General features: G+C 54.8%; 49 protein-coding genes and 2 pseudogenes. 32 read left to right on the top strand and 19 right to left on the bottom strand.

Annotated elements, in window-relative coordinates; genetic code table 11:
* Both ACR0JA_RS22490 and ACR0JA_RS22495 read left to right on the top strand, forming a co-directional pair.
* Positions 1-250, top strand: a 250-nt coding sequence (locus tag ACR0JA_RS22490) for a hypothetical protein (RefSeq protein ID WP_480579860.1), incomplete at its 5' end; no start/stop codon positions are given.
* The gene (locus ACR0JA_RS22495) at positions 247-1584 is read left to right on the top strand and encodes an adenylate/guanylate cyclase domain-containing protein (RefSeq protein ID WP_480579862.1); all 1338 of its coding nucleotides are present in this window, start codon (positions 247-249) and stop codon (positions 1582-1584) included. The genes ACR0JA_RS22490 and ACR0JA_RS22495, both read left to right, overlap by 4 nt.
* Before the next feature lie 284 nt (positions 1585-1868).
* On the opposite strand, the gene ACR0JA_RS22500 is transcribed toward ACR0JA_RS22495, so the two are convergent.
* Positions 1869-2381 carry a MarR family winged helix-turn-helix transcriptional regulator gene (locus ACR0JA_RS22500; RefSeq protein ID WP_480579864.1) on the bottom strand — a complete coding sequence of 171 codons (513 nt, stop codon included), beginning with the start codon at positions 2379-2381 and terminating at the stop codon, positions 1869-1871.
* 120 nt (positions 2382-2501) lie between these two features.
* Between ACR0JA_RS22500 and ACR0JA_RS22505 the strand changes: the two genes are divergently transcribed.
* Genes ACR0JA_RS22505 through ACR0JA_RS22525 form a run of 5 tightly spaced genes read left to right on the top strand, consistent with a single transcriptional unit; the run spans position 2502 to position 9152 of the window.
* Positions 2502-3761, top strand: coding sequence for a ferredoxin reductase family protein (locus tag ACR0JA_RS22505; RefSeq protein WP_480579866.1), 1260 nt, complete (start codon positions 2502-2504; stop codon positions 3759-3761).
* Positions 3762-3786: 25 nt separating this feature from the next.
* Positions 3787-4278, top strand: coding sequence for an enoyl-CoA hydratase (locus ACR0JA_RS22510; protein ID WP_480579868.1), 492 nt, complete (start codon positions 3787-3789; stop codon positions 4276-4278).
* A gap of 60 nt (positions 4279-4338) precedes the next feature.
* A complete protein-coding gene (locus ACR0JA_RS22515; protein ID WP_480579870.1) occupies positions 4339-5685 on the top strand; it encodes an efflux RND transporter periplasmic adaptor subunit in 1347 nt (448 codons plus the stop codon).
* On the top strand, positions 5682-8804 hold the full coding sequence (locus tag ACR0JA_RS22520) for an efflux RND transporter permease subunit (protein WP_480579871.1): 3123 nt from the start codon (positions 5682-5684) through the stop codon (positions 8802-8804). Before ACR0JA_RS22515 ends, ACR0JA_RS22520 begins: the two co-directional genes overlap by 4 nt.
* Before the next feature lie 12 nt (positions 8805-8816).
* A complete protein-coding gene (locus ACR0JA_RS22525; protein ID WP_480579873.1) occupies positions 8817-9152 on the top strand; it encodes an ion channel in 336 nt (111 codons plus the stop codon).
* A gap of 65 nt (positions 9153-9217) precedes the next feature.
* Here ACR0JA_RS22525 and ACR0JA_RS22530 read toward each other — a convergent pair whose 3' ends face one another.
* Positions 9218-10567 (bottom strand): tetratricopeptide repeat protein, encoded by a 1350-nt coding sequence (locus ACR0JA_RS22530; protein ID WP_480579875.1) that lies wholly within the window; start codon positions 10565-10567, stop codon positions 9218-9220.
* A 106-nt stretch (positions 10568-10673) separates the two neighbouring features.
* On the opposite strand from ACR0JA_RS22530, the gene ACR0JA_RS22535 reads away from it, so the two are divergent.
* From ACR0JA_RS22535 to ACR0JA_RS22555, 5 genes are all read left to right on the top strand, one after another.
* The gene (locus tag ACR0JA_RS22535; protein ID WP_480579877.1) at positions 10674-10937 is read left to right on the top strand and encodes a hypothetical protein; all 264 of its coding nucleotides are present in this window, start codon (positions 10674-10676) and stop codon (positions 10935-10937) included.
* Positions 10938-10953: 16 nt separating this feature from the next.
* Positions 10954-12621 (top strand): sulfatase-like hydrolase/transferase, encoded by a 1668-nt coding sequence (locus ACR0JA_RS22540; protein WP_480579879.1) that lies wholly within the window; start codon positions 10954-10956, stop codon positions 12619-12621.
* A gap of 108 nt (positions 12622-12729) precedes the next feature.
* Positions 12730-13449: a hypothetical protein gene (locus ACR0JA_RS22545; RefSeq protein ID WP_480579881.1), complete on the top strand. Its 720-nt coding sequence runs from the start codon at positions 12730-12732 to the stop codon at positions 13447-13449.
* Positions 13450-13568: 119 nt separating this feature from the next.
* On the top strand, positions 13569-14678 hold the full coding sequence (locus tag ACR0JA_RS22550) for an HlyD family secretion protein (RefSeq protein ID WP_480579883.1): 1110 nt from the start codon (positions 13569-13571) through the stop codon (positions 14676-14678).
* An 83-nt stretch (positions 14679-14761) separates the two neighbouring features.
* Positions 14762-15418: a lipid-binding SYLF domain-containing protein gene (locus ACR0JA_RS22555; protein ID WP_480579885.1), complete on the top strand. Its 657-nt coding sequence runs from the start codon at positions 14762-14764 to the stop codon at positions 15416-15418.
* Positions 15419-15709: 291 nt separating this feature from the next.
* On the opposite strand, the gene ACR0JA_RS22560 is transcribed toward ACR0JA_RS22555, so the two are convergent.
* Positions 15710-21376, bottom strand: coding sequence for a peptidoglycan-binding protein (locus ACR0JA_RS22560; RefSeq protein ID WP_480579887.1), 5667 nt, complete (start codon positions 21374-21376; stop codon positions 15710-15712).
* A gap of 102 nt (positions 21377-21478) precedes the next feature.
* Between ACR0JA_RS22560 and ACR0JA_RS22565 the strand changes: the two genes are divergently transcribed.
* A complete protein-coding gene (locus ACR0JA_RS22565; RefSeq protein ID WP_480579889.1) occupies positions 21479-22435 on the top strand; it encodes a peptidoglycan-binding domain-containing protein in 957 nt (318 codons plus the stop codon).
* Positions 22436-22965: 530 nt separating this feature from the next.
* Here ACR0JA_RS22565 and ACR0JA_RS22570 read toward each other — a convergent pair.
* The 4 genes from ACR0JA_RS22570 to ACR0JA_RS22585 form a co-directional block, all read right to left on the bottom strand.
* Positions 22966-25125: a pentapeptide repeat-containing protein gene (locus ACR0JA_RS22570; RefSeq protein WP_480579891.1), complete on the bottom strand. Its 2160-nt coding sequence runs from the start codon at positions 25123-25125 to the stop codon at positions 22966-22968.
* A 115-nt stretch (positions 25126-25240) separates the two neighbouring features.
* Positions 25241-25873 (bottom strand): tyrosine-type recombinase/integrase, encoded by a 633-nt coding sequence (locus ACR0JA_RS22575; protein WP_480579893.1) that lies wholly within the window; start codon positions 25871-25873, stop codon positions 25241-25243.
* Between the two features lie 307 nt (positions 25874-26180).
* Positions 26181-27083, bottom strand: a complete 903-nt coding sequence (locus tag ACR0JA_RS22580; protein WP_480579895.1) for a glutaminase — start codon at positions 27081-27083, stop codon at positions 26181-26183.
* Between the two features lie 172 nt (positions 27084-27255).
* A complete protein-coding gene (locus ACR0JA_RS22585) occupies positions 27256-28683 on the bottom strand; it encodes an alanine/glycine:cation symporter family protein (protein ID WP_170525083.1) in 1428 nt (475 codons plus the stop codon).
* Between the two features lie 165 nt (positions 28684-28848).
* On the opposite strand from ACR0JA_RS22585, the gene ACR0JA_RS22590 reads away from it, so the two are divergent.
* Positions 28849-29733, top strand: a complete 885-nt coding sequence (locus ACR0JA_RS22590; RefSeq protein WP_480579897.1) for a helix-turn-helix domain-containing protein — start codon at positions 28849-28851, stop codon at positions 29731-29733.
* A gap of 329 nt (positions 29734-30062) precedes the next feature.
* Here the strand turns inward: ACR0JA_RS22590 and ACR0JA_RS22595 are convergent, their stop codons facing one another.
* From ACR0JA_RS22595 to ACR0JA_RS22615, 5 genes are all read right to left on the bottom strand, one after another.
* Complete coding sequence (locus tag ACR0JA_RS22595; RefSeq protein ID WP_480579899.1) at positions 30063-30926, bottom strand: sugar phosphate isomerase/epimerase family protein; 864 nt, start codon at positions 30924-30926, stop codon at positions 30063-30065.
* 14 nt (positions 30927-30940) lie between these two features.
* Entirely contained in the window at positions 30941-31831 is an 891-nt protein-coding gene (locus ACR0JA_RS22600) for an NAD(P)-dependent oxidoreductase (RefSeq protein ID WP_480579901.1), read from the bottom strand.
* Positions 31832-31981: 150 nt separating this feature from the next.
* Positions 31982-33262, bottom strand: coding sequence for a TRAP transporter large permease (locus ACR0JA_RS22605; protein WP_480579903.1), 1281 nt, complete (start codon positions 33260-33262; stop codon positions 31982-31984).
* A gap of 1 nt (position 33263) precedes the next feature.
* On the bottom strand, positions 33264-33767 hold the full coding sequence (locus ACR0JA_RS22610; RefSeq protein ID WP_480579905.1) for a TRAP transporter small permease: 504 nt from the start codon (positions 33765-33767) through the stop codon (positions 33264-33266).
* Between the two features lie 65 nt (positions 33768-33832).
* Positions 33833-34828, bottom strand: a complete 996-nt coding sequence (locus ACR0JA_RS22615) for a TRAP transporter substrate-binding protein (RefSeq protein WP_480579907.1) — start codon at positions 34826-34828, stop codon at positions 33833-33835.
* Positions 34829-34996: 168 nt separating this feature from the next.
* Here ACR0JA_RS22615 and ACR0JA_RS22620 point away from each other — a divergent pair, with 168 nt between their 5' ends.
* Complete coding sequence (locus ACR0JA_RS22620) at positions 34997-36034, top strand: LacI family DNA-binding transcriptional regulator (protein WP_480579909.1); 1038 nt, start codon at positions 34997-34999, stop codon at positions 36032-36034.
* A gap of 3 nt (positions 36035-36037) precedes the next feature.
* On the opposite strand, the gene ACR0JA_RS22625 is transcribed toward ACR0JA_RS22620, so the two are convergent.
* A complete protein-coding gene (locus ACR0JA_RS22625) occupies positions 36038-37054 on the bottom strand; it encodes a LacI family DNA-binding transcriptional regulator (protein WP_480579911.1) in 1017 nt (338 codons plus the stop codon).
* Between the two features lie 138 nt (positions 37055-37192).
* On the opposite strand from ACR0JA_RS22625, the gene ACR0JA_RS22630 reads away from it, so the two are divergent.
* The 11 genes from ACR0JA_RS22630 to ACR0JA_RS22680 all read left to right on the top strand — a co-directional run bounded on the left by ACR0JA_RS22630 (position 37193) and on the right by ACR0JA_RS22680 (position 48198).
* Positions 37193-38278, top strand: coding sequence for a fatty acid desaturase (locus ACR0JA_RS22630; protein WP_480579913.1), 1086 nt, complete (start codon positions 37193-37195; stop codon positions 38276-38278).
* A gap of 27 nt (positions 38279-38305) precedes the next feature.
* Positions 38306-38620: a MocE family 2Fe-2S type ferredoxin gene (locus tag ACR0JA_RS22635; RefSeq protein WP_170680686.1), complete on the top strand. Its 315-nt coding sequence runs from the start codon at positions 38306-38308 to the stop codon at positions 38618-38620.
* 4 nt (positions 38621-38624) lie between these two features.
* Entirely contained in the window at positions 38625-39440 is an 816-nt protein-coding gene (locus ACR0JA_RS22640) for a 3-methyl-2-oxobutanoate hydroxymethyltransferase (RefSeq protein WP_480579915.1), read from the top strand.
* A gap of 753 nt (positions 39441-40193) precedes the next feature.
* Positions 40194-40592 (top strand): hypothetical protein, encoded by a 399-nt coding sequence (locus ACR0JA_RS22645; RefSeq protein ID WP_480579917.1) that lies wholly within the window; start codon positions 40194-40196, stop codon positions 40590-40592.
* A 90-nt stretch (positions 40593-40682) separates the two neighbouring features.
* The gene (locus ACR0JA_RS22650) at positions 40683-41747 is read left to right on the top strand and encodes a hypothetical protein (protein ID WP_480579919.1); all 1065 of its coding nucleotides are present in this window, start codon (positions 40683-40685) and stop codon (positions 41745-41747) included.
* Positions 41744-43273, top strand: coding sequence for an ABC transporter transmembrane domain-containing protein (locus tag ACR0JA_RS22655; protein WP_480579921.1), 1530 nt, complete (start codon positions 41744-41746; stop codon positions 43271-43273). Before ACR0JA_RS22650 ends, ACR0JA_RS22655 begins: the two co-directional genes overlap by 4 nt.
* Before the next feature lies 1 nt (position 43274).
* Entirely contained in the window at positions 43275-44858 is a 1584-nt protein-coding gene (locus ACR0JA_RS22660) for a sensor histidine kinase (protein ID WP_480579923.1), read from the top strand.
* A gap of 100 nt (positions 44859-44958) precedes the next feature.
* Positions 44959-45630: a response regulator transcription factor gene (locus ACR0JA_RS22665; protein ID WP_480579925.1), complete on the top strand. Its 672-nt coding sequence runs from the start codon at positions 44959-44961 to the stop codon at positions 45628-45630.
* Positions 45631-45908: 278 nt separating this feature from the next.
* A complete protein-coding gene (locus ACR0JA_RS22670; RefSeq protein WP_480579943.1) occupies positions 45909-46586 on the top strand; it encodes a M48 family metalloprotease in 678 nt (225 codons plus the stop codon).
* A 215-nt stretch (positions 46587-46801) separates the two neighbouring features.
* Positions 46802-47377 (top strand): DUF4956 domain-containing protein, encoded by a 576-nt coding sequence (locus tag ACR0JA_RS22675; RefSeq protein WP_480579927.1) that lies wholly within the window; start codon positions 46802-46804, stop codon positions 47375-47377.
* A gap of 23 nt (positions 47378-47400) precedes the next feature.
* A complete protein-coding gene (locus ACR0JA_RS22680; protein WP_480579929.1) occupies positions 47401-48198 on the top strand; it encodes a polyphosphate polymerase domain-containing protein in 798 nt (265 codons plus the stop codon).
* On the opposite strand, the pseudogene ACR0JA_RS22685 reads toward ACR0JA_RS22680, so the two are convergent.
* Positions 48182-48371: pseudogene (locus ACR0JA_RS22685) on the bottom strand (IS5/IS1182 family transposase); the annotation flags it as partial. The gene ACR0JA_RS22680 and the pseudogene ACR0JA_RS22685 sit on opposite strands and share 17 nt — an antisense overlap.
* Before the next feature lie 405 nt (positions 48372-48776).
* Here ACR0JA_RS22685 and nhaC point away from each other — a divergent pair.
* The 5 genes from nhaC (at position 48777) to ACR0JA_RS22710 (ending at position 53244) form a co-directional block, all read left to right on the top strand.
* The gene (gene nhaC / locus ACR0JA_RS22690; RefSeq protein ID WP_480579931.1) at positions 48777-50249 is read left to right on the top strand and encodes a Na+/H+ antiporter NhaC; all 1473 of its coding nucleotides are present in this window, start codon (positions 48777-48779) and stop codon (positions 50247-50249) included.
* A gap of 72 nt (positions 50250-50321) precedes the next feature.
* The gene (locus tag ACR0JA_RS22695; protein ID WP_480579933.1) at positions 50322-51338 is read left to right on the top strand and encodes a GlxA family transcriptional regulator; all 1017 of its coding nucleotides are present in this window, start codon (positions 50322-50324) and stop codon (positions 51336-51338) included.
* Positions 51339-51952: 614 nt separating this feature from the next.
* Positions 51953-52159 carry a cold-shock protein gene (locus ACR0JA_RS22700; protein WP_010443199.1) on the top strand — a complete coding sequence of 69 codons (207 nt, stop codon included), beginning with the start codon at positions 51953-51955 and terminating at the stop codon, positions 52157-52159.
* 270 nt (positions 52160-52429) lie between these two features.
* Positions 52430-52609: a fatty acid desaturase gene (locus ACR0JA_RS22705; RefSeq protein WP_480579945.1), complete on the top strand. Its 180-nt coding sequence runs from the start codon at positions 52430-52432 to the stop codon at positions 52607-52609.
* The gene (locus ACR0JA_RS22710) at positions 52588-53244 is read left to right on the top strand and encodes a fatty acid desaturase (protein ID WP_480579935.1); all 657 of its coding nucleotides are present in this window, start codon (positions 52588-52590) and stop codon (positions 53242-53244) included. Before ACR0JA_RS22705 ends, ACR0JA_RS22710 begins: the two co-directional genes overlap by 22 nt.
* Here ACR0JA_RS22710 and ACR0JA_RS22715 read toward each other — a convergent pair.
* From ACR0JA_RS22715 to ACR0JA_RS22735, 5 genes are all read right to left on the bottom strand, one after another.
* Positions 53236-53484, bottom strand: coding sequence for a ParB N-terminal domain-containing protein (locus ACR0JA_RS22715; protein ID WP_039524390.1), 249 nt, complete (start codon positions 53482-53484; stop codon positions 53236-53238). The genes ACR0JA_RS22710 and ACR0JA_RS22715 overlap by 9 nt on opposite strands.
* Positions 53485-53558: 74 nt before the next feature.
* Positions 53559-54248 carry a hypothetical protein gene (locus tag ACR0JA_RS22720; RefSeq protein WP_480579937.1) on the bottom strand — a complete coding sequence of 230 codons (690 nt, stop codon included), beginning with the start codon at positions 54246-54248 and terminating at the stop codon, positions 53559-53561.
* A gap of 1617 nt (positions 54249-55865) precedes the next feature.
* Positions 55866-56138: a helix-turn-helix domain-containing protein gene (locus tag ACR0JA_RS22725; RefSeq protein ID WP_480579939.1), complete on the bottom strand. Its 273-nt coding sequence runs from the start codon at positions 56136-56138 to the stop codon at positions 55866-55868.
* A 71-nt stretch (positions 56139-56209) separates the two neighbouring features.
* Entirely contained in the window at positions 56210-56608 is a 399-nt protein-coding gene (locus ACR0JA_RS22730) for a helix-turn-helix domain-containing protein (RefSeq protein WP_480579941.1), read from the bottom strand.
* A 38-nt stretch (positions 56609-56646) separates the two neighbouring features.
* Positions 56647-57102, bottom strand: coding sequence for a GNAT family N-acetyltransferase (locus ACR0JA_RS22735; protein ID WP_480579947.1), 456 nt, complete (start codon positions 57100-57102; stop codon positions 56647-56649).
* A gap of 112 nt (positions 57103-57214) precedes the next feature.
* Here ACR0JA_RS22735 and ACR0JA_RS22740 point away from each other — a divergent pair.
* Positions 57215-57458: pseudogene (locus ACR0JA_RS22740) on the top strand (IS6 family transposase); the annotation flags it as partial.

Here is a 57458-nt window from a genome sequence, read left to right on the forward strand (position 1 = left end):
ATCATCGCCAATCCTCCAGCCCATTGGAAGAATTGAATCAGCAGTTCATGCGGCGATCAAGGATGAGTTTTTCAACAAAATAAGCCCAAAGTGTATGAAGCAGCGAACTGAACTAAAAGTCCGCTATCAGTCAGATAAAGCAGGGCGCCCGAAGCAGGAAGTTGATCCGCTTGGACTTGTCTGGCATGAATTGAGCTGGTGGGCTCGGACGTTGGTTTGCGCCCTGAGAGCCTATTCATTCGGACAATGAAACAACCGCAAACTCAGTATGCATTCGCAGACGACATTGCCATCGCGTACCAGGTGATTGGCGATGGACCTATAGATGTCGTGTATAGCCAAGGTTGGCTGACCAATATCGAATATGCTTGGCAAAGCTCGCACTATGCGAATTTTCTATCCAAACTCAGCCGGTTTTGCCGATTAATTTTCTACGACAAGCGAGGGACCGGTCTTTCTGAGCGCAATGTTGGCTTTCCAACGCTGGAGCAACGCATTGAGGACATCACCGCTGTGCTCGATGCCATCGGTTCGGATCAGGCAGTGTTACTTGGTGTATCAGAAGGCGCCAACATAAGTGCATTATTCGCAGCTACTTACCCAGAGCGTACACGAGCTGTCATTTTGAGTGGAACATCAGCTAAAGGTAGTTGGGCTCCAGACTACCCTTGGGCGCCGACACAGCAGGCTACTGAGAATACGATCAGCTATCTCCGCGAAAACTGGGGAAGTGCATTTGGGCTCGATGAAGCCGCGCCAAGTATGGCAAAAGATGCTGAGGCATGTGAGTGGTGGGGCGGCTACATGCGCAATTCGGCAAGTCCAAAAACTGCGGAGCTAATAACCCGATTGAACGCGGAGCTCGACATTCGTGAAATCTTACCACTGATCGATGCCCCTACGCTCATAGTTAATCGCGAAAATGATGTCTGGCATCCAAAAGATGAGGCGCAATTCGTGGCCGACCTTATTCCCAATTCGGTTTTGAAGTTCGTTCCCGGCATTGATCACCTGGTCTGGTATGGAGATCAGGACCGGGTGATAAACGAAATCGAAGAGTTTGCGACGGGCCAAAAAACCGTCACTCCAAGCGAGCGGGTGCTGCTGACGATATTGATGACAGATATCGTAGGTTCCACAGAACTGGCCGCCAGTTTGGGTGATGATCAATGGCGTGCCTTGCTAGACCAACATGATGAGATCGTGCGTCGACAGCTGGGAATTTACGATGGCTCTGAAATCAACACTACGGGGGATGGGTTCATCACCGCTTTCACAGGACCGACCCGTGCAATTCAATGTGCTCACGCAATAAACTCTGACTTGGCCAAGACCAAGTTAAAAGTGAAGGCCGGTATCCACACTGGAGAATGTGAAAGACGTGGCGGTGATATTGGCGGGCTGGCAGTTCACATTGCAGCGCGAATTATGGACACTGCATTACCGAGCCAGATACGGGTTTCAGGCACAGTGAAAGATCTGGTCGTTGGCTCCAAACTCGAGCTTGCATTCATCGAAAACCAACCACTCAAAGGTTTGCCAGGAGAGTGGTCATTGTATGAAGCCCATCAGGAACTTCATTGAAGCTGATCGCGAAGACGAATTGATGGATTGCCGAGCGCTAGGTTGAGTTGGTTACTTTCAACCCCTAGCGGCTTTCCTGGGTAAAGCTGACCTTTTGCGACACGCTCTGAATGACAGAAAAGTCCGCGGACGGTGAGTTCGTCGACGACCAGATTTCGCAGTCGCAGCGAATGGCGGCAATGCGGGCTGTGACCGCAGCATTCTGACCAGTGGGTGAATGGCCGGAATGGGCCGTCCTCGTAGCTTCCTAATTTCATTGGCAGCATCTACGTTAGCTGGAGCGTCTAAACCTTAAGTGCCACTTTTTTCAACAAATCGACAATTTGATTGCGTTCTTCCTTAGAGAGCATTCCAAGCGTCTCTTCATTGACCTGTCGTACGACGTTCGGAAGTTGTGTCGCTTTCTCACGCCCCGCATCCGTCAAGAAGATCAGAAATGACCGTCTGCTGTTTGGATCGGGCCTGCGCTCGGCATAGCCGGCTTCGACCAATGCATCGATATTGCGGCTGGTAAAATACTCTGGAAAATTGAGCTTTTCCCCCAATGTGCGCTGGTTGATCCCGTCCTCATCCGCAAGCAGCATGAGGTTGGCAAAGACTTTCACATCGACATCCACATCTTTTAGCGCGCGCTTCATCTTGGCGTCGATGTCGCGGGCTAACGTCTGGATCAGAAACCCAAAACTGTTTTCACGGATATGCTTGGTGCTTTTCATTTGCGTCATCAGGAATGCACTCCTGATCATGGCCTTAACCCCTAATCTTGCAGCCTGCAAGTGTTGCAGAAACTTTTGCATTTACAATTCTTGTAAGTGCAAGTATTGCGATTACAAGTCAAGACATACCCCGAGTCGCATAACGTTGGCTTTTTGACGCGCGGTCCTTGGCTGATTGAATGGCAATTAGGAGTAAGGGTGATGCTGAAGTGGCAAGGTGTATTGGCGATCGTAGGTCTGATCGCAGTATTTTCCGTACTTCACGTAGTTTTTGCGCCAGATATGCACGATCCAAGAGCAACCGGAACAACGCTGCTTGGTGGAATTGCGTTTCTGCTGATGACCTGTTCGATCGTACTGTCCACTCGCGCACCGGTGCTGGAAGATTGGTTTGGCGGGCTGGATCGCATGTATCAAACACACAGGGTTATCGGCGTGCTTGCTGCGTTGTTTGCGCTCGTGCATTTCTTTGGAGTGCCAAAAGAGCTTCCTGCAGGAGTTGATCCAGCCCTAAACCCGCTGGTGCCATCCGCGCCTCTTGGCATGTTGGGGCTGATCTTCCTTGTGATCGGGTTGTTCATCGCGCTGAACCGGAAGATCCGGTATTCGTTCTGGCGCCCGACGCACAAGATCATGGCGCTAGTTTACATCCTGATCGTCGGACACTTCTTCACAGCGCCGCAAATATTTTTTGTGCAGTTCAGCCCTTCTGGCCTCCTCCTGCTGGCTGCGGCAGGGCTTGGCGCTGTGAGTCTGGTTTACTCGATTTTTGGCATGAACAAGCGCACGGCTTTCCCATACACGATTGAGGCCGTCAACGCGCTTGAGCGGGCCACGGAAGTAGTCCTGAAGCCGACCGGGCCGCATCTTGATTTCAAACCCGGTCAGTTCGCCTTTGTCGAGATTGCGGGCAAAGGGTGGAGTGAACCACATCCATTTACCATTTCAAGTGCGCCCAGTGACGGCCACCTGAAGTTCACAATGAAGGTTCTGGGCGACTGGACGCGTAAAGTTCGGGAAGAGTTGCAACCCGGTGGTCATGTCAATGTGCGGGGTCCCTATGGCCGTTTTGATGCCACCCGCGCGGGCGACAAACAAATCTGGCTGGCGGGTGGTATCGGGCTGACACCGTTTCTGTCGAAGATCCGCGCGATGCAGCCCGATGACAAGCGTCAAATCCACTTGGTCTATGCAGCGCGAGAGGCGCAGGATGCCATTTTCCTTGATGAGCTTAGGGACCGGGCCGCGCAATTGGGGATTGTGACCTTGGTGCCGTTGTTCTCGGATGAGGGAAACTTTGCACGGGTCGATATGATGAAGCAGAAACTGCCCGACCCGTTGGACAGCTATGACTATTTCATGTGCGGCCCGAAACCGATGGTCGATGGCCTCATGAAAGACCTCAAGGCCGAAGGTGTTCCGCGCCGCAAGATACACACCGAAGCATTCGAATTCCGTTAAACCTCTGGATTCAAGCCGAAACACCATGAAAAAGCTTCTCTCCTTCATCGCCGAAATCGGAACCATCATGTATGTGGGCGGTATCCTGTCCCACATCGTGATCGGAGCGATCAATGCACATCCGACGCCGGAAACTGCTGCATTCATCTATGACTACAAACTGCAAAGTGCCTACATCCTGATCCTGCCAGGTCTTGGGTTGAAGATCCTGATTGATCTGATCCTGTTCTTTGGGTTCGGCGAGCGCGCCTGGTGGATGCGGATCAAGCTGGCAATGACGGCGTTTCTGACGATCAACGCTTTTGTCTTCCTTGTGCCGATGATGCCGGACTTGTTGGAACTGGCCAAAGCATCGATCCCAGATGGTACGTTGAGCCAGACATTTCTGGATCTTGAGCACACCGAAAAGCTGGTCGGAATGTCGAACGTTATCCCGTTGGTGACGGAAATGATCATGGGCGCATTCAAACCCCGTATTTCCAAGTCCGAGCGCGCGCAATCAGCGCCAGCCGCATGACGTCAGATCTGTACGCAATGCAAATTTCACTCATTCCCCAAAGATGATGAGGAATAGCCCATGAACCTTCGCCCCCTGTTGTTCCTCCCCCCTCTGGCAATCGGAGTCGGCGGGTTCATGTGGCTGACCAGTCCGAACGAAACGGAAGTTGTTCCACCTACGGAAACGGTGACCGTCGTACGCGCGATGACCGTAACCCCGTCTATGGCGGTTCCGACCGCTTCTGGTTACGGCCGCGTGACAGCCGAGGACAGCTGGCAGGCGATCTCGCAGGTGGACGGGCGTGCAGAATATGTTGCGCCCGGCCTAGAGGTCGGGTCGGTCATCCCGCAAGGTACCGAGATCGTCCGCGTTGACCCACGCGATTACGAAATTGCGTTGGCCCGCGCCACGGCAACTCGTAACAGCGCGCAAGCAGCATTGGATGAGCTGGAGGCAACCGAGGCGAACACGCTGTCAACAATTCAGCTGGAAACACGGATTCAAGAGGTTCGCAAAGCCGAACTGGATCGCCAGCAGGAACTGTTGGATCGCGGCAGTGCGGCTCAGGCAACGGTCGATACTGCTGTCAGGGAACTTCTGGCCCAGGAAAAGATGGTTCTCAATCTGGAAAACGCGTTGCGCTTGCTCCCTGCGCAACGCGCTTCGCTGCAGGCGACGATCGACACCCGTGTTGTCGAGATCGAAGAAGCCGAGCGAGCGCTGGCCAACACGTCGATAAAAACACCACTCTTGGGACGTGTCATTGCCAGTTCGGTGTCACCGGGGCAGTTCGTTCGCTTCGGTGACACCCTTGCGACAATTGAAAGCACAGCTGCCTCAGAAGTGACGGCAGAGTTCCAGACCAGGGTATTAGGCAATCTGTTCACGATGCTTGAGGGTGTTCGGCCGATCGAGGCGATACAGGGCATGGACGTGTCCGATGCGTTTGACGTGCTCAAAAGGTTCGACCTTCAGGCCGAAGTGCGCATGTCAGTGGCAAGTGATGTCTATACTTGGCCTGCCGAGTTAATCCGGTTCGATGGCAGCGCCGATCCGACAACAGGCACGGTCGGCCTTGTAGTGCGTATCGAAAATCCAAGCCTGCCTGACCCAAATAGGCGTGGGCCTCCGCTAACAAATGGCATGTTTGTCGAAGTTCGCCTGTCTGCCCCGGACCCGATCGAGGCGTTGCGCATTCCGCGGGCCGCTGTTTATTCGGACCAAGACATCAGGTTTGTCTACGTCGTCGATGACCAATCCCGGCTGGCGCGGCGTGATGTCGAAATCGGGTCAATTCAGGATGACGAAGTTATCATCACCGGAGGTTTGTCCACACAGGATCAAATTGTGCTGTCTGATCCGCGTCCCGCAGTTATCGGTATGCTCCTTGAACCCATCGAGACAGCTTCGGGTCAGAGATCATGATTTCGTATTTCACGCGCCACCCGGTTGCCGCCAATCTAATTCTGATCGCTGTCTGCCTGATCGGCATATCCACTCTAATAGAGATGGAGCGTGAGAGCTTTCCAGAATTCACAGCGTCCGAGGTTTCGGTTTCGGTCGAATTCCCGGGGGCTTCCGCAAGCGACGTGGACGAGCAGATCTGTTTGGTGCTGGACGATGCGCTTGGGGCAGTGAACAACCTTGAAGACTTCGAATGCCTGTCTGTTGAAAACCTGGCCACTGCGACGCTGACCATGGCTGAAAACGGTGACATCGGACAGTTCTACAACGACATCTCGTCCGAGGTCTCAAGCATCAATGACCTGCCCATCGAGGCCGAGCTGCCGTCGGTCAGTATTCTGGGTCAAACCGAAGTGATTGCTTCGGTCGCTGTTTCGGGCGTGGATAGCCACGACGGGTTAATCCAATATGCCGACGCCTTTGCGGAAGAGCTGGCCTACCTGCCAATGATCGCAACAGCAGAAGTCACCGGGGTATCCGAAGCCGAGTTTCGTATTTCCTTCGACCAACTTGCTCTCCGTCGGTTCGGGCTGAGCCCGAAAGATGTAGCCGACGCGGTCGAAGCACGCAGTTTGCGGGCACCATTGGGAACAGTCGCCACGACCGGTCGCGAAATCACATTGCGCTATTTCGATGCGCGCCGGTCTGCGGTCGATCTTGAAAACCTCGTTCTGGTCGAAACGTCCGAAGGCGGCATCGTACGGCTGACGGACGTGGCAGACGTAACTCTGACCGAAGCGTCGCCTGAACAGCAATCCTATATCGACGGGGACCGTGCGGCGATTATTCAGGTGAGTAAGCGCAAGACAGATGATGCTATCAAGGCATTTGCAGAGGTCGCCGACAAGATTGCACTGGAAGAGGCCCGCTTTCCGGACCCGTTCCGCATCACGGTGGTAAAAAACCTGACCGAGACAGTAGAAACCCAAATCAATCTGGTGCTTGGAAATGCGGTTCAAAGTCTGATCCTTGTCGTTCTGGTCATGTGTCTGTTTTTCTCTTTTTCCGAAGCTATCTGGATTTCTTTTTCTCTGCCGTTTTCGTTTCTGGGTGGGGTATTCCTGATGGGCCTTGTCGGGGTGACCATCAACACGATCTCATTAATCGGGTTGTCGATGGCGATTGGTCTGATCATGGACGACAGCATTGTCATCGCCGACAACATTGCCAAATGGCGCCAGAAGCTTGGCCCCAAAGAAGCTGCCATCAAAGGTGCCACCGAGGTCATGCCGGGCGTCCTGTCTTCTTTTTTGACAACGGCCTGCGTCTTTGGTCCGCTGATGTTTTTGTCTGGCGAGACCGGCAAGGTTCTTCAGGTCATCCCAATCGTGTTGCTGCTGACCATGATCACCAGCCTGATCGAGGCTTTTCTGATCCTGCCTCATCACATGAGTCACACGCGCGCCGACGCAGCCAAAAACGCGAAACGGTTTGTTCCACGCTTGTTGGATCGTGCACGGGACGGGTTCTTCATCCCTGTGGCCTCAGTACTGCTACGGTGGCGCTACGCTACGCTTGGGTCGGTCTTTGCCATCCTGATCCTCAGCATCGGCATGCTGGCCTCGGGTCTGGTCAAAGTTGTCGGGTTTCCTGAAACCGAAGGAGACACGATTGAAGCTCGCATTGCCCTGACGTCCGGGTTACCAATCCAGCGCACCCAAGACGCGGTAGCCCAGATCATTAAAGGGCTGGAGCGCGTGGATGCAGGGCTGACACCAAACACCGAAGGAAGTCAGCCACTGGTTGAACGTATCCTTGTCCAATACTCGGTTAACCAGGACGTCAAAGACACCGGCGTATACACGGCGACGATTACGGCCGACTTGCTGGAAAGCGATCTGCGCAATGTGACAGCAAATGAAGTTCTGGCCTTGTGGAAGCAGGCGTCGGGGCCGTTGCCGGATATTGTTCAAAGCAATTTCACCCAGATTGCGGCTGGCCCCGGAGGGGACGATCTGGATGTTGAACTTGCATCGCACGACCTCGAGCAATTGGAAGCTGCGAGTGACGAATTGCTGAAGACATTGATCGCGCGTGACGATGTGACCGAAGCCTATCAGGACTTTTCCAAGGGTCGGTCGGAAATTCGACTGTCCCTGACGGAGTTCGGCTATGTCACCGGTCTGACACCTCAAGCCGTCAGCACCCAACTGCGTGCAGCGTTTTCGGGTACTGAGACTGATAGTTTTCGTCAGCAACTTTCGGATGTCAGCATTCGGGTTGAATTGGGGGACACGGTGCCAACCCTTGCCGATCTGGAACAATTCCCGATTGCGGTGGCCGGTGGCGAGCAGGTGGTTCTATCAAGCATCGCCGATATCGAGTTGACACAGGCCTATGCGCAAATCACGCGTAAGAATGGTCAGGCAATCTCACGCATTATTGGCAAAATCGACCGGCGGGCCACGACTTCGACCGTAATTTCGGGGCTTATTACCGATCAGCTTGGGCCGGAGTTGCAACAGAAATACCCGGATGTCACGATCGGGATTGGTGGCGCGACTGAAGAGCAGCAAAAGACACAGGCCTCAATCTCCAGCGCATTGCTGACTGGTCTGGTCGGCGTCTACTTGATCCTCGCGTTCCAGTTTCACAGCTACACTCTGCCGTTCATGATCATGCTCAGCATTCCGTTTGCGCTGATCGGTACCATCCTTGGGCATTTTGCGCTGGGAATAGATATCTCGATGCCCAGCTTCATTGGTTTCGCCTCACTTGCCGGGATAGTTGTGAACAATGCCATTCTGTTTCTGACCTTCTTTGAAGATGAAATCGAAGACGGCGATTATCTGACGGCAGCTATTGAAGCGGTCCGGCACAGGTTCCGGCCTGTTGTTCTTTCTTTTGCGACAACGTTTGCCGGTCTGATGCCGATGCTCTTTGAAACCAGCCCTCAGGCCCAGGTTCTTGTGCCGTTGGTTGCAGCTGTTGCGTTTGGCCTTTTGGCATCCACTTTGCTGGTTATTTTCGTGTTCCCAACGGTGCTCGGAATCTATTTCGATTTCGTGGACGTCAATAAATGGCGGGCCAGCAGACAAGAACAGGATGAACGCACACTGGCAGCGGTTTCTGCCTCATAGACAAAACGCAGTATGGTTCGCAACTTTCTGTTCAACTACCTTGGCCTGTTTCGCGCACTGGCGAGCGCTTTGACTGATGGCCGGTCTTTGCATTTGCTCGCCATGTCGGCATCTTTGGTGTTCGTTAGCACAAGCTTCTACGTTTTGGTCGAAGGTTGGAGCATTCTGGATGCGGCCTATTTCTCTGTCATCACCATGTCGACCGTTGGATATGGGGATATCGCGCCAATCACGGCAGTGGGCAAGGTTTTCACCATGATCTTCACTGTCGCCGGGATCGGGATTTTTGTTGCCACGATAACGACGGTCGCCTCGATTTTTGTGGGGAACTTCAAAGTCCGAAAATAGCCAGAACTTGCTGGAGGATTGTTAAGATCTATGGAAATCCTCTGTTCAAACGAATTGCCGACGCATCATGGATTCCACCCAGCCTGGCGCAATTGGTTCATCAAGTTCTCAGCGTCCTCAGGGTTGCGAAATAGCCGAAACATGAACTCTTCTATGCGGCTGTCCGGCCAGGCTTTCTTGTACTCCTGAACGCGTTTTTGCGCCTCTGCCGTTTTCCCGGACGCCTGTAGTGAAGCAATCAGATGCGCTGTGTTAATCTCGCTGACGGGTTCGCCAGAGGCCGCTGCATCCATCAGGTGATCAATCGAATCTTCGTAGTTCCCCAAATAATAATTGGCGTTGCCAAGAACATTTCGCCACGGGAACCGCGATCCTTGACGGTTTTCATGAATTTTTGGATCTGAACTCGCGACGGCTCTTTCAAAGTCTCCCGAGAAGAACGCAATGATCGCGTCAAATTCCAGAACGATTAGATCATTCGGATCCAATTCCACCGCGCGAACCGAGAACCTGTTTGCTTCGTCAAACTCCCTCTCAAACATCAAAAGCGTTGCCATGGCCGACTGGCTCCATGCCTCTGACGGTGCCAAACGCATTGCTTCTTCGGCATAGTGCCGGGCTTGTGCCAGCATCTGTTCGCGATCCGGCCCTTCGGGAGCCAATCCTCCGAAGAACGTAGCCGCCTGTGCCGCCCCGGCATAACCACCGAAGTAATCTGGTTTTAGCTCGATCGCTTTTTCGAAAAGTGTCAGTACCGCCAATAGTCGAGTTGGCTGAGTGGCAGGAAACAGCAACGATCGCGCATCTTCCGCAATATTGCGGGCCTGAAGCGCAGCAGGGGATGCTTCGAATAATACCGCGCGCTCGACTTGCTCGCGCTGGTCTGGATCGAAACTGGACAGCTGGGTTGTTTTTTCTGTCCGAAAACCAAAGAAGACGGCTGCAAACCCCACGAAAAGAACAACGATCGCGCCAACGACCATTCCAATCTGAGGCATAGACGACGCTTCGGTCTGCGAATTTGCTGTTGGTGCGTTGGTTTCGAAATGAGGCGCGTAGCCACCCTTAGCGACGTGGATGCGAAGTGAATCCTGTGCACCTTCCTTCAGATAATACGCATCCAGTCTGCGCCTCAGGCGACCAGCGTCGACGCGCACGACATTTGCCGTGGCGATGTCTTTTTCGGATCGGCGTCCGTAAACGTCTTGAGCAATCCGTTTCCCAAGAATTTTGTCGCCTCGACCTTCGATGCTCTCGACCACAATGTAACGCAGGAATTCCTTCAGGCGGTCGGCACCAGCGAATACTTCGCTGGACAAGACACGATCTAACGCATCCCGCACGTCTTCTTCACTTGGAGACCCTAAGGAAGCGTCCTGCATTGTAGTTTGTGTGCCTCCGGTTTTCGAAGTCAATTCCGCGACTTACGTCAGCATGTAACGGTTACATGCCGTTAAAATATATATCTATTCGAATACTGAGTTTAGGCAAGTTCCATGCGGCATCAACCGGAGGCCTGCAATGGAGATAGAAGAGCTGTGGACTGAAGGATTGTCAGAGTGCTTCACCGGAGATTTTGACAGCGTTCGTGCGCTTTTTCTGAGCGACCAGAGCTTTGCTGAGATGTGCCGGGACTTTGTCGAGATAAACAAGCTGAGCAAGCTGGCGGATGCGCATGATCCGCATGTGTACGAGTGCCTGTCAGGACTGAAAGACGAAATGCTCTCTCACTTTGCAAACTCGGAAGTTCAACGGCGCCCCCTGAAACGGTTGAAAACGAATTGAGATCAACGGAGAGACTATGAAACTGACCAAACTCACAATTGTTCCCTTGGTGCTCGCAGCGCATCCGCTGCTGGCGCAGGAGGAGCCGATCATCCACGATTCAGAATACTACATTCTGCTCTCAGAGCATGGTGACCAATGGGCCGAAGATGACGCTGCCGTGGACGCTCGGCTGGCGGAATTTCGTGAAAAGAACGGCGGCAAACCCCCAAACATTATCAATATTCTGATCGATGATTTGGGTTTTGGTGACATGGGAATTCCCGAGCTTAACGCGCTCCGTGGCTATGAGACACCCAACATCAACGATTTCTCGGATGAAGCGTTGCGCATGGTGCGCATGTATACCGAACCGTCTTGTACGCCAACGCGGGTCGCTCAGATGACGGGACGATTGCCGGTGCGGATGGGTATGGGCGATACCGCAGTCGATATCGCTGGTTTCGGATTGCCGGGCACCGAAGTCATCCTGCCAGAAGTGCTCAAAGAAGCGGGTTATGCCACAAGCCATATCGGCAAATGGCATATGGGCGACATCCCAGAAAGCTGGGCCATGAACAACGGGTTCGACTATGCCCAGATGGCTGTGCACCAACAGGGGCAGCTGACTATTTTTAATGACGATGCCATCCGTGAAGGTGTGTCTGTCGCCAACAACGACTATCTACCGAGCTATACGATCGACAGTTACTTTCGACCTGATGCCTCTGCAATGATGACCACGATCGAAGGCGAAACTGGCGGGCCGATCCGAGAAATACGTATGGAACCCGGCGAGCGTTGGAATGCCCAGAAATACGTCGAGATGAACCAAGCCTTCCAGGACAAGGCGATGGAAGAACTCGCTCGTCTCTCAAAGGGCGAAGAGCCATTCTTTCTGCAGTACTGGCCGCTTCTGCCTCTCGACAACACGCGCGCTGGTCGCGATGGCCCTCAATCGCCGAATGGCGGGCTGTATGCCGACCGGATGCAGTTGGTAGATGAGTGGCTAGGGGCCATGTTCGTTTCCATGGAGGAGCTGGGTGTTGCAGAAAACACCATAGTCGTCGTCATGGGTGACAACGGGCACTTCACCAAATACTCACCACAATCGGGCTACACACCGATGATCTTCCGCGGCGGCAAGGCCGACACAACCGAAGGCGGCGTCCGCACGGACGCGTTTATTCGCTGGCCCGGCATGATCGAAGCGGACGGTTTGCTCAACAGTATCGTGCATGTCTCGGATATGTACACGACACTGGCGCGCTTCGCTGGTGCGGATCAGTTCATCCCGCGTGACCGTTTGGTGGATGGGGTCGATCAATCTGCGGCGCTTCTCTTTAGCGATGAGCAAAAAGCGCGTCGGGATCACGTCATCATCTATGCCGATGACAAGCCGAAAGCGATCGTCAAGGATCAGCTGAAGCTCAAGCTGCCGCCTCCTGGCGAAAACCCGATCGTGGCCAAGTTCTACAACCTCTATCACGACACACGCGAAGAATACTCGGTGTCGACAGAAGTCGGTGCATGGGGCGGGCAGGAGTTCGTACGTATTCTGGCGCGACATCAGGCGCGTAAGCAGAACTACCCGGATACACCACCTGCCTTCGGTATGCCCTATGAGGGGGTAGAGAACATCCGGCCTGAAACACAAGCTGCGGTAGACGCATTTGTCGTCCGCCGAGAGGCTCCGAACCAATAAACAGATGCGGTGGCCCATCTTATCGGCCGCCGCATCCAACTCAAACCTGCGATACCAAAATACATCAGCACTTGATCTGAGAAATGGAGCTACGCTTTGAAGACGACTATGAAAACAACTGCTTTGGCATCAGCGCTTGCCTTTGCGGGGACCGCGGCGTTCGCCGAGCAAGGTACATGGGATTTCCGGGCATTTATCTACCTTTGGGCACCCGAGTTAAGCGGAACAACTGTCACCGGACAGGACATGACCTTGAGTTTTTCGGATCTGGTGGATAATCTGGACTTTGGCTTAATGGGGGCGCTGGAAGCCAACAAAGGTCCGATATCCATCTTGGGTGACTTTCAATATCTTGATCTGAGTTCAGATCAGGATGCAGCTGTTGGTCCCGGCATTCCCGCAACGGCTGATGCCAGTGTCACCGGGTTCGTGTTTTCGGGATCTGCGGGATATGATTTCAAGCACACACAGCCAGGTCAGCTCGTCGGATATGGTGGGTTTCGCTACCTCGATCTGGATACGACGGCGAATCTAGCTGTTGGCGCCGGATCGCAGAGGGTTTCAGGTTCTATCTCGAACCTTGACGCAATTGTCGGTGTGCGCGGTGTGCAGCCGCTGGCCGACAAGTGGGCGCTCTCCTTCATTGCTGATGTGGGCACGGGTGACAGCGACCTGACATGGCAGGCTGGAGTGACTTTCGATTACCAGATCAACAATTGGTATCTGAGCTTTGGCTACCGCCACCTTGCTTGGGATATTGGCAACTCCGATGTCGTAAGCGATTTGTCGTTCTCGGGTCCGATTGTTGGTGCGAAGATTTCATTCTGAGAACTCGAGCAGGGAAAACTGTTCTATGAGTTTCGTGAAAGGAAACGGCGATACAAGTTGGCTACTTTCGCGAAACATACCGGCTCCGAGATCGTCGGTTACCCAAAGGGGCATTAGATATGCTTATTGTTTTGGCGCTGTATTTCGGTTTGGCTTGGCTTGTGTTTTCCAGGCTTCGAATTCTGCCTTGGAACACCGCCTCCAAGACGTTTGTCTATGGTGGAGCAGTCGTGATCGCTCTTGTCGTGATCGGCGCTTTGAACCACACCACGCCAAGCGGCACTGCGTCCGTCCAAGGTGCTGTAATCAGCATTGCTCCGAATGTTTCCGGTCCAGTGACCGAAGTCACCGTTCTGCCGAACCAGCCTGTGTCAAAGGGCGATGTGCTGTTCCGGATCGATGATACGGAGCAAGCCGCTGAAGTTGCGAAGCTTGAAGCTACATTGTCTTCAGCACAAGCCTCAGCGGATCAACTTAGACACGATCTCGAAGCGGCAGAGGCTGATATCGCCTCGCTCGAAGCGCAACTGGAATTCGGTATCGCACGCCGTGATGACATCATACGCCTTGCGGACCGGGGAGCATCATCGGAGTTCAAACTGCAGGAGGCGGTTTCAACGATTGAACAGCTTGAGGCTGGTTTGCGAGCGGCCAATGCGCGCAAGGCAAGCCTTGAACGGCGCATTGCGGCACAGGTTGATGGTGTCGATGTTGGTGTCGTCGAAGTTGAAAACATGCTGGCGCAAGCACGTTGGTCATTGGAACAAACCGTCGTTCGCGCCCCTGCAGATGGCCTTGTGACAGGCCTTTCTCTGCGCCCGGGCAACCGCGTTACGACGATGCAAGGTGCTGTTAATTTCGTAGTACCAGGCGACCGGGTTCTGGTTGCAACTCTTCCCTTGAGTAGTCTGCAGAACGTATCGGTGGGCGATAAAATCCGCATCGCAATGCGCAGCGCACCGGGGCAGGAGTTCGAAACAACCATACGGGATATCCCACCAGCAACCAGCGAAGGTGCGTTGGACGCCCGAAACGGTCTGCCTTCACTGGGCGAGCTTGCCGGATCTTCGGCGTTTATCTTGATAGCCGACATTCCGGCTGAACTGAATGAAAAGACAACCAAACTAGGTGCGTCTGGTACAGCGCTGGTGATCACTGAGGAGGCAGGGGCAATCTCAGCTTTGGCGGAGATCCTGTTCTGGATCACAAAGAAGTTGAATTACCTTTGACACGAATTGGCCGAGTCTTTGGCGGCAAACGGTCCTTGCAGTGTGCCCTTGATGCTTTGGTATTACTATATGAGGAGGATTAGATGCTACGTACTGATTTATTTGTCGGAATTACGATTGCTGTTTTTGCGAGCCTCTCAACAGAGCATACTGCGCATGCACAGAATCTACTGGACAAAGTTACGGAGGGCGTCTCGGGCGCAGCCAAAAAGGTTGGAGAAGCCGCAGGATCAGCCGGTGAAGCTGTCCTCGAAGCTGCTGGAAACCCGACTGCATCTGAGATCAACAGTGGTGTAGATGCAGCACTTGAACAGCTCTATGCGAGCTCACCTGAAGCCAAAGCGCTATCAGAGAAATCGATTGCGATCCTTGTTTTTCCAACGATTACCAAGGGTGGTCTGATGGTTGGCGGTCAATTTGGTGAAGGAGCAATGCGAGAAAATGGCGAAACTACCGGATATTACAGCATTGCAGGCGCTTCATACGGGTTTCAGGCAGGGATACAGCATTTTTCATATGCGATGTTTTTCCTGGATGATGCGGCGCTGGAGTACTTTCGCAACAATGATGGTTGGGAAGCAGGCACGGGCCCGACTCTGGTTGGCGGCGATCACGGTTGGTCTGCATCGATGGGAACAAATGACCTGCAAGGAGACATCGTGCCAATCGTGTTCGGGCAAGAAGGTCTAATGGCTGGAACAAGCCTACAGGGGACAAAGATCACCAGAATTGATAAGTAATTGAACCCCAATGAGCGTTGTTTTGCCCCGTAACAGTTGATGTGCTGAGCAACGCAGGGAAAGTGGCAGAGAAAATGTGACTTGGGCCAGAAATAGGCCGTGATGTAGCACTTGTTTCAATTGGAATGCATTTATCCACGGCGGACCGAAAGCTTGCCTTGCGCTGCCGAAGATGAGCTCAATAATCACCAGATCTTGCGTTCGCAGCGAATGTCCGGAAAGCGGACTGCGACTGCAGCATGCGGCAGCTGTGCCGGGAGTCCGCTTTGGGCCGTAATCAAATTGCTCCACTCAATTACAAACAAATGAAATGCGTGTCGCAGAGCTTCCGCGCGTGAATGAAACAAGTTCTGTCCGGATATCGCGGACCTGTTGGGGGACGCGAGCGATGCGGCTGAAGAGACAGGACACCTCGGTGCGGGATGGCAGCCCGGATTGCGTCATCGCCATCCAATTCTCCCACGAGAAGTCTTGGCGCGATCGGAACTCACTCTCGAGACGCTGGAAGGGCGATGTCGTCGTGTAGTTGACCTGGTAGTGCCGCTGGCCGTCATGGTTCACCGTGGCCAGTCCTTCGACCGGCCCGAGGCTGAGCGTGGCGCCCCGCTCGAGCCGATCAAGCGTTCCGATGTGATCAACTTCCTGGGCCGCCGCGAGGTCTTCCATCGTGCCGCGTCCGGTCTCGATGAAGCGTTCCGCGCGTGCGACTAGGCCGGCGCGACGCTGCCGGAACTCGTTGGCCAGCGCATCGGCCCGCGCCTGTGCGGCGCGCTGCCGTTCGTTGGTTTGTCGTGTCCGCTCGGCGTTCTGCAACTCGGTCATCATGGCTCGCTCGACTGGGTTCGAGAATTCCCGCCAGGTCAGGGCGTTATTGTCGTAGTTGCGCCCGCGAAGGATCTGTTCACCACCGGAGAGGACACGCACCACGATGCTTTGGAATCCGTTCGGGTCCAACGGGCATTCGGACTGCGCGAACAGCGCTCCTCGGCGCATCAGTTCGTTCGATACCCACGAGTTCTCGAAGAAGGCGCGCGGCGTGCCTGCGGGAACGGTGATGTCGGTCGCGCGCGAGCCGGATATCCAGTGACTGCAATTCGCGAGGCGGACATCGAGCGCGTCGAGATCGATGTCGAAGCGCAGCACGCCGTCTTCCAGCACGACCCCCCACTGGGGTCCGACCCTGGTGCGCCAGATTACTTCCGGACCGCGCAGCCAAAGGATGGTGCCCGGTCCCGTCGCACGCCCATTGCGGCACTCTCCATCCCAACGGAAGCCCGTTGCCTCGCTCCATCCGTTCGACAGCGCGCACCGCGCCTCTTCGGAGAAGATGTCGCGCTGGTCCCGCCCATAGATGATCGCGGTATAACGCCCTATGACGAGGGGGTTGCGCCGCCGCTCCGTGACCGCGGTCACATTGAACGACCCCGAGAATGCGCCGCCCGGGTTCACGAAGAGCATCTCATCCGAGGAACAGTAATAGAGCTGGAAGTTGGACGCCGCGCATTGGGCATGGTTCGGATGCAGGCAAAACCGATCCCCTTCGATCAGTTGCTGTGTCACCGGACGTTCCGCCACGCGTCCGCGCTGATCGGCGAAAGTCATGGTCGCGTCATCGAAAAGGCGACGCCGAAACTCGACGGACAATGGGCCATGCGCCCGCGCACAGCCTCCGATGCTGCGGGGGGCATACTCCGAGACGATATCGCGGAGGGCCGCGGTGACCTCGGGCTGACCGATCCAACCTGTCGCGGCGGCCACATCCTCGGAAGGGGCCTCCTGCGCCTCTGTCACGTCGGGATGAATGTCGCGCAGCGCGGTCGACTTAAGGAACGTCTCGACCAGGACGTTCGGAGCATCGTTGCCGCCGCTCGCGATCCTGACCAGCAGGTCGATCGGTCCTTCGGCCGAAAGCGGCGTCAAGCCCTGTTCCGCCGCGCCGACCGCGATCATTTGCGCGATTTCGGCGTCCGCCGCCGTCCGGTCGCCCCGCCCGAGCGCGTCCAGCGCCCGATAACCGAGGACCGTCACCGAATAAGCCGCGTTCGCATCATCGGCACCGACGATGTCGACGAGGTTGGTCCTGGTCAGGGCAAACCAGTCGTTGAAAAGCGCTTGTGAGCGGGGGCCCGGATGCTCGCGCATCAGTTCGGCCAGGATCTCGGCGCCGTTGGCGACGGCGAACAACCCACTGGCCTGTGTTCGCGAGAGTGCGTTCGTCGCTTCGTAGATCTCGTGGACGTCGTGCAGGCGATCGACGATGGGTCCGACCAGGGCGGCCGGCGTGGGATTGGTGCCCGTGGCCAGAAGCCCGACGCTTTCCACGATGGTCGCATCGACCAGCGCCCTGAGGGGGGATTGCCATTCGTCCGGCAAACGAGACAAGGGGCCGGAGGCGAACATGTAGCCCGCGACGATGTCCCCCGCCGCCTCGGCGAAAGCCGCTTCACCGGCGCTGATGACGATGTCGGCGCCGACCACCGCGAGCAACGCCTCGGGGTCGATCACGAATTCCGCGGCGAAGTCGCTGGCGGATATCCCCAGAAGCTCGGCCGTGCCCTCGGGTTCCATGTCGGCCAGAAGCGTGAACACGGTCTGCAGCAGTTCGGTGGTCGCTGCCTTGTCTGCCGCGCCGACATAGTCCAACCCATCGACGATGGTCCGGAAATCGGGCAGGTCGGGGGCTTCGGCGGCGCTCGCTTCGTCGGCGGGGAGGCTCGAAACCGTGCTGTTGGCCATCTGTCCGATCTGATCCGCGAGCGGGAAGCCTTCACCCGTGCAGCGCTCGAACTGAAGCCCGTTGCGTATAAACCGATTGGTGCCGTTGAGTTGCAGCGGGAATTGATAGCTGACACGCGTCTCACCATAGAGGCAATCCATGACGAGGGTGACGTTCGGCTCAGCACCTTCGATGGCGGTGACCGGACATGTCTGGCCGCTCTGCGTGAAGCGACCGTCCCGGAAGTCGATGCGATGGGTCCCGGCAGCCTGCCCGAGAGAAGCGACGAAGCCCGCGTCCCCGGGTGGGCAAATGCGTGGATCGGTCGTGTAGATCCCTTCCTCGAACGGCAGGTTCGACGACGCCGTGACCGTCCGGGCGGTCGTATCGCCGAACCATGCCCGGTAGGCGACGCGCAGCGGGCTGTCATCGGCGCATCTTGAGAAGCGACGCGGTGTGGCATCGCGTGGAATGGCGGTCGGCATATCCAGGTCGACAAAACTTTCATTGGACAGAACGTCGAAGCGCCACCGGAAATCGTTCGTTTCATTGGCCTCGGAACAGGTTCCGCGGAACAGTGTCACGCCATCGCGGATATCCGTCCGCGCGGCCGTGCACCCGCCTTCCACACCGAAGGTGATGGTTTCGCCGCGCACGATGCGTTGTTGCAAGTGAGCGGTCTCGTATGGCACCTCGCCGCTGGTGCAATATGCCGGATCATCCACGTAAATCCCGCTCAGAAGTGGCGTGTTCGCTGCGATCCCCTCCGGTGGTCGGGTCCCCGCGCAGGGCGTCTCGAAGCCGCTTGCGTTCATAAGAGCGGCGGCGGTGGCGTCGTCGGGCTGGCCAGTGGGGGCGAGGCAATGTTCGACCTGGAAGGTCATCAGGGCATTGCGGGTTTGCGGGCCCGGCAAACCATCCATTTCTCCTGCATCGTAACCGAGCGAGTTGAGCATCACCTGGAGGCTCTCGGGCCGGGTCTGGATAACGCGGGCGGTCATGTCCCCGATCTCGTCCGGATCGCTCAAGAGAAGACCCACGGGCGTGCGAACCAGCCGGTTTCCCGTTGCCGGTCCGATCTCGAGGAACGAGACCGCGGACCCGAGTATCTCGCAGGCGCGACAGCCATCCATCACCCCTTCCATCAGCGTGAAACGCTGCGTTCCGTCGGCAAGACGGCGGTGCGACCGGATCGAGAGCCTGCCGATGTTGATCGCCCGGGGAAACTGGCGAAGCATCCGCTGGCTGGTGGCGTCTCTGAAGGTCTGGCCGAGATTGCGCGTGAAGCCGACCTCGATGAAGCCGACGGGACCGTTCACGAGCATCGGCGTGTAATAGACCGTGTTGCCGATGAATTGCGACACGGCGAGGTCGACCTCTCCGAGTTCGAGGAATTCGCTGCCCACCGTCGAACCCGAGTAGTCGCCATCGCGGGCGAAGGAAAAGGCGATGGCCTCGTCGGACAATCCGAGATCGCGCAGGCATTGCGGTGTCTCGCGCGCGGTGTCGCGGCAGGGGTAATACCCAATCTCCGCGTCGGCGACGAGGCCGGGTCCCCATGTCTCGGGCCGGCTCGGGGTAGAGGTGTCGCCGTCGGACGTGGAGGCATTCGAAAGAAGCGCCGTAATGCGGTGACCGCCGCCGATCGAGCCGACGACTTCGGGCCGGGTACAGTCTGCATCCGCGCAGGCCAGGACGTCGTAGTCGAGTTCGATCCAGTCGGCTCCGTCCGAGCGGAGCGTCTCGAATTGAGGGAACGTCCATTGCCCCTGTTGCAGGTCATCGGTGAGCATCGTGACCGAGGCGCCGGTTTCGGTGTCCACCAGGAATGGGTCGGCCTGCCACTCGGCGGCGGAGAGGGGGAACCCGACATACCGGCCGTCGGGCGACCAGGCCACGGGCATCATGGCGATAAGCACCTGGTCCGCCGCAACCCGCCCGTGAACCGATGTCTCGGGAATGAGGTCATTGCGGATGATGCGCCGCTCTTCTAGATCGATGAGCGCGGCGCGCACTCCTCCCAGGTCCATGTTCCATTGCAGGACCAGCGCGTGCCGGACATCGGGCGCGAAAAAGACCTGCAGCTCGAAGGCATCGCCTCCTGTCGCACTCGGGAAAAGCTGCTGTCTGCGGTAAGTCGCAGCACCGTCCGACGCGATGGATAGGTCGCCGCTTTCGTTGCCGGCCACAAGCCTGCGGCGGGGCTCTCGCGTTTCGATCCAGTCGCCGGGATCATCGTCGGCGACTTGGGCATCCGCAGCCGCGGTCTCGGTGGCTTCCGCGATGGCAACTCCGCCTGTATTCGTCGTCTGCGGCGTGCTGTTGGCATGCGCGCCCGGCAACTCGGGCTCGGGCAGACCCTCGACCGCCAACTGTTCGGGACGATCCTCGGCCTCGGTCGCGCCGGACAGATGCCGCGCGATGAAGGATTGCCTCAGGAAGGCCGCGGGCGCGATCCAGTCCTCCTGGAAGGTCGCAGTCCCTGAGATATTGCCTCTGGGGTAGATGTTTCCATAGGTCGGGTGGAGATATCGGTAGGTCCCCTCGAACCGCCGGGTCTCGAAATGAAGGTGGCAGCCGTCCGCATTGCCTGTTTCCCCGATCAGCCCGATCTGCTGGCCCGCCCGGATCGTGGCGCCGACGCGCCAGGGGGACCCGTCGGCATCGGCGGGGCTTTCCCTGAGGTGCAGGTAGATCGAATAGGCCGGCGGATCGACGTCGTCATGGCGCAGCACGACCGCGTTTCCAGTATTCTGCTCCAAATCCCTCGTGTTGCGATCCGGAGTGATGCCGGTTGCGTTCAGCTCTTCGGCAGGCAAGTCGTGCGCCACGATCCGCCGTACGGTCCCCGTTCTGGGCGCCACCACCGGGAGCCCGCAATCGACATCGCCGGGCAGCCCGATATCGATGCCCGGATGTGTCCGTTCGCCGTAGGACGGGTAGGCGCCGTGCGCGTGCCCTGTCAGAACGCTGTCCTCGACCAGAAGGTGCTGCCACGCCGGGTCCTCCGGCAGGTCCTGGAGGTTGACGACCCCGGCGGTGATGGAGCGCGCCGCTCCGGAATCTGGGTATTCCTCGACGACAGCGGAAAGCAGGCGTCTCTGGGTCAGCGGGGAAAGCTCGGCTGTCAGGGCATCGACGAGAAGCCGGTTCGCGATCTCGTCCGGCGACTGGGCCGACACATCAAGCGCAAGGCCCACCCAAAGAAGCGGAACAACCGCCAGACGCCCGATCAAAACCATGACAAACCCCCGAAACCAGCCCCTTGAGCCTAGTCCGGCGTTGACAAACTATGCAAGCTTTCGAATTGTTTCCGAACGGTTACTTGGTGATTGGGGGGACACGTGGGGGAAAGCTTCAAGCATGTGGCATTGTCGATTGCGCTTGCCTTCGCCCTTGCCACGGCAAGTGCGGCGCAGGAAACGGCAGGGGCTTTGCTGGCCGAGGCGGAAACGCTCTATCAGGGCGGAGCGGCCCCATCCGACGACCTGTCCCAGGTGCGAGCAATCTTGGACCGGATCGTTGCCGAACATCCGACATCTGATCTGGCGATCGGCGTGCTGCTCGGCGAACAGGTCGGCAGCATCGATGTCGCGGAACTTAATGCTTTGATCGCCGGCGGCGGGAATGACGTCGCCTCGGACGCACCGCTCCGCGAGGAAACCGTCGCCGAGGATACACCAATCCCATCACCGGGGTCGCCCGAGGTGGAACAGGCGCTAGCGCTCTCGAAGCAGGACATTCGTGACATCCAGGCGCGGCTGCTGGTTCTGGGCTTCAATCCCAACGGCATCGACGCGGTGATCGGGAGTGGCACTAGGGCGGCACTGAGTGCCTGGCAGGCCGAGCAGGGGATCGTCGCGAACGGCTACCTGAGCGCCGAACAGCGCGCCCGTTTGCAGGCGCAATCGGATGGTCTTCTGGCGGCGTGGCGCGTGGACCCCGAGAACGAAGCTCTCTACCAGCCCCCGCCGCCCATCGCCCTCGGCCCCGGCAACCTGACAGGTGCCTGGCGGTTCACGACGACCTGCGGTCGAAACAGCAAGATCGGTAGCGTGAAGATCAACGGTGTGCTGAACGTGGGCCATACGGGGGGCAACCGTTATGCGGGGCCAGTTCGTCAGTCGCAGGGATTTCGTGGCCAGTTCACCGGAAGGTTGGAAGGCCGGCAGATGTCTGGTGTGATAAACTGGGGCCTTCTTCTAGGGCGCGTACAGGTGGTGGGCGCAATCGCGGAACAAAGTCTGACGATGAGCGGACGCGACTCGAACCGGTGCCGCTTCTTTGCAAGAAAATCCTAGCCTTCCTTGAATTGGTTGCTTTTCAAACAGTTCTAACCTTGCGGGGTAGTGCAATTTCAAAGAGCGGTGAATTAGCCTATTCTCAGATACGTTTCCCTTACCTTTATTTTATGATGCCCCTTTTCGTCGAGCATTCGCCATGCGGAGTATAGTTTCGAGTGGACTGGTTTCAGAGAAGCTAATGCAGACAACTATTTGGCCGGATGCATTTTCGCGGTTCAGCTCGGGTTGGCACGCATTCTCGCGAGTGAACACCGTTTCCTCCGAGAAGAATGTGTCACCTTAAGTCAATCTCTTATCAAGGAGGCGGACACTCGGTGTGAAAGAGATTGTTGGGAGTGGTTTGTGCGCCGCAGGCGTCTCGAACGTAAAGGAATTACCATGGATGAACGTCTGCGTCCGCGAAGCTGCACCGAAGCGCGTTGTCGCTCGACAGGTGGCAGCAAAGGGCCGAGAATCTTGTTGACTGGGGTACAGTGACGGCCTTGATCAACATGAGTGTCTCGACCGACCTACAGTCCGTATTCCGATTAGCCGGTCGACCATTCGCAGCCGTCTTCCAAGGGCAACACCGGTGCGTCTATCCATTCTTCGGAAGCCAGAACTTTCCAGACTTTGGGTTTGGGGGATTGGTCGTTCCACGCCTTCCAGCGCCCCATTAGCTGGGTCTCCGTCCAGGGTTCTTCATCCCGGTGCTGCCACTGGCAGGGCACCTCTTTGTCGTCCAGAAAGCCGGTTGGAAATACGGTTGAGGCGTCGACAACCGTGTCTTTCAAACTATTAAAATCAAGGTTGTCGATCTCGGAGAAATCGACACCGGTCAAGACCGCTCCTTTGAAACTCGCGCCGTTTGCATTCGCCGCAGCAAAGTTGACCCTTTGGAGAAATGTGTGCTCGAAATTCGCGTTGGACAGGTCCGTTGACGAGAAGTTTGAGTCCTTTATATGAGCGAAAGCTAGGAAGGTGCTTTCCATCCCCGAACCGGAAAATTCGATGTCGCTGAGCTTTGCACCGTTGAAAGTCGCAGAAAAGAGCTGCGCATTATCGAACTTGGAGCTTTTGATGTCGCATCCGCTGAACTCGGCAAATCCAAACTGCGAAACGGATGCTCTTACCGCAGTGATTTCGCAGCCATTGAACGCCGTGCTGTAGAAGTCGGCCGTCGACATATCCACGTCCGAGAATTTGGTTTGCGTGAAGACGGATCGCGAGAAATTACCGGCCACCATGTGGGTGCCGATGAAGGTTGCATTCATGAAATGAGATGAATCAAAGCGAACCGAGCTCATGTTGGCGCGCTCGAAGTCGGAACCTCGCATATCCGAATTCTGAGCTTGGGTCCAACCAAAGTTGGTGCGGAGAAACACGGACTGAGCAGCGGCAATCCGCTCCATTTCTGCTTGGGCAAAGCTGGCACCGGTCGCGTTTGCTGCCGAAAAATTTGCACCGACCAGGAATGCACCGCGAAAGTTCGCATCTCGTAAATCTGTGTTCTGCGCCGGCGCATTATCCGGATCCGCTCGTACGGATGTCGGGAATGTCTGGTCAGGTCCTGCATCGGGGTTTGGCGCGCCCCAATCAGGGCGCTGCAAACCGCGGATTTTGCCAAGCCGCCATGCCAGCCAGTCCTCTTCAAATGGATCGCTCGGCATGAAAATGTTGATTGGGGACGGGCGGTCTCTCTGAATGACGCCACCGTTGCACTTATTGCTTGGCCTTTTGCACCATTCCACTTGGAACGCAGATCGCGCCTCGTCGTAGTGTGCCCAATCGTCCGGGCGTACAACGACGTCTGCATGCGCAAGGTTGACGTCTGATATCCGAACGCCCGGCAAGTTTCCGGTCTCTTTTCCAAGTGTGACATAAGCAATCGTGATTGCCGTTAACAGGACAAGTCCGAACACCAACCGTTTAAGCCACGTTTGAGCGAGGTGTGCGCCGTCGCCCATCTTCTGCAACAATACGAGGACGCTGACCGCGCTGATTGAAACTGAAAAGACGAGCGAGAGACCGGCAATCGACGACAACAACAAATCTCGCGAAGTCATCGAAAGCCACCACAGGAAGCCCAGGACCAAAGGCGCAAACAGAAACGCAATCAGTAGATTCGACCAAGCGGAAGGTCGCTCAAGGGCACGCTCTTCCGACGAGCGGTCACTGCGAAGTGTATTGCGGACAAGCAGGGCCGCATCGGATATGAGCCAGGGATCGATGGTCGTGGACAGATTAGAGTCTTCGTTTGAACTGGGCGCCCGACCCAACACACCCCAAAGCCGGATCAGGTAGAGGTTGAAGTAGGCGTGAACGGCGGCCGTGATCAACGGGGCGGTTATGAAGAAGAGCCGGATCGGCACCGAGATATCGACGAGCGGCAAGTCGACCTGACGGCCCGCACCGTAGAAATCTATATGCCCAATGCCCATCAATGTGATGCCCATAAAGACAAGCACGCTGAGTACGACAAGCCACGCGGCGCGAGCATTCTTCGTGATCGCATTTATTTGGCTTATGTAGCCGTCCCATGCCTTTTTGTTGGATGGCTTTCGTGCACGGCGCTCTTTGGCAATCTTCAGACTCTGTTTGCGGTTCACCATTTCAATTCCGACCGTTTGATTGCCCATACTCAGTTCGGCAGCGTTGTCTATGGATTCGCTCCACGACACTTTGCGGCGCAGTTGGCTGAACGCCAACCAGTTTCACTTCTCAGGCGCCCTGACTATGTCCGCTTATGCGAAGCCGCAGCGCAGCACAAAGCACTGGGCCGGAGGTCTGAAATGGGCCGCCCTTGCGAGCGACCCTTTAGCGTTAGATCTCTATTGCTTCGGCGATTGCTAGGGCATCCTCGAGTTCGACGCCGAGATACCGGACTGTACTGTCCATCTTAGTATGGCCAAGCAGAAGCTGAACCGCTCGAAGGTTTCCGGTCTTCTTGTAGATCTGAGTGACCTTGGTTCTCCTCATTGAATGGGTTCCGTAGGCGCTTGCTTCGAGGCCGATCGACGTGACCCAATCACGTACAATCCGTGCATACTGGCGTGTCGAGATGTGCAGGCGTTCATGAAATCGGCCGGGCCAAAGGTACTCCGAACCGACCATCAGCTCATCTTCCATCCACTTCTCAACAGAGGATCGTGTGCCTTCGGATATTTCAAAGCGCACGGGTTTCTGCGTCTTGCTTTGAAGGACCGAAGCCCGTTCCTTGATCTGACCCGATGACATGACATCGGCCACCTTCATCTTCACCAGATCGCAGCCGCGGAGCTTACTGTCGATTGCCATGTTGAAGAGTGCAAGATCGCGATGGTTTTCGGCCAGTTCAAGTCGAACTCGGATCGCCCAGACGTGCTTTGGTTTCAGAGGGCGTTTTTGACCGACGATGCGACCTTTGTTCCAAGCGGGGCGAAGAGCACGAATGGCAGGTAAATTTGGGGTTTCCATGGCTGATCCTCCGATCCGCCATGCCCACCCACAACGACAACCCGACGTTGACACGATACAATATCACAGGATGCTGCGTGCCGCTCGAATGACAGTGAAACGCAGAAAGCAGACATTGATGCTGGTAGCGACGGCCCAAAGCCGACATCCGACTCGGTCCTCCAAGGCACCGCCGCACCAATCACAAGCAAATTCAGTGTTCCACTCAATCTTACAGCATGCGGATAATCCCGCTGTTTGGCTACTTTCTCGCCAAATCGCGTGCAGCCCCCTTAATCCGAGACCGGAGGGCCTTCTTGGAGCCCACCTAAAAGACTGACCAATTTGTCGCTTGCGAGAGCATTGAAGCAGCGCGTGTTCCGGCATGCGAATTACCATAGCTATTCAGCCCTGGTGACCACAAAGCGATAGACGCAACTTTTGGTGCGACTACAAGCAAACCACCACCAACGCCACTCTTGCCTGGCAGACCTACCCGATACGCAAAATCACCTGAACCATCGTAGTGCCCGCAAGTCATCATCAGCGCGTTCACTCGGCGGGCATGATGTTGCGAGATAACGCGAGGCGCCTCGTCCAACCCAGCGAGAACACGGCCAGCCATCGCCAACTGTTTGGTTGTCATTTCGATGGCGCATTGATGAAAATAAACCCCAAGTGTGAGTTCCGGTGAATTGAACAGGTTCCCGTGGGATTTGAGGTAATGCGCAAGCGCAAAGTTTCTGGATCCCGTCTCCTGTTCGGACGCTGCTACCTTGTGATTAATGTGAATTTCGTCTGATCCGGCCATTTGCCGAACGAGTCCGATTATTTCGGCAAGCGCTATTTTTGGTTCTCGACCCGACAATAGAGCATCAGTGGTGACGATTGCGCCAGCGTTAATGAATGGGTTTCGTGGTCGACCTTTTTCTCTTTCCAGAAGTACAACGGAGTCAAAGGTGGCGCCGGACGGCTCTCTGCCGACCCTATTCCAAAGCTGATCCCCCACGCGTCCAAGCGCGGCCACAAGTGTAAAGACCTTTGATACACTCTGAATTGAAAACAGCGTGTCAGCTGAACCTGCGCTGAACATACTGCCATCGTTCAAACACACGCTTATCGCGAATTGCCTTGGGTCAACTTCGGCAAGTTCGGGAATGTATCGGGCGGTTTGCCCCCACTCGTCTTGCCTGAAAATCTCTGCGGCAATTTCATGCAACATTCTGTTCATTTAGATCTCCACGCTACAGCTACACCGCATGCCAAAATTCACCTGCGATTTGGAACACTGAGCCTGTTCTCTGTAGTAAGAGAAGAACCTCGCCAACGATTGGCGAGGTTCCAGTTTGTTTAGAATTTCTGTCTTGTCGGCGAACACCAATTCGTCACGCACCTAGACAAAATCAGTCTTTCACTTTCCCGGTCCATGCCGTGCGATCAAGGTCAAGATCAGGAAAATCATCCGGATTCAGAACCGGGCGTTCCACACCTGCTGCAAGCTGCTTTCGGAAGTCTTGCAGAATGCGGAGGCATGTCGGGAGTAGCATCATGATCACAACGAGGTTGACTAGTGCTAGCAGACCCATCGCCGGATCAGAGAAAGCGAACACTGATGTTGCACCCGGCGCCGTCGCCCCAAGGAATACGATGCCCATAATGGCGACGCGCAGAACGTTGATTGCCATCGGGTGTTTTGTAATCACGGTCAGCGCGTTTTCGCCCAGATAGTAGTTGTAGATGATTGAACTGAACGCAAACAGCAGGATGATGAAGGTCAGGAAATACTGGGTCCACTCGCCCAGGTGGCTTACCAGAGACTGCTGGGTCAGAACCACCCCATCAATATCCGCACCGGGCTGATACACGTCGCTCAGCAAGATGACCAAAGCGGTACATGTACAGATAATGATCGTGTCGATGAAGACCGAAAACGACTGGGTGATGCCCTGACTGATCGGGTGGCGCACGTCAGCCGTTGCGGCCACGTTCGGCGCTGAACCCAGACCGGCTTCGTTCGAAAACAGACCGCGACGCAAACCGTTGGCAATGGCAGCACCCATGCCGCCGCCGACTGCTTCTTCCCAGCCAAAGGCGTTGGCAATTATGGAGACGAACACACCCGGTACGTCCGCAACGTTGATCAGGATGATCACAAACGCCATCAGAAGATAGGCGACCGCCATGACCGGAATAACCACATCCGCCACCTTAGCGATCCGATGAATACCACCGAAGACAACAAAGCCAGCGATCACCGTAAGCACTGCACCGGTGACAAAACGGCTAAGTCCAAGGCTTTCTTCTGCCGCACCGGCAACCGTGTTGCCCTGGAATGCATTGAAACCGATGGCAAATGACGCAATCAGGCAGATCGCGTAAACAATGGCCAGCCAACGGTACTGCTCACCCAGACCATGGATGATAGAGCGTGCAGGCCCACCGCGGAAATCGCCATTTTCCTGACGGCGCTTGTACAGCTGTGCCAGCGAGCATTCGACCAAGCTGGTAGCCATGCCGACAATCGCGATTGCCCACATCCAGAACACCGCGCCCGGACCACCAAGTGTAATGGCAACCGCAACCCCCGCGATGTTGCCACCACCCACGCGTCCGCCGACTGACACCAGCAACGCCTGCCGTGCCGAGATGGCATTTGGATCGGCGCTTTGGTTGTTTGAAGACAGCACACGGAACATGCGCTTGAAGAACTTAAACTGAACGAACCCAGTTAGTAGAGTGATGAAGACGCCAAAGATGACAAGAATTGGTACGAGTGACCAACCCCATGTCAGGTCATTGATAGCGCCAAACAGGCTGTCGAATATTCCCATGATCCAGAGTTTCCCTGTTAGTGATGACGATGCGTCGTGGACAATGGGATGATCGCCCCACCGCATCAGGTCTGGTAGCACCGGGCCTGCGTTCGACTCAATTTGGTGAGGTGTTGCAACCAGTTGCAAAAAGGTCTTGCATGAGCGCCAGGTAGCGCCACATTATTGTCCGGTGTTGGCCGAAATATCTGGTGTTTTTGGGATTCGGCGATCCGAACAAGAAGGGGTAGTTCAGGTATGGCCGAGGATTTCCAACGGAACTTGAGGTTGCTGACCAACCATTTCAAGTCGGTGGCCGAGGTTTGTCGTCAGCTGGAAATAAACCGATCACAATTCAACAAATACCTCAACGGTGCCTCACGGCCTTCGCAACATGCCCTCGCGAAAATCTGCGACTTCTTTGGTGTAGAAGAAGGCGAAATATTACTGCCACACGATGATTTTGCAGAGCTGGTCCGGTTGCGTCGCGACGCCAATGTGGGTCCACTGGCCTATTCTGCTTATCTGGAACAACTGGCCAAGCGCTCTCGTAATGACCTGTCCCGGTATGATGGTTATTATCACGAGTATTCCTATGCCATGACCTATCCGGGAATGATCTTGCGGACCCTGGTGCGATTGTCGACAGAAGGAGGTGTCACGCGTTACTCGCGCATCGAAAACATGGCGATCAAGGGCCGGGACAAGGCCCGTATGCATGGTCGCTATAACGGGCTGGCATTCTACCTAAACGACCGCATCTTTCAGGTCGATTTCGATGCCATCACGGGCGAAGAAATAAGTCAGACAATTCTATATCCCAATTTCAAGAACCGTCACAATCGGCTTCCCGGTCTGAAACTCGGCGTTTCGACCAGCAGTTCCAGAGAACCGCTTTGCGCGCGCGTACTCTATTGTTTTCTCGGAAAAGAAACCAACATTAAGGACGCTCTTAAGGCTTGTGCCGTCTTTGAACCCGATGATCCGGAAATTGACAAATCAATCGAACTGATGGTGCGAAACACAATGAACACCGACGACTCTCACTTTCGAGTAATGAGTGATTTGTAGGGTCAGTAAAACGATGTTGAGGAAAAAACTGGATTCGGTGCAGCTCGATATCTCGAGGTTTCATACCCAAGCCAAAGAACAAAATTTGCTGCCCAAGATTCTCCGGGATGCCCTAGTGACCCGTCTTTCGCTGCGACACGATTGCCGAAAAATTTTTTTCGAGCAAATAATGTGACATCTCCTCAATCGTCCCGCAGAATTAGATCTTTTGACCGTTATTCGGTTTTCACCTGAAAACCAAAACAGACCCGCCTAACGACGGGTCTGTGTTTCGGCCGAACAATGTATTGGGAGGAACATCGATTGGCCGTTTTGGTCTCACCAGAGGTTCAACTAAAATGCTCCTTGAAGCGATCAATACAGCGGCGGAAACCGTCTTCGAAATTTCCGTTACCGGGGTGGTAGACACTTTCGAATGATATCACCCCATCATAGGCGTCGGTTTTCAGAGCATCCGCCATCGGCTGAAACTGATCGGCCAGTTGGCCTTCGCCCATTTGTTTGACCGATAATGTCGCGCGGGGCGTATCGACTTGAACGTCCTTGATGTGGATGTGCCCGAGATAGCCATCTTTCACTTCGTCATACCCAGCAGGGAATGCCTGCTCATGACACCAGCAATTGTTGGCCGGGTCCCAAAGTACCTTCAACGTGTCCTTGGCATCCAGATCATCAATCAGCTTACGGGCGGTGTAGTTCGAATTCACCATGGTCCCGTTGCCCGTTTCGACGACCAAAGTCACACCGCCGTCCTTGGCAACGTCAATCGCAGGTGCGATCAGGGGCAGCATCGCGTCCCATGCGCCTTTGGCGACGTTCCATTTTTCTGCACCTCCGGACCCCCACAGAATCTGCTCTTTCTTCGGAGTCATAATGCGCACCAATGGGCTGCTGACCACATGCGCCATGTCGATCACGCGCTTCAGAGCATCCATATGCTTGCTGTGCAGGTCGTCCCCTGGTTTGTTCGCCCCGGTCATTCCCGCGAAGATGTGGCGCGACAGACAGGATACAGGCTTGCCCCGATCCCGAAGCAGCGTGTCAATTTCCCTGATCTCATCAGCAGTGTGATCGCCAACCTCCGTATCGCCGACAAATTGCAGTTCGGCATATTCGAGATCAAACTCATCCATCACATCGACCGCGTGTTTCAGGTCGCGACTGATGCCATCACAGATAACGCCAAGTTTCATGTTCTTGTCCTTTCTCAGCGATGCAACTCAGCGCCGACAATGTCTTCGATCACGCGGGTGCAGACCCAGTTGTCGCCATCGGGGAATTTGGTTTTGCCAGCATGGAAAATCTGCATGGCAGATGAAGCAGTATGCATTGGAACGCCTAGCTCCTCGGCCAGATCCAGTGAGATGGTCAGGTCCTTGTGCATGGTGCCGATGCCCGAGCCAGTGTTTTCGAATTTACGGTCGATGATGTTCATCAGCGCCGTGTTGGTGCATCCGCATCCCGCGCCGGAGGTCGAAAAGACCTTGAACAGGTTTTCGCCCTTCACGCCCGCCTTGGCGGCAAGAACCGACGCCTCAAATGTTGCCGAAAAGATTGAACCGATCAGAGTCTGCAGACATGCTTTTACGGTCTGACCTTGGCCGGGCCCGTCCCCTACGCGGTGAATGGTGGCCGAGACCGCCTCAATCACTGGTTGGAATTCGTCCAGTACGGCATCGGGGGCCGCGGCCATCATGGTGAGAGTGCCACCCTGAGCGCCTGGAAATCCGCCAGAGACAGGGCTGTCGATCAGGTGGATGCCCGAACCGACCATGGCCTCGCCAATCTCGCGGGCCTCACGCGGTTTGATCGTGGCGGTCAGAATGACCGTTCCGCCTTGTGCCATGTGACTGACCAGACCGTCTTCACCAAGGATGACGGCTTTGGCCTGATCGCCATTCATGACCATGACATAGACAGCATCCGCGTTGGCCCCCACATCTGCCACGCTGGCTGCAGGCGTTCCGCCCATTTCACCCAGCGCATTCAGGCGCGCCTCACTCAGATCAAAACCGGTGGTTTCGAATCCGTTTTTGATCAGATTCTTGGCCAGCCCGCTGCCCATGTCTCCCAATCCTATGACACCTACACGTTGCATAATTGTCTTCCTAATGTGTCGCCCGGCTTGGCCGGCGTTGAGGTTTGGCGCCCATAATTTTTTGGGCGTCGATGTGTGCGGGGATTTCAGGCTTTGGCTGACCAAGGCCGGGCAGGTCCGGAAGACACCCCGCTGCCCAATTCTGTGTCGTTACGGTCCCATCACCGCGTCCGGTATCCACATGACCAGTTGCGGGAAGATCGCGATCAAAATCAGCACCACCACATTTGCCAGCAGGAACGGCGCGGCCCCGACGAAAATCTTTCCGATCGGCATACGGCAGATCGCAGCGCAGACATTCAGGCAATTTCCTACTGGCGGTGTGCATGCACCAACCGCGAGACCCGAGACCATCACCACACCAAAATGCACGCCGGAAACGCCCAGCTTTTCAGCAACCGGCAACAGAACCGGTGTCAGTAATAGAATGGCGGGACTAACGTCGATGAACGTACCCGCCATCAGGATCAAAATGGCTGTCAGAACCATGAAGGCGACCGGGCCAAGTCCGAGGCCCGAAACGAAATCGGCCAGTTGATTGGGTACACGTTCCAGCGCCAGTACAGTGATGAACACCTGGCTGAACGCGATGATCATCATGATCTTGGCCGACATGATGATGGCGTGGCGCATGGCTCCAGGCAGTTCTTTGAGAACGCCGAAGCCGACGATGAATAAGCCGATGATCAGGCCATATACTACCGCAGCTCCGGCAGTCTCGGTCGGGGTCACAAAGCCGAAGACCACCGAGCCCACGATCAGGATCGGCATCAGCGCCACGGCGGCAGAACGTCTGGTCTGCCGACCGGCTTCAGCCAATGTGAACGGTACGTCTTCGGTCGGGTAATCGTTCCTCTTGGCCAGCACCCACACGACGATCAGCTGAAGTAAACCAACCATGATGCCGGGAATGATCCCGCCCAGAAACAGGCGACCGATGCTTTCTTCCGCGGCGACAGCGTAGATAATCATCGGCACAGACGGCGGGATGATCATGCCCATGGTGGATGAGGCCACCGTGATCCCCGCTGCGAAACTCTTGGGGTATCCGCGTTTTTCCATCTCGGGGATCAGAACGGACCCGATGGATGCGGTGTCGGAAGCGGAGGAGCCAGAGATACCGCCAAAGATCATCGAGCCAACCACGTTGACCAGACCCAAACCGCCCTTCAGGCGACCGACGAAGAACATGGACAGATCCAGTAGCCGCCGCGTGATGCCCCCGGAATTCATCACCAGGCCCATCAGGATGAAGAAGGGCAGTGAAACCAGTGGGTAATTGTTGATGCCGGAAAAGAAACGCTGAACAACGAAACCGGTCGCTGTGGGGGCCTCGATCAGGAAATACGCCAGTGACGCCAGCCCCAGAGAATAGGCAATTGGAACTCCGCAGACCAACAATATTCCAAGCGTGGCAAACAGGATCAACATGTCAGTCCTCCGGCATCCAGAGAACATCGATGGAATCCCGACCGCCCAGAGTCAGAACCACACGAACAAAGCAATAGAACACAGCAATCGAACAGGAGATTGGAACAATGATGAACACATAAGCCTGAGGCATCCCAAAGGGTTGCCACATGTTTTTCCCCGGCCCTGCGATCCAATCGATGGACAGCCAAACCAATGCCGCGTTCATCACTCCCACGAGGAAAAGACCTGCCACGTAGAAGGCCATTTTTACGTAATAGGGCATCATGTCGATGAAAAACGTGATCGCGATATGCTCACGCTTCGTAATCGCGACAGCACCGCCCAAGGCCGAGGTGCAAAGAAACGCGATCTTGACCTGTTCGTCGACGCCGTAGATCGCCATGTCAAAGGGGCGCATCAGGACTTTGGTGACGACAATCACCAGAAACACCCCGAACAGCACAACCATCAGCGCTTCGATAACGCGCGTCAGTACACGGTCGATTGCAGAGAGCGTATCCATAAACCGGTTCCGTTAAGAAGGGAATCCGGGCGCAGGGTTAAAGCGCCCGGAAATGCCGTTTCAGATCAACCGCAAGACGCCGCTGCGGCACGGGCTGCGTCGATATCATCCATCGTGAAATGACCTGCGTCGATCATCTGTTGATAGACCGGCGCGACGGCTTCCTGGAAACCCGCCAGGGCTTCGGGCGTCAGTTCGTTGATCTCCATGTGCTTACCGAGTTCGCCGACGATGTTCGTTTCAGCATCGCGATACAGCTTGTCCGACATCGCCATCGCTTCGACCGCAACCTCGTCAAAGGTGGCCTGAAGGTCTTCGGGCAAACCGTCATACCATGTCTTGTTGACGATCAAAGGATCGGGGCCGGTCATGTGGTTCGACAGTGTCAGATACTTCTGGACTTCATGAATATTAAAGTCCCAGATATTTTGCGGCGGGTTGTGCTGCCCGTCAATTACGCCCTGTTTGAATGCCTGATATGCCTCTGAAAACGGCATGGCGACCGGAACCGACCCGATAGCTGTGCCCGTTGCGATCATCAGATCAGATTGAGGTTCGCGGATGCGCAGACCTTGCAGATCAGCAACCGATGTTATTGGCTGAACGTTGTTGGTGTAGGCCCGGAACCCTTGGCTGATACCGGTGGCAGGGATGTGATATCCGTTCGCCTCGGCACGAGCCTGCACTCCCTTGGTGAAGTCCGAACCGACCAGACATTCCATCTCATCCCAATTCGCGACGAGGAACGGCAACTGGTACAGGTTGAATGCCCCGGACGCGTCGGCAAAGAAACCGCCACGCGTGCCCTGCAGCAAACCGGCCGTCACCTGATCCATCATTTCGCGCTCATTACCAAGCGCGGCACCAAAGAAGTTCTCGACTTCGATGCGACCGTCTGTACGTTTTTCAAGTTCGGTCTTGAACCAGTCCATGGACTGCGAACGGATTGAGGTTTCCGGCTGCTCATTGCCATATTTAAAGGTGAAATCCGCCGCCAGTGCTGTACTGGCCGTTATTATTAGGCCGGTAACCCCGGCCAGTAATTTAGCTGTGTAGGTCATGCTATCCTCCCTGAACGGGACTTGATCCCGTTGCATGACGCTGGGATAAGCCCCCTCACAATTCGGTGGCAAGAAAATTTGCATCAAATGACGGCAATGATGGTTTTTGATGTTCTTCAAAGATCGTTTGAGGATGCTTTTGATCGAAAATGATGTTAGTAGGGGTCTATGAGCGATGAGGCTGTAATAATCCCAAAGAAGGCACGCGTCTCCGAGATTGCGAGGATTGCGGGGGTCGGCACCGCTACGGTTGACCGGGTTTTGAACAACAGATCTAACGTAAAGCCTGAGACCCGCCAGCGTGTTTTGCAGGCCAAGCACGCAATCGAATCCGGCGCTCAACTAGACCAGCCTGCGCGACCCTGGCGGCTGAAGATATTTCTGCCAGAGGAAGCCGGACCATCGACAGAATTTCTGGGCGACTGTTTTCAGAATGTTTTCACCAATGGCCGCGCCACTGTCGAGTGTGTGTTTTCCACGAAACTGGAACCATCTGTGTTGGCGCGAAAACTGAGAGCCTGCGCCGGGCAGGGAATTGATGCAGTTGGCTTTCAGGCATTGGATGATCCGCGGGTTCGCGACGCGGTCGATGAGCTGCACGGTTTGAATATTCCCTGCATACCTGTCGTCTCCGATCTGATCAGCCCCGTTCTGGGCCAATTTGTCGGGACGGACAACATGGCCGCAGGACGAACAGCGGCCTATTTTATGGGTCGGATGCTACGGCAATCCGGAACTGTCGGCGTGATTTCCGGCGAGCAACTGTATCGCAACCATTCGGATCGCGAGATGGGGTTTCGGTCGGCCTTGCGAAGGGATTTTAGCCACCTCCGCGTTGTGGGCACCTATATCGGCCACGATGATGTGCAGGAAAATCGCGTGGTGGTGGGCCAGATGCTGGACGAACATCCTGGGCTGCTGGGCATTTATAACGTCGGCGGTGGCAACGAAGGCATTGTTGCGGCTCTGGCTGATCGCGATTTGACGGGAGAAATCATGCTGATCGGCCACAACCTTACGCCGAAGACGAGAAACTACCTGCTGGACGGATCAATGGATCTTGTCATCCATCAGAATATGCAACGGATCGCCGAACAAGCCGTACAAACCCTGATCGCGACACTGGAAAACCGCTCCCATCAGGCAGAGGTCGTTCCAGTTGAAGTCATCACCCGTGAAAACATCAACGGCGCCACTTTCGGCTGATGTTCACAAGTTTTCTGATGTGCAGAGATCGAAGTGAATAACCCCAACCTGTCCCTGAATTGGTTTTCCAGTCAGACACCGAGACATCATCTGAGTCACGCGATCAGCAACCTGATCCAGCGGATTGTTGATCACCAAATCGATGCTGCCATCGGCAAGCGCAGCTTCGGTAACCGGTGTCCGTTCATGGCAGATGTAGACAACTTCCCGCGATTGCCCTGCCTCGCGCAGCGCTTTCAATGCTCCGGTCACCCCGCCTCCGCAATGATAGATGCCGGAGAGGTCTTTGTTGGCCCGCAGCAATTCTGCTGTCGCTTCATATGCGACCGCGGCGTCATCCAGATACACCACAGAGTCTCGAAGCGGTTTCTGCGGTGCAAATTCGCGCATGTAGCTTCTGAACCCGCTCTCAAGCGCTTCGTGCCCCAAATACCTGTGCGACCCGATAAGGATGGCAACCGCGCCTTCGGTTCGATCAAGGCGCGCCATCGCCCAACCTGCCGTCCGCCCCGCCTTTCGACTGTCGATCCCGACATAGGCAGTAATGTGAGGCGAAGACAGGGGCGAGAGCAATGCAATGACAGGGACATCCGCGCTGGCGATTGCACGATTGATCTCCGGGTGATCAATCGCAACCAAGCCTATGGCGTCTACCTTGCCGCGCATTTCGTCAATCGCAGTTGAAAGCTCGGACGGCGACAGGCTTTCTACATACCGGACCACAACATTTGCCCGGATACTGCGCAACTGCTCTGCTTTTTGCTGCAACTCGATTGCCAATTCGCGATAAAACCACTTGCTTTCCTTTTGAAGAATAAAGCCCAGCCGTTTTGCTGGAGCCATCTCCTCAACCCGGCGCCGCAACAATCCTGCCGAGCGATACCCCAACGCTTCTGCCGCTGAAAGAACCCGCGCAGATGTCGCCGCAGTAACCGGCGCGCGCGCATTCAGAACGCGGTCTACTGTTGCGACGCCGACCCCCGCCTTTTCTGCGACGTCTTTGAGTGTGACACGGGCCATAGCACGCTCCATGATGAAACCTATCACCCATTTTACGGAATATTCTGAGAAAAATGATAGAAAATATCACGACAGGTTTGACGATTCAGGCGCTCCTCGGTTCTGCTCGGCGACAGTAATGTAGAAAAGGAACCTGATGTGCTGAAGGACAATACCCTTCCTTGGCGGGATTATTCGCTGACGGGCCGGGACAGCGGTCCAAGCTTTGCACCTAAACAGTGGTACTCCACCCCTGTCCCCCGGAAACGGATGAAGGAACTGATGAAGCGCCGCGATGCTCCGGCCCTGATCGACTATGGGATCTGGCTGGGATTGGTGTTGGCAACCGGTGCTCTGGTCATTCTGACCTGGGGTACGTGGTGGGCAGTGCCGTCTGTCATCCTCTACGGGGTGTTTTATGGATCCTGTGCCGACAGCCGTTGGCATGAAAGCTGCCATGGGACTGTATTCAAAACGCCTTGGCTGAACACTGCAGCCTTTCAGCTGGCCTCATTTATGTCGCTGAAAAACCCCTATCTTTGGCGGTGGAGCCATACACGCCATCACACGGATACGGTGATCGTCGGAAAAGACCCCGAGATTGCGTTTCCCCGGCCTCCGCATCCACTCAACATCCTATGGAACATGCTGCATCTGCAATCTGGCTGGAATGAATTGAAGAAGATGATTCGGTTGTCGGCTGGTCGTTTGACCAAAGATCAGAAAACCTTCCTCATCGAAGCCGACCGTTCTAAGGCGTTCTTGGCGTCGCGTGTTCACCTCGCAATCCTCGCGGTGACATTTGTTTTGGCACTGGTGCTGCAATCATGGCTGCCCATTGTGCTTATCGGCGGTCCCACTTTCTATGGTTCGTGGTTGCATCACCTGCTGGCATCACTGCAGCATGCCGGGCTGGCAGAAGACGTCCCGGATCACCGATTGAACTCGCGAACCGTCTACATGAACCGGTTCTTCCGCTTCGTATATTCGAACATGAACTACCATGTCGAACACCACATGTATCCCATGGTTCCATTCTACAATCTCCCGGCCTTGCACGAAGAAATCAAAGGCGATTGCCCACCAGCGTACGCGGGAACACTGACCGCGTTTCGCGAAATGCTCCCAGCCATTCTGATCCAGCGGCGCGATCCGTTCTACTTTGTCGACCGCAAGCCGTTGCTGCCCAAGGACGCTAACCCCAGCCCAGAATACACTCGACCAACAGCCATAGCGGCCGAGTGACCCACTCCCCGGAATACAGGAAAGCCCATGACGAACTGGACCCGCGCCTGCGCTTGCGATGACATCGAAACCGAAGATCTAATCCGTTACGACAATGGCGATCGTACCTTTGCCATCTACCGAAGCCCGGAGGACGAATTTTACTGCACCGACGGCCTGTGCACCCATGAAGAAGTGCATCTGGAAGACGGTCTGGTGATCGATCATCTGATCGAATGCCCCATGCACAACGGCCAATTCGACTATCGCACCGGCGAGGCAAAGCGCTCACCGGTCTGTGTGAACCTGAAAACCTACCCCGTTAAAGTCGAAGGCGGAGATGTCTTTATCGATATCGGGTGATGCCATGAAAGGGATCTACGACTGGGACGCGAAGTTCTCACTTAGAAACTACACCGCGTCCGACCTTCGTGCGCTAAAGGGTATCCGCAAGCTGGTTCAGACGACGGCGAATACAATCGAAGAGGCAGCAGCCGCGAAAGATGCCAGAATTGACTTGATCATGGGCAATGCCCACAACACGTCCACCGTGCGTCAAGGCGCGCCTGAATTGTTCTTCACCGCTGCACTCGGTCTCCCGGACTTTGCAACCGAAAGTGACGTGCTGACCGCCGCGTTTGCGGCCATGAAGGATGGTGCCGACAGCATTTACACGGCAAGAGGGCCGCACATTGTTGAACTTTTGGCGCGTGAAGATATTCCCGTTATGTGTCATCTGGGCCTGGTACCTCGCAAATCCACTTGGCGGGGCGGCCTGCGTGCCGTTGGTAAAACTGCGGACGAGGCTATCGCGCTTTGGAATGCGTTCCGCACAATGGAAGATGCCGGAGCCTTTTCGGTAGAGGCTGAAGTTATCTGTGACCGAGTAATGGCTGAGATTTCCACCCGCACATCTCTGATTACATCCTCGCTCGGATCGGGCCCCAGTGCAGACATTATCTATCTTTTTCAAAATGACATATGCGGAGAGCAACCCGAAAGCCCGCGCCATGCACGTGCCTTTGGCGATCTCAATTCACTGTATGAACAGATAAAACACCACCGCCGAGTTGCACTTTCGGCGTTCAGGAAATCTGCTGAAGAGGAACAATTTCCAGGCCCTAGCGAATGCGCAACAATCTCAGACGCGGAGTTTGAAAGTTTTATTACACGACTAAAATAATCTATTTGGCTAAGGAAAGTTGCACCTAGAACCGCATTTTGAGAACCGGAATTATCACCCAACGATGATCGATGTACGTTGGTCCCCATTCGCGACGGGTAGCAAAGAATTTTGTAATCGCAGTGCAAGTACCTTTCCCGCCCGACCAGCAGGGCGTTGGCGTCGCAACCCGCCAGCAGCTGTCGTTCGAGCAACCGCAGCGAATTCGGACTTTGTCCGCACTCCCGACCTCAGGTCACGCAATTATCTCGCGGGCGCAGCGAATGGCCGGTTCGGTGAGACCGCACTGCGGCGTTGTTTGACAAGATGAATGGCTGGTAAGGGCCGGTGTCCCTTGCACGTTGTCGCTGGCAGGAAGCTGTAAACGCTGTTACTTCTGACCTTTGCCTTGGAAACCAGAGTTTGGTCTTGGGCAGATTCGATGTCATTAGACAGACCGCGCCTCCGTGTAGCTGAAAACGTTCATCCGACGTTCATTTTCAAATTAGGTCAGCTTCATCTCAGCTAGCCATATTGTCCTACTGGAGTTGAAGAGCGCTTTTTCACCAAAGCTATCAACGGGCAAAGGATCAAATGTGTCAAAGACTGGCAGTGGAACGGTGCAATGTGGGTCAATGGCATCTGTTAACGTGAATTGGGCCCTTATCTTGGCCCTCACGCTCTTGTTTTGCTTCAGCCAGTTCAATGGAGCCCTAGCACAAACAGCTAGTTTCCGGTCTGTCGATACGAATTCAGATGGGGTTTTGAGCTTGAATGAGCTTATCGCAGCATTTGGAGAATCCGGCGCGCGAAGGCTTCTTGAGGACATTGATCGTAATGGAGACGATCGTATCACGATCATTGAGTTGCGCCGTGGTGCAGGCAACGGACAAGTTGAAAGAAATGAGCGCGGCGAACGAGAAGGTCGAGAAAACAGTGGCAGCAGGTCAGGCGAACGGGATGAAAACGACCGTAGCGATGATCGCGATGATGATGGAGACGACCGTGGTGATGACGGAGACGACGATGGAGATGATGACGACTAAACGAAAGCCCACTGTTGTGATTGTCACTCTGATTGTTGGTGAGAGCAAACCGAAAATCATGCTGCCTGAAGTTGCGCAGCATAGAAACACTGCTCCAGCAATGCGCGTTCATGTGCCGTTCATTTGACTGCATACCGATCCTTCATTCCGCTTTGCAATTCTTCTCACATCGCACTGGCAAAACGATTTCATTGAACAGCCAGTCACGGAGCTAAGCATGACACAGTGTACCCATATCTCTCCTGTCGCTTGCGAGATTGCAAAATGGGCGTTTACAACCCGCAGAGTTGACCGATCCGATGTGCGTGGACTTTCTGCGCAAATGGGTGCCGCAAAAGCAGGGGATCTTATCCTCTGTGAAATTGCCGAAATCGGCCATCATAAGAAAATCCAATTAGCGGAACGCCGCGCCTCGGTCAGCTATCCGGGCGATCATGTTGTCCTTTGTCTGGGTGACCGATACGCACCAGATCAGTTTCTTGCCAGTGCGGTGATTGATGGCGATCTTATCGATCTGGTGGCGGGTGGCGGCATCGCGGGTCGGGTGGATGCGGCGCATGTCCTTATGGACGAACCAACGCGATTGAAGCCCATCGGCCTTTTGACCAATGCAACCGGTCAGGTGATCAATGTGGCAGACTATGCGTTGCCCTCACTGCCGAGCAATGAGCAAGTCACGGTGATTGGGGTTTTCGGAGCTTCAATGAATTCTGGGAAAACAACAGCAGCGTCAAGCCTTGGCCATGGCCTTCTGCGTTCGGGTTACTCCGTCGCCGGTGTGAAAGCGACCGGGACCGGAGCCTTCGGTGACTTCAACAGCTTCGAAGATGGAGGCGCCTCGGCGCTCGATTTTACGGATGTCGGAATGGCCACGACATACCGGATGCCACTTGAGATGATTGAAGCCGGTTTTGATACGTTGATTGCAACCGCAGCATCGCGTGGTGCTGAAATCGTGGTGGTTGAGATCGCCGACGGTGTATTCCAGCAAGAAACGCGGGCCATCTTGCGCTCCTCGCGCATTCGGGATCGGTTGGACGGTATCCTGTTCGCCGCACCAGATGCGCTGAGCGCGCTGGGTGGCGTGACCGTTCTTAAAAAAGTGGGGCTCAGCCCGTTTGCCATATCCGGAATGGTCAGTTGTTCCCCATTGGCCACCACCGAAGCTGCTGAAGTAACTGGTCGCCCAATTTTATCCCGCGAAGACCTTTGGTCGCCTGCGACCATCGCCCAACATGTTGCACCGCTGATGCGACGCGAACCGGAAGATGTGGCCGCATGACCCCCCTCCCCAGATTGGCCACACGGGACCGCATCATTGATGCGGTCCTCGTGGTGTCTTGCGGGATCGTGCAGGCAATTGCGCTGGCCGTTGCAGCGTTCGCCACGCGGGATGCGTTTTCGGCGCTTCAAGCTGGGGATGCTCTTTCAGTACAAACTGTCTCGCAGCTGGCGATATCAGGTGTGGTTGCAACGGCGTGTCTGCTGTTGTCCCGATACTACGCAGAAGCGCTTGGCCAGAGCTACGCAATTTCGTTGCGCCGCACACTATACAATCAGATCGCCCGCCTTCCCAAATCCCGTCATGAGAAACGCCGGGTTGGCGCCTTGTCCTTGAGATTTGTCGGCGATTTGTCTGCCGCACGTCTTTGGTTTGGTCGCGGTTTGCCTGATGTGTTATCCGCAGCGTTTGTGCTTCCTGGAGCCGTAACCATTCTCTGTTTTCTTGACCCTGGGCTCGCGATCACAGGTGTTATCTCTCTCAGCGGCGCACTGCTTATCATGGGACTGCTGGCCTGGCACCTTGGGTGGCGGCATCAGATATTGCGCCGCAATCGTGCCAGTATCGCGATTTCCATGATCGAACGCATTGCAATCGCGCCCGAATTGGACCTGATGGGACGAACCGATCGCGAACTGCGCAAGCTTGACAAACAGGGTTCATCTCTGCGCAAAGACGCACTGGCGCGCCGTGGCAGAACCACCAGTCTTCAGGCGGTTTTACAGCTGGGTGTGGCGCTGTCCGGTCTTTTGATGCTTTGGCAGGCCAGCCAAAGCGGTATTGCACCGTCGACGGTTGCAGCCAGCCTGTCGGTTTTGGCGTTGACCGCCCTTCCTTTGCAGAATCTCGCAGGCGCGTGGGATCATTATTGCGCCTGGAGCGTGGCGCGTACAAAGGCTGAAAAGCTGCTTTCGGAACCCAAGGTAGCTCGAACCTTTGCAAGCCATGGTGAACCTCTTGGCGTTAAAGTTTCCGGTAAATTTGAAGGTACACCTGTATTGTTCGAAGCCCGGCCGGGTTCGACGTCAACGTTAGCAGGGGAATCTGCCATCAGTATCGCGCGATGTATTGTAGGGCTCGACACCAATGAGGGCATCGCGGTTCTCTATGGCGGGCAGGAGAGAGCGCCAAAAGTTGCCTTTGTCGGGGACGACCATATCGGGCTTCAGGGAAGTTTGCGTCGATCGACAAGTCTGATGTGTCCCAGAAGGCCAAGTGATCAGAAAATCTCCGAGGTCATGCGGGCTTTTGGGTTATCTGAGCTGCTCTTGGCAAACCGCGGCCTTGATCAACGGTTGGCGGAAAATGGCAACGGGCTGTCGCCGAACCAGACACTGCGCTTAGATCTCGTGCGGGCTGTTCTCGGCAAAGCTGACATCATCGTCATCGCGTCTATCAGGTGGGTGTCGTGCCAGCATCGCCACGCCGAATTGCTTGATACGCTCCGAAAGTTATCTTCGGCTACCATCATACTGGTCGAAGATGTCACCACACCCAGTGTGAACCAGAATTCAAAGGTCGTCTGATATGCGTTCATCTACGCTGTTTGGGATTTACGCCGCCGTTTTGGTCGGTTTTTTGGGCGGACTTGCGGGCCTTACCCTTTACAGCCTTGAAAAATCTCGGTGGTGGGATGCCCGGATCTCACTGGCGCAGGAGTCCTATGGCTTGCATCTGAGGTTGGAGGCGGACCTGTACCGTCTGTTTAAGCAACACGGCGACGCACTCTTAATCGGAGATCGGGACGATGGAATTAGCGAAGCCGAGCTACAGGCAAAGATCGACACCACCTTAGACGCGATCCGAATGACGATCGCGCGCGAGATCCAGATGGTAGGCGACGAGGAGATCGAAGAGCTCGAACTTCTGGATGAGATCGAAGACGACATTGAATACGTCAATGCAGTCATTGCGAACCTGTCAGAAGAGGGCAGCCGGATTGAGACATTTGTCCGGATTGAACGCCTGGCTGCCTTGCTGGACGGTGATATCGACGACGAGCTCGATCAAAAAATCCAGACCGCTCTTGATGAAGAGGTGGAGGAGGTCGAAGAAGTCCTGACTGAAGCCGCGGCCTTCAGGAAATGGAATGAACGATTGGTTTACATGATTGTGCTGGCCGCAATCGGTGTCTTGCTTGTGGCGCTCGTTTCGTTCAATCGCCAGATCAGAAAGCCCCTTACACGGCTCACCGATGGGATTGGCCACCTGCGCCGGGCCGATTATACTAAACCTGTAAGTCTTGGTGGCAGTCGTGAATTCAGAGAGTTGGGTGCCGTTCTGAATAGCATGTCCGAAGGATTAGCGGCCCGCGAGGCAAGCCGTGCCGAGCAGAAAAGGCAACTTGAAGATACCGTCGCCGCCAGAACAATTGAGCTTCAACAACTCATCGATAAACTTGAAACCGGTGAAGAAAACCGTAAACGTTTGATGGCCGACATCAGCCATGAATTGCGCACGCCGCTCGCTATTATCCTTGGAGAGGCTGATGTCACATTACGAACATCGGAATCGCTGTCAGAAGATGCATCAGATTCACTTGCCCGCATTCGGGATTCTGCAAAACACACCAACCAGATCGTTGATGACATGTTAACCGTCGCCCGGTTCGAGGCGGGTCAACTCAGGTTGGATCGCAAAGAAACGGATCTGCGAAAAGTAGTGCGCGATGCCGTGGCAATGTTCCCCGATCCGGTTCAGGTTGAATATCCTGACAGTGCAGTCATGGCATCTGTCGACGAGGTTCGACTTCGGCAGTCGGTATTGGCGTTGCTGCAGAATGCACGACGATACGGAGGCCCAACAATAAGCGCTATGCTGGAACAAGGGCTCGCGTCTTGTACGATCACTATCGAAGATGACGGGCCCGGCCTGAGCGCGGCGGAAAAGTCCCAGGCATTTGATCGGTTTTTTCGGGGGTCGAACGCCTCCGGACAAGGTATCGAAGGCAGCGGTCTCGGGCTGCCGGTTGTAAAGTCGATTGTCGAGGCTCATGGTGGGACAGTTGAGCTTCAAGATCGTCTGGAAGGCGGGTTAAGGATCACCATAACTCTACCCAAATCACCTTGGATGAAAGTTGTTCAAACCGATGGGCTGCGAGAGACGGGCTAACGCCTGCCAGTCTGTTTCAAAAGCAGATTGCGTAACCGGTAAGGTCGCACGCAGGCTTGTATGGTTGTGGTTTCGAATACAGAGATAGTTGAGGCACACTATGAATATTCTACTTGTCGAGGACGAAACCCGTGTAGCGGATTTCATACGTCGCGGATTGTCGGCTGAAGGCTGGTCGGTGGATCATGCGCCATGCGGTGAAGATGCCTTGGAGCACGTGGCCATCACCAACTATGACGTCATTTTGCTGGATCTGATGTTGCCGGGGATTCAGGGGCAAGACGTTTGTCGCAAATTGCGTGCCAGGAAATCAAAGGTCCCCATCCTTATGCTGACTGCATTGGACAGCCCTGAGGAACGCGTAGAAGGTCTGAAGATTGGCGCGGACGATTATCTTCCCAAGCCCTTCGACTTCGACGAGCTGATCGCCCGAGTAGTGGCGCTGCATCGCCGCGCCAATAGCTATGCGAACGATCTTAGCGACACTGTGATTACTTGCGGAGCTCTTACATTTGACAGGCTCTCGCTTCAGATCGCGGTTGAAGGTCAGGAAATCCAGTTGTCCAAGAAAGAACGCGACCTGCTTCTTCTGTTTCTGACCAATATTGGGCGCGTGTTGTCCAGAGAGCGGATTTTGAACTCGGTTTGGGGCATGAATGAAGATCCGTTGACCAATGTTGTCGATGTCTATGTCGGGCGTCTCAGGCGCAAAATCGGTGCGGAAGGTCAGCGGATCGTGACACTCAGGAACGTCGGTTACCGTATGACCTGAACATTACCTATTGGGTTTGATGCGGGAACTGCTCACTAAAGAAGAAGTCTGCGTTTGGGTGCGGCGCAAATATCGTTGCTCCTACTCCGGATGGCTCTCGGGTTTGAATGGAACGCTCTCAAGACTGGTTTTTCCAACTCTGTGCAAGAGAATGCCACCAGCCCATCAATGCCAACAGGGCGCTTTACATTTGTGTGGACCGAGGTCTCAAATACGGTCCCATAAGTCGATTGAAAGGTCTGTTTATGACGCGAGTGTTGCCTGTTCTGGTAATTCTGATGCTGTCAGGATGCATATCAACCACCACCCCGCCGTCGGCGCCAATCCCTCAGCCAGTCCGCGCAAGCGCTCCCGTGAGTTCTCAGCAGGCACAAGCGCGATTCCGTCAGGTTGCGGCCCGGGTCGAACCCGTTGCTGAGCGTGAATGTCGCCGCCGGACTCAAGGGGTGAATTGTGACTTTCTGATCCGAATAGACCCAAACAAGAACGCACCTTCCAATGCTTATCAGAGTTTGGACAAGACGGGACGCCCCGTTCTTACGATGACGCAAGCTTTGATACGGGATGTGAACAATACAGATGAGCTTGCATTCGTATTGGCGCATGAGGCCGCTCATCACGTTCAGGGGCATTTGGCACGCCAAGCCCAAAATGCGGCGGCCGGTGCTGTGCTATTGGGAAGCCTCGCGACGCTCGCGGGGACTGGTCCGAACGATATTGCCACGGCGCAAGATATCGGGGCTTTTGTCGGTGGGCGCAGCTATTCCAAGAATTTCGAACTGGAGGCTGATAAACTGGGCACGATCATTGCCTACAATGCCGGTTATGATCCTCTTAAGGGCGCTTTGTATTTTGCCCGTGTTCCTGATCCCGGAGATCGCTTTTTGGGAACGCATCCACCCAATGCTCAAAGGTATTACGTGGTCCAAGCAACCATGGCCGAAATTGGTGGTTGATCCGTTCAAGATGCCGTCTTTCTTTGATCAATCACTCATATCTGATGGGCGCGGTTCCGGGGGTCTTTGACGCTCACAAGCCAGCGCTCGTGTCATAAAACATTCATAATACTGTAACATGCAGTCAATTTGACGATCAGAAAGAGTTCAGGCGCCACAAGCAGAATTTCATCCGTCAAGTGCGACCACGAAGGTTCACAACAGGGATAAAATACATGCTTGAGTCAATTCTGGACCCCGAAACCCCCATTCGCTTTGCGATCAATATCATTGCGATGATGGTGCTGGTCTTTGGTTTGTATTATCGCCGCTATCGCGACAAAGAACTGGTGACTGCCGCGTCGCTGTTTAATGTCTTCGCCTTTGGCGTATTGACCGTTTTGTCATCGGTCGAATTTAGCCTGGCGGCCGGATTTGGCTTGTTCGCCATTCTGGCACTGTTCACGCTGCGGTCGGAACAAATCTCGAAAGTCGAGATCACCTATTTCTTCGGCTCCATCGCAATCGCGGTCATCTGCTCAATACACGGCACCGAGCTGGCTTTTGTCGGCGTGATCGTTTCGCTGGTGCTGTTGGGCGCCTGGGCGCTTGACCATCCACGCATTCTAAAGTCGGCCGATGGAGTCAAGATCACTCTGGACAAGATCGACGCACATGCCCTGTCCGACCCCGAGGCAATGCGTGCGGACCTGTCCGAGCGATTGGGAGTGGACGTGATGTCCTATCAAATCACGGCGCTCGATTACATCAACGACATGGCCCGCATAAACGTGTTTTTCCGCAAAACCTGAACCTGCAATCAAGGGAAACCGCCATGGATACCAACATCGCAAAAACACTCATGAGTTTCGCGGCAATTGGTCTTGCAGAACTTAACGGCAAAGCGGCCATGCTCGAACGGTTGGACAACAAATACATTCTGTCTGCCGAAGCTTTCAGGCCAGCTCTTGAACGTTTTTCCGAGCACTTTGATGTCTTGGAAATAGACGGCAAGCGTGCCTTCACTTATGCAACCAGGTATTATGACGACAAAGAGTTGCGCGGTTATTACGACCACCATCAGGGGCGTCGCAAACGTTGCAAAGTTCGGGTGCGAGAGTACGTGGACGCCGGGTTCAGCTATCTCGAGGTTAAGCTGAAAGACAGGCGCAAAGTCACCGTAAAACGACGATTGAAGGTCAATGATCCTGCCAACGCGCTCGACCATCAAGCTGTCGAATTTATCGAAGAAAACTATCGCGATATCTACTCGGAAGGTTTCGGAAAATCGCTGCAACCGGTGATCGCAATGCAATATGAGCGTATCACATTAGTTGCCAAAGAGGGTGGAGAGCGAATGACCATCGACACCGGTTTGCATTTTGACACTGGCGGAGTTTCTCGCGCGGTCCAACCCGACATGTTCATTATCGAGACCAAATCGGCGCGCGGCAACGGTATCGCTGATAAAATTCTGCGCGGGATGCATCTACACCCGACCAAGCGCTGTTCAAAATACTGTATTGGCATGGCTGCAACGGGTGCAGTGGATCGACAGAACAAATTTCTACCAGCGTTGCGGAAGCTTCGCCTCTCCGGACACCAATGTCAGGAATTCAGACCCAATGGATGACGTTTGCTGCGTGGTCGAAGGTTGATAGAATGGCCCTTGGACAGCGGTCACAACCGGTCGCCACGCGCCTCCAATGCTTGAGGCTGCCAAGCATAACCTCGATGCGGTTTCGCCGTTTGTATCCGCGATAGGCGGATTTAACTTGTATCTTGTGTTGTTTTTCGGCCAGGGATGAAGGTGCGCAACGACAACGAATGCGCGTGCTGTCGTAACGCGACCTATCTAATCTAGAAAAATCGCCCAAAAACACACGAACGGCTGCAATGCGGAAGCTGCACTGCGGCATCGACTGGCCGGACAAATGTCGGCTTTGGGGCCGTGATCAACAGAACCGCTCCAATTCGAGCAAAATTTGTAAGGTGCTCCAAAAAAGGAGCTGAGATGGCCTAAACGCAGGAAATTTGTTTGGCGTGATCGCAATGGTCGGTCTTCAGTTCATTCGAATACACAGAAATCCGACGCCCCAATGTCGCAAATTCTAACATGATGTACGCTCTGACCGACAGTCTCGCACCGCCAAATTTGGTTTCTTCCGCAGATCATCAAGGTTCTGAACCAATCCGAAGGAGGAGACCCATATGTCTGCGAGTGAAGACAACATTCGGCAGCCCGGCTTGCTGCTGGCCCTCGTGCCAATAGTGCTGACCCTTTGTGTGCTTGGGCTGCAACTATTCTATTTCGGGGACTTTACGCCGCACATTCCGCTGGCATTCGGGATCGCGATCACTGGTATCGTTGGTCTCATGTTGGGGCACAAATGGCCCAGCATCGAAGAAGGCGTATTCCACGTCATTAATATTTCTCTGCCGTCGGTCTCGATACTGATCACAGTCGGCATGATCATCGGTGTGTGGATCGCAAGCGGTACTGTCCCGACGCTGATCTACTATGGCCTCAAGATACTGTCGCCCGAGCTTTTCCTGGCCGCAGGAATGGTCCTTTGCTCCATCGTCTCAGTTTCCCTTGGTACGTCATGGGGTACGACCGGCACAGTTGGCCTGGCCTTGATGGGTATCGGTGCCGGATTTGGAATTCCAATGTACTGGACAGCGGGAGCGGTGGTCTCGGGCGCCTTCTTCGGAGACAAGATCTCGCCATTGTCGGACACGACAAACCTGGCACCTGCTGTCACGGGAACCAATCTGTTTGATCACATTCGGAATATGCTGCCAACGACAGTGCCTTCGATGCTGATCGCGCTTGTCATCTATTTCGTCGTCGGCTTCACCCTGATCGACACATCGCAAGTTTCGTTTGACCGCATTCACGCAATCACCACCGCGCTGGACAACGCGTTCTGGATTTCGCCGATCATGCTGTTTCCTGCCGTTCTGGTCATTGTGCTGGCGGTCATGAAACAACCTCCGATCCCGTCGCTGTTTGCAGGGGCCGTAGCGGGTGGCATCATGGCTATCTTCTGTCAGGGGGCCGGGCTGCACGAGACGTTCACATTCGCCAACAGCGGCTACTCGATCGATACCGGAGTTCCTGAGATCGATCCCCTACTGAACCGTGGGGGCATCCAGTCGATGATGTGGACGATCTCATTGGTGCTGCTGGCCTTGGGTTTTGGCGGAGCGCTGGAACGCGTGGGCTGTCTTCAGGCCATCATCAAGGTGGTGATCTCGAAGGTGAAGACATTTGCAGGCATTCAAACCTCGGCCATTCTGACATCTGTTGCGACCAATACCGTTGCAGGCGACCCATACCTGTCGATTGCACTGCCGGGTCGGATGTATGCGCCGGTTTATCGCGCGATGGGTTATTCGCCGCTGAACCTGTCCCGGGCGGTCGAGGAAGGTGGAACACTGGTGTCCCCTCTGATCCCCTGGAATGCGGGTGGCGCGTTCGTTATCACTGCGCTTGGACTGGGTATCGCAGACGGGAACTTCGAAAACCTGCTGTATATTCCGCTTGCATTTGCTTGCTGGCTGTCACCTGTCATCGGTATCATCTATGCCATGACGGGACTCTTCTCGCCCAAGGCGAGCGAGGAGGAGATCCGCTCCTGGGAGGAAAGCGGTGAGCCTGTTGCGCAAATGAGCGCCTGACCGATCTGCACCAACACCAAGGCCGGTGTTGGTGCCCTTCATCCACCTTGGCCGATACTGGGAGGAGCGCAAATGAACCCGAGAAATTTTGTCCCGAAGGGCGCGGCCAGCTATCGCATTGATTACAACGGGCCAGCTAAAGAGATCTATTTCCTGTTGCTCCCAAAGCTGACCATGCTGGCCTTTAGCGCTGCGGTGGAACCTCTGAGAATTGCCAATCAGATCACGAACAAAGAACTTTATAAATGGCTTCTGATCACCGAGGACGGAAACCCGGTGTCCTGTTCGAATGGGATTGAGATCACGCCGGATTCTGCCTTGCACAATCTACCGCGTTCCTCGCGGCTGTTTGTATGCTCGGGCATTGAACCCGCGGAAAGCACGAACCCCAAAGTGCTGTCGTGGATCAGCCGGCAAAAAACTTTTGGCTGTAATCTGGGCGGTATTTGCACCGGTGCGTTTGCCCTTGCAAAGGCGGGGCTGCTGTCAGGAAAAAGGTTCACATTACATTGGGAAAACCACCCTGCTTTCGTCGAACATTTCGATGATCTGGTGCCATCGGCAAACCTGTATGAGATCGACAATGAGCTGATGACTTGTGGTGGTGGCAATGCCGCGACCGACATGATGCTGGACATGATCGAATCCGATTTCGGTAACGATCTGGCGGTCATCGTTTCGGACATGTGCATCCATTTTCGGTCCAACAACAGCAAAACGCTTCAGAAATCAGCCTTCTCGGTGGCATTGGGCAGCCGCAACCAATACCTGATCAACGCCATGCAGATTATGCATGAAAACCTGGAAGAGCCGGTGGACATCTCTGAAATAGCAGAAGGCGTGCAGATATCGCGTCGTCAGCTCGAGCGTCTCTTCCAAAAGTATGTCGAAATTTCACCCGTACAGTTTTATATCGAACTGCGGGTTTCGAGGGCTTACGCTTTGCTCAGCGAAACCGAGATGACGGTTGCCGAAATCGCGGCAGCCACAGGTTTCAGCAGCGCCACCCAGCTTACGGTGAGGTTTAAGAAGCGCTACGGCGGAGCGCCAACTTCGTTCAGGAGGGGGTGGTCCGAAAGACGTGAATAATTTGCGTCTGAACAGTCATAAATTGAGGCAACTGAACGTACTCCAGTACTTTCTCTGCAGCCAACCAAGGTCCGTTTTGGGAACGCTGCGACGCGGCACATTCAGTATGGCAAATGTCCGCAATGGGCCGTGGATGTATCGTGGAAAACAGGGCAGGGGCTTGTGCTGCGTCTGCACCGAGGTCTGCAAGGAGCCCACTTTGACAGATGCTGCGCGATGCCCGAATGACTGTAATGCCCAGAAAGCAGACTTTGCAAAGTCTCGCTACGGCATCAAAACTGACGCTTATCGCTGTCCCGGTTGTAGTAGGATAGGTTCTCAAAAGCGGCAATTGATCTTTTGTGCCGCCTACCCAAGACGCCTTCGAATTTGGATCGCAGAGATACGGCGTCATCTCAATTTGTCAGACTCAAAGCCAGACAGGCTCAATTTCTCTGTTGCTCTCCACCGCATCAACGCTTGTAACGTGGGTATTCGAAGTCCATATACGCAAGGCTTACGTTTTTCTTTTTCGACCTGCTGTCTCCCCAATCCGGCGTTCAGTCTTTCGATTCAGACCGACCACGCCGAGTCGCCGCAATGATGCGGGCGGCAAGTATTAGGAAAGCTCCACCATGGCAAATGGCACAGTAAAATGGTTCAACTCGACCAAAGGATTTGGCTTTATCGAGCCTGAAGATGGCAAGCGCGACGTATTCGTGCATATCTCGGCACTTGAACGTTCCGGCATCAGTGAATTGAAGGATGGCCAGAAGGTTACCTTCGACATTGAAGCGGGCCGTGACGGACGCGACAACGCTGCCAATCTGGCACTCGCCTGACCTTTTTCGGGCACCCATTCTGGGTGCCCGTTTGCACACTGGGCTACTATAAGCTGTTGGAGAACAAGTAAGTTGCAAACAAAAGTCTGGACGCGAGCGCTCGCGCAATACCGTGTGCCCGATGCGAGGCGCAGTATTTAAGAAATTGCGATCACTGTTGTCCCCTTATTCGCACTATGGGCCCTAGCGTGGACGGCTTCATCTTTTAGCGTCTGGATCGCAATATTACTGACCATCCTGAATGCCGCATTTCTGTTCCGTATCTTCATCATTATGCATGATTGCGGTCATGGATCATTCTTTAGAAACCGCACTGTTTGCAATTGGACAGGCCGGGTTCTAGGTGTTCTTGCCCTGACACCCTGTGACGTTTGGCGGCAAAGCCATGCGATTCACCACGCCTCAACCGGTAACCTTGATCGCGCGGTATGGGTGACATCCCTACATTGACCACTGAAGAATACTTGAAGCGGAAGTGGTTCGGGCGTGCCGCTTATCGTCTGACCCGGAATTCCATCTTCCTGTTCGGTGTTGCGCAGATCTATACGTTCTTCCTTCAAAATCGTTTACCTCTTGGTTTCATGCGTTCTGGCTGGCTGTACTGGGCAAGTGCGATGGGAACAAACGTTGCAATCGCAGGGATATTGGCCCTAGTTTTTTGGGCCGGAGGCATTGAGGTTTTAGCGTATGTTTTCCTACCAACCATGATTGTCGCATCATCGATTGGTATTTGGCTTTTCTATATTCAACACCAGTTTGAACACACGACCTGGGAACGGGAAGCGGGGTGGAACCTTCAGAACGCCGCATTCTATGGAAGTTCTCACTATGCCCTACCAGGCATCCTGCGGTGGTTCTCTGCTAACATCGGCGTACACCATGTTCACCACCTTGCCAGCCGCATACCGTTTTACCGGCTAAACGAAGTTTTGCGTGACCATTCTGCGTTAGAAAATTGCCAGCGTATTACTCTATATGAGAGCTTTCATTGTGCGCGATTGCATCTTTGGGATGAAAAAAGTCAACGTCTGCTGACATTTTCCGAGGCTTTGTCGAACGCCAATTCCAATAGGCATTTAGTGTAGCCTGGCGCGTACCAGATAGGCTTCGACCGTGTCACCGCCCAGGGCGCGAATGGCCTCTAATCGGTGAAGGCCTTCAATCAGCACGAACCTCTTGTTGTCGGAGCGTATCTGGATCGGGGTCTTCTGGCCGTTCTTCAGGATATCTTCGGCCAACGTCAGAACTTTTTGTTGATCAAGCGTTTTCGCCCGTTTCACAGGTACATAGATCAGGTCGAGCGGATATGGTCTTTTCTCCAACATAAGCTACGTGAGCAACCTTTCGTGCATTTGTTCCGGTTCGAAGTTCGCTACAAGAGCTGGTGCTGGAACGTACGTCATAGAACCGAACGAACAGCGTCGCGCAATTCCTGATGCATAATCCAGGTTGCTGGCTCATCTTCACTTTCGATGTGAGAAAATGCCAAGACCTGAGCGGCGCCATCATTCTGTACCGATCCAGCGTCGGGTAGATCTAGTTCCAGGTATTCTGCGATCAATAGTCCGATTTTCTTGAAAACCTTGATGGAGGCCTCGCGCGATTTGTAACCGGCCGCCTGAGACAAGTGACCAATGGTCAGACCGTCCTTGCCTGCGATAGTAAGTGCTTTGAGCATTGTGATCTGCGCAGGGGTGAGCCTGATCTGTCGCAATGCCTCGGTATATTCTCTTTCACTGGGAACGAGGGTGCCAGAGCTTCCCTCCAAACGGCGTTGACCGCTACGTTTCCTGTCTCGTTCTTCGAGAATTTCTTTTAAGGCTTCAATGGCCAATGCCGGTGTTTCGCCAACTGCATCGGCAATCATTGCCTGCGTTTTAGCCGGTGGCTTAGGAAATGCCCGTGCAACACTATTGCCGCTCAGAACGCCAGCCTTAATCAAGTACTTTCCAAATTCTTCCTCAATCACTCCTGATACGTCAGCGTTCCGCGACTTACGAACACTGCGGTCCTGAAACGCTCTTTGTTCCAGACCATGAGCTGACATCTTTGAACCGGGAAGGGTTACTTGAGGGGCATTTTTACGCATCAGAGAAAAACCACTACAATTATCGCTGCAACGCACACTGCTGACGCAATAGATATCTTAATCCCATAGGACCGGCGACGCGCCTTTTCGGCTTTGAGACTTTTACCCAGGTTTTCGTCAATCGAGTTAAGGTTCACGGCTTAATCCTTCCGGATTTGTCAGGCGGCTTTGGTTTCCACCAACTTATTGTCGCGGCACATTTTCGGTGCACTTGTCGTTCTGTCTCGTGAATGGCCGATTACATTCCCAACCATCACCTCTTCGATTCAAATGCGCGTTTGAAGGGACAAGGATCGCAACGCACCTGTCCCGGTTTGGGCGAAAACCACGTTCACATTTCCATCCGGAATAAGTCTCAGGCGCAAGATATGCATCCTGTGGAACTGCCACAGGCTCACAACCGTTCTCCGCAGCCCTGTACCCTCTGAGGCACACCCACCCATCCGAGCTTCTTTTGTCGCTTAGACGACCGTTTGTTGGGACATCTATTGCAACGCAATCCTGGTTCTCTTTATGGAATCCCCAGTTGCAGTGTATTTCCTGCACGCCAAACCGGGTTTCGACGTACCCATTTTGAGGCGAAATCACTTCTTCACATTCTTCTCCAACACGCTGGAACAGCCGATTGCACTCCCACTGATCTCCGGTTGATGCAAGATAGGCATTTTCAGGAACATAGATTTCATCGCAAAACTCCCCAACATGCTTGAATCCATGATTGCATTCCCAGTCTCTGCCATAGGAACTGCCCGTGAAATACGCGTTTTCGGGTATGTCAGTTCTTTGACACGATCCATTCTTGTTTTCAAAACCTTCGTCACAAACTAATCCGTCGGTATTACCTGCGGTTTGAGCAGGAATCTGCGTTCCTGAGAGCAACACCAAAAGTGTTGGGATCAAACAAAGAATGCGGCGCGTAAACATGATGAAAGACTGATTGAAACGGAGCCTGAGACCTGATCTATCGGTCATTAGGCACGCAATTTATGAGCCATGTGCTGTTCATACGGGGCCTTCTTTCATGGGTCACGCAATGACTGATGCATGTCAGGTGACAATAGCGAATGCTTGCGAGGAACGAGCTCATAGCGAAGACCCCAGCGAAACCCGTTCCTATGCTGGGGCACATGCTACAATTAGTCTGAAGGCCATTGGATTATCGAAGCCGGCAGCATCGCAACGACGAATAAAACTTACCAATACACACTTGTGGTTCCTAGCCTGTTAAGAGTCAAGGACGCACCCTCGTCACGAAGCGTGGGCTACGGAGATGATCAATTTTTTTGAGACCGGTGGATGATCAGGTGGCTTAGAGAATAACTGAGAGGAAAAATTCAGCGTGATACCAAATTTGAAACGGAGCTATTAACGAACTGGTTGAAACTGAGTTCCGCGATGCTGAGTGCAGCTTCACGAACGCGTTGCTTTGAAAGTCTGCTTCAAGGGCCAATTTCGGGTACTAAGGCACAATGATGAGACAGGAATTCTGGGCACATTGATACTGCGGTGTGATCGGCCCATTGCCAAAGTAAATTTCAATTCTGTTTCTGGCCTGACAACGAGACCAATCGCGTCCACGGCTGGCAAGCAAAACGAAGCGATCTGCACGGGTATCGTTCAAATCTGTTCCCGAAGACGAGTAACTGTTTCTTTTGGATGAGCATGCAGTAGCGCAAGGAGTTTATACGCTGGTCCTCCGGGGCGGCGAGCGCCGCTCTCCCACAACTTGTAACCAGATTCGCTCATCCCGATAAGTTCGGCCATTTCCGCCACGGTCAAACCTGCCTTTTCGCGGACCTCCAGCGGTGTAGGGAAGTGCTCGGAATTGGTGTCCGAACGGTTGCCTTGCGCCGGATCAACGGGCACAAGACTGGGATCCGGTCCTGTCATCATCTGCTACTCTTTATTGTCATTTGAGGCATGGCCATAGGTCATGCCTGAAGATCGCAATTGCGCCGATGTCAAAGTCTGGCGCGCAGTCGTTTTTCAACAGTGCTCAGCTTGCGGGTGGTCTGAGCCATATCCGTCTGGAGGTTCCGGATTTCATCAAGGATGCCTTGAATATCCTCCGATCCGGAAGTGGTATCGGTCGGCTCAAGCACACCTTCTCCTTCACCGCTCAGAAGCCAAACCAGAGAGACCCCAAGTATGCCGGACATCATCTGCGCTTTGTTTGCACGTGGCTCGGTACGGTCCTCTTCCCATCCCTGCACGGTCTTCAGTTTGACGCCCAGGCGGGAGGCCAGTTTTTTCTGTGAATACCCCACGGCTTCACGCGCGGCGACGATCCGGTCGCCCAGAGTTGCCGCTTCATCACTGTAATATGAGGTGTCGTTTGATATCGTCGTGGCTACGTTCATTCTGCTCTCTCACTTTGGTTGAAAATGTCGTGGCGCGGTCAAGCCGCGAGTTTGATACGATCCGCAAGACGGATCGTCACAAGATTGCTGCTTTCATGGCGGCGATATGGGGTCAGCGCCCGCGTGATGAAGGGCTCGATATCCATTCGCGACCGCTGCCACTGCGCAAACCGGCGGAACAAAGCCCAGGTTCGCTCGTCGTTGGACGTAATCACGGTCTGAACACGGGTGACATCGGTACAGACGTTGCGACGCACCACCTGTCCCAGCATCAGCGACGCAAGACCCTTGTCCGCCTCACCCTCTGAAACGCCGACCTGCCAGACAAACAGGGTTTCCGGGTCATATGGCAGAACATAAGCCAGCATCGCACCGACCAGGTTTCCATCCAGCTCCGCAATGATCGAGAATTCTTTGTAGTCATCAAACGCCGCCAGTTCGCCAAATAGGTCACCAATAGCGTCCTGATCTGCGGTTCTGGCCAGCGAAGACACCGCAGCGCTATCTTCCGGCAAAGGGGGACGCAAAACCGGAATGGGTTGTTCGAACGGTCTTGTCAGAAGAACTTTGCTTGAGCGGGGCAGGGTGCTCTCGTAGCCTTCGTGCATGATTAATCAGTCGCCATTTAAGTACTTCAAAACCAGTCCCGAGATCATCCGCCTTGCGGTGATGCTGTACATCCGATTCCCGCTCTCGCTTCGGAATGTCGAAGATCTGCTGCACGAGCGAGGCATCGACGTAAGCCACGAAACTATCCGATATTGGTGGAACAGGTTTGGCCCAGTGTTTGCTGCTGAGATCCGAAGAAAGCGTGTTCAGCAAATGAGAGCATACTCCAAATGGAAGTGGC

Source organism: Ruegeria sp. AM4 (assembly GCF_056540665.1).

Bases quoted from the DNA above. Each gene is read 5' to 3' on its own strand.
- ACR0JA_RS22495 (WP_480579862.1), top strand. From the start codon at position 247: ATGAAACAACCGCAAACTCAGTATGCATTCGCAGACGACATTGCCATC.
- ACR0JA_RS22500 (WP_480579864.1), bottom strand. From the start codon at position 2,381: ATGCAAAAGTTTCTGCAACACTTGCAGGCTGCAAGATTAGGGGTTAAG.
- ACR0JA_RS22505 (WP_480579866.1), top strand. From the start codon at position 2,502: ATGCTGAAGTGGCAAGGTGTATTGGCGATCGTAGGTCTGATCGCAGTA.
- ACR0JA_RS22510 (WP_480579868.1), top strand. From the start codon at position 3,787: ATGAAAAAGCTTCTCTCCTTCATCGCCGAAATCGGAACCATCATGTAT.
- ACR0JA_RS22515 (WP_480579870.1), top strand. From the start codon at position 4,339: ATGAACCTTCGCCCCCTGTTGTTCCTCCCCCCTCTGGCAATCGGAGTC.
- ACR0JA_RS22520 (WP_480579871.1), top strand. From the start codon at position 5,682: ATGATTTCGTATTTCACGCGCCACCCGGTTGCCGCCAATCTAATTCTG.
- ACR0JA_RS22525 (WP_480579873.1), top strand. From the start codon at position 8,817: ATGGTTCGCAACTTTCTGTTCAACTACCTTGGCCTGTTTCGCGCACTG.
- ACR0JA_RS22535 (WP_480579877.1), top strand. From the start codon at position 10,674: ATGGAGATAGAAGAGCTGTGGACTGAAGGATTGTCAGAGTGCTTCACC.
- ACR0JA_RS22540 (WP_480579879.1), top strand. From the start codon at position 10,954: ATGAAACTGACCAAACTCACAATTGTTCCCTTGGTGCTCGCAGCGCAT.
- ACR0JA_RS22545 (WP_480579881.1), top strand. From the start codon at position 12,730: ATGAAAACAACTGCTTTGGCATCAGCGCTTGCCTTTGCGGGGACCGCG.
- ACR0JA_RS22550 (WP_480579883.1), top strand. From the start codon at position 13,569: ATGCTTATTGTTTTGGCGCTGTATTTCGGTTTGGCTTGGCTTGTGTTT.
- ACR0JA_RS22555 (WP_480579885.1), top strand. From the start codon at position 14,762: ATGCTACGTACTGATTTATTTGTCGGAATTACGATTGCTGTTTTTGCG.
- ACR0JA_RS22560 (WP_480579887.1), bottom strand. From the start codon at position 21,376: ATGGTTTTGATCGGGCGTCTGGCGGTTGTTCCGCTTCTTTGGGTGGGC.
- ACR0JA_RS22575 (WP_480579893.1), bottom strand. From the start codon at position 25,873: ATGGAAACCCCAAATTTACCTGCCATTCGTGCTCTTCGCCCCGCTTGG.
- ACR0JA_RS22580 (WP_480579895.1), bottom strand. From the start codon at position 27,083: ATGAACAGAATGTTGCATGAAATTGCCGCAGAGATTTTCAGGCAAGAC.
- ACR0JA_RS22585 (WP_170525083.1), bottom strand. From the start codon at position 28,683: ATGGGAATATTCGACAGCCTGTTTGGCGCTATCAATGACCTGACATGG.
- ACR0JA_RS22595 (WP_480579899.1), bottom strand. From the start codon at position 30,926: ATGAAACTTGGCGTTATCTGTGATGGCATCAGTCGCGACCTGAAACAC.
- ACR0JA_RS22600 (WP_480579901.1), bottom strand. From the start codon at position 31,831: ATGCAACGTGTAGGTGTCATAGGATTGGGAGACATGGGCAGCGGGCTG.
- ACR0JA_RS22605 (WP_480579903.1), bottom strand. From the start codon at position 33,262: ATGTTGATCCTGTTTGCCACGCTTGGAATATTGTTGGTCTGCGGAGTT.
- ACR0JA_RS22610 (WP_480579905.1), bottom strand. From the start codon at position 33,767: ATGGATACGCTCTCTGCAATCGACCGTGTACTGACGCGCGTTATCGAA.
- ACR0JA_RS22615 (WP_480579907.1), bottom strand. From the start codon at position 34,828: ATGACCTACACAGCTAAATTACTGGCCGGGGTTACCGGCCTAATAATA.
- ACR0JA_RS22620 (WP_480579909.1), top strand. From the start codon at position 34,997: ATGAGCGATGAGGCTGTAATAATCCCAAAGAAGGCACGCGTCTCCGAG.
- ACR0JA_RS22625 (WP_480579911.1), bottom strand. From the start codon at position 37,054: ATGGCCCGTGTCACACTCAAAGACGTCGCAGAAAAGGCGGGGGTCGGC.
- ACR0JA_RS22635 (WP_170680686.1), top strand. From the start codon at position 38,306: ATGACGAACTGGACCCGCGCCTGCGCTTGCGATGACATCGAAACCGAA.
- ACR0JA_RS22640 (WP_480579915.1), top strand. From the start codon at position 38,625: ATGAAAGGGATCTACGACTGGGACGCGAAGTTCTCACTTAGAAACTAC.
- ACR0JA_RS22645 (WP_480579917.1), top strand. From the start codon at position 40,194: ATGAGCTTATCGCAGCATTTGGAGAATCCGGCGCGCGAAGGCTTCTTG.
- ACR0JA_RS22650 (WP_480579919.1), top strand. From the start codon at position 40,683: ATGACACAGTGTACCCATATCTCTCCTGTCGCTTGCGAGATTGCAAAA.
- ACR0JA_RS22655 (WP_480579921.1), top strand. From the start codon at position 41,744: ATGACCCCCCTCCCCAGATTGGCCACACGGGACCGCATCATTGATGCG.
- ACR0JA_RS22660 (WP_480579923.1), top strand. From the start codon at position 43,275: ATGCGTTCATCTACGCTGTTTGGGATTTACGCCGCCGTTTTGGTCGGT.
- ACR0JA_RS22665 (WP_480579925.1), top strand. From the start codon at position 44,959: ATGAATATTCTACTTGTCGAGGACGAAACCCGTGTAGCGGATTTCATA.
- ACR0JA_RS22670 (WP_480579943.1), top strand. From the start codon at position 45,909: ATGCTGTCAGGATGCATATCAACCACCACCCCGCCGTCGGCGCCAATC.
- ACR0JA_RS22675 (WP_480579927.1), top strand. From the start codon at position 46,802: ATGCTTGAGTCAATTCTGGACCCCGAAACCCCCATTCGCTTTGCGATC.
- ACR0JA_RS22680 (WP_480579929.1), top strand. From the start codon at position 47,401: ATGGATACCAACATCGCAAAAACACTCATGAGTTTCGCGGCAATTGGT.
- nhaC (WP_480579931.1), top strand. From the start codon at position 48,777: ATGTCTGCGAGTGAAGACAACATTCGGCAGCCCGGCTTGCTGCTGGCC.
- ACR0JA_RS22695 (WP_480579933.1), top strand. From the start codon at position 50,322: ATGAACCCGAGAAATTTTGTCCCGAAGGGCGCGGCCAGCTATCGCATT.
- ACR0JA_RS22700 (WP_010443199.1), top strand. From the start codon at position 51,953: ATGGCAAATGGCACAGTAAAATGGTTCAACTCGACCAAAGGATTTGGC.
- ACR0JA_RS22710 (WP_480579935.1), top strand. From the start codon at position 52,588: ATGGGTGACATCCCTACATTGACCACTGAAGAATACTTGAAGCGGAAG.
- ACR0JA_RS22715 (WP_039524390.1), bottom strand. From the start codon at position 53,484: ATGTTGGAGAAAAGACCATATCCGCTCGACCTGATCTATGTACCTGTG.
- ACR0JA_RS22720 (WP_480579937.1), bottom strand. From the start codon at position 54,248: ATGCGTAAAAATGCCCCTCAAGTAACCCTTCCCGGTTCAAAGATGTCA.
- ACR0JA_RS22725 (WP_480579939.1), bottom strand. From the start codon at position 56,138: ATGACAGGACCGGATCCCAGTCTTGTGCCCGTTGATCCGGCGCAAGGC.
- ACR0JA_RS22730 (WP_480579941.1), bottom strand. From the start codon at position 56,608: ATGAACGTAGCCACGACGATATCAAACGACACCTCATATTACAGTGAT.